We start from the raw sequence: 57,671 nt of genomic DNA, 5'->3' as shown, positions 1-57,671 counted from the left end.
CCTGCGCGTTTCGTGGTTCTTGCTCTGCCGTCGATCGGTACACCCGAGTAGGAGGGCGATGTCGAAGTTCACGCGTTCGGTCCTCGCGGCCCTGGCGGTCGCGATTCCCTTGTTCGGTCCGGCCCCGGCGCATGCCGACGAGCCGACGTTGATCATGCTCGGCAACCGCGACGAGCAGCACCCGCACGATCACCGCCGGGCCGGGTGATCTCGTGCGGGTGCTGCTCGTCGGCGGGCACGACGCGCAGGGGTCCTGGGTATGGGACACACCGGTTTCGGCGGATCCGGCGGTGTTGCGGCACAGCGGCGGGCGAGGGCCGCGGGCGGGCGCGGCGGAGTCGATCTTCACCGTGGTCGGGCCGGGGCGCGGCACGCTGGTCAGTGCCCGCACCTGTGCCCCGGATCCGGGGACGGACTGCCCGGATCCGGTGCCGTGGCAGGTCACCATCGTCGCGGAATGAGCGGCCGGAGTCCCGGCGTCACCCGCGCATGAGCGAAAGGCCCTGCACCCGAACGATTGTCGAGTGCAGGGCCCGGAGCGCCGATCAGACGGCGGCGGCGATCCGATCGCCGATCGCCACCGTGGAGGCGGCGCCGGAGCGCGTGGCCAGATCCTTCGCGACCGCGGATTCGATGCGGGCGGCCGCCTCGGTCGCGCCGAGATGGTTCAGCAGCAGCGAGACCGACAGGATCGCCGCGGTCGGGTCGGCCTTCGACCGACCCGCGATATCCGGCGCGCTGCCGTGCACCGGTTCGAACATGCTCGGGTTGACGCCCGAGGCGTCGATGTTGCCCGAGGCGGCCAGGCCGATCCCACCGGAGACGGCCGCGGCGAGGTCGGTGATGATGTCGCCGAACAGGTTGTCGGTGACGATCACGTCGAATCGGCCCGGATCGTTCACCATGTGGATGGTCGCGGCGTCGATGTGCTGATACGCGACCTGCACATCCGGATATTCGGTACCGACCTGTTCGACGGTCCGCAGCCACAGCGAGCCGGCGAAGGTGAGCACGTTGGTCTTGTGCACCAGGGTCAGATGCCGCCGCCGCGCCTGCGCCTTGTCGAACGCGTACCGCACGACCCGCTCGACACCGAAGCGCGTGTTGGTGCTGACCTCGGTGGCCACCTCGTGCGGGGTCTCCACGCGGATGGCGCCGCCGGTGCCCGTGTAGGGGCCCTCGGTGCCCTCACGCACGACGACGAAGTCGATGTCGGGGTCGCCGCGCAGCGGGCTGGTCACGCCGGGGTACAGCTTCGACGGCCGCAGGTTCACGTGATGGTCGAGCGCGAACCGGGTGCGCAGCAGCAGACCGCGCTCCAGCACGCCGCTGGGCACCGACGGATCGCCGATCGCGCCGAGCAGGATCGCGTCGTGCTGCCGCAGCTCCGGCAGCACCGAATCGGGCAGGATCTCGCCGGTCGCGTGGTACCGCTTGGCGCCGAGGTCGTACTCGGTCTTCGTCACACCGGGCACGACCACGTCGAGCACCTTGAGGGCCTCGCCGATGACCTCGGGACCGATACCGTCACCAGCGATGACAGCCAGCTTCATAGACCATTGCTCCATTCGTTCGTACGGCTCGGACCCACACCGCGTCATCCGCCGGAATCCGCCACCGGGCGGCCGCCGCGCACGCGGCCGGACCGCCGCCGTGCGGACTCGACCGGCTCACCGCCATCGCGGCGGTAGGTGCGCACCTGGGCCCGGTGCTTCTCAACGCACCCTATCCGGTCCGGCGCCGGGTGCCGCCACCAGGGCGAATCGCTCCCGCATACCGAGATGCCGTCGAATCCCGATGCGACTCGGCTGTTTCGGACGGCGACCCGACCCGAGTTCCGGCACCGGCGGCCGCACAGTCGGCAGGCGACAGGACCGATTGCGGCGCACGGCATCCGACCGTGCGTCACGTACGGCTCAGCATTCGAACCATGCCCCGTGGCACGGCACTCAGACCGCGTGCCGGATACGGCTCCGCATTCGGGCCATGCCCCGTGTGCGGCACGGCATCCGGGGCAGGCGCCGCGTGCGGCACGGCATCCGGGGCAGGCGCCGCGTGCGGCACGGCATCCGGGGCAGGCGCCGCGTGCGGCACGGCATCCGGGGCAGGCGCCGCGTGCGGCATGGCATCCGGGCCGGGCCCCGCGTGCGGCACGGCATCCGGGGCAGGCGCCGCGTGCGGCACGGCATCCGGGCCGGGCCCCGCGTGCGGCACGGCATCCGGGCCGGGCACCGTGTGCGGCACGGCATCCGGGCCGGGCCCCGTGTGCGGCACGGCATCCGGGCCGGGCCCCGCGTGCGGCACGGCATCCGGGCCGGGCCCCGCGTGCGGCACGGCATCCGGGCCGGGCCCCGCGTGCGGCACGGCATCCGGGCCGGGCCCCGCGTGCGGCACGGCATCCGGGCCGGGCACCGCGGACAGCTCAGCTCGGGTCGTACAGCTCAGCTCAGGTCGACCTGGGCGACCCGGGCGGCGCCGACGACCTCGGCGATCGCGGCCCGCACCTCGGCCGGGACCGGCTCGGCGACGCGGAGCACGACGGTGGCGCCCTCCTTGTCGACGTCCTGGGTCAGCTGCGCGGCCAGGATGTCGATGCCGGCCTCACCCAGCTTGGTGCCGATCTTGCCGAGCGCACCCGGGCGGTCGTCGTAGTTGAGGATGGCCAGATTCAGGCCCTCTGCCCGCAGATCGTAGTTGCGGCCGTTGATGTTCACGATCTTCTGCACCTGCTCGGGCTCGGTCAGCGCACCGGCCACGTTCAGGGTGCGGCCGTCGCCGAACACGGCGCGCAGATCGACCAGGCTGCGGTGGCTCGGGCTCTCCGACACCGAGGTGACGGTGGCCTCGATGCCGCGCTCCTTGGCCATCGCCGGCGCGTTGACGAAGGTGACCTGATCCTCGACCAACGCCGAGAAGATCCCACGCAGCGCCGAGAGTTCCAGCACCGCAACATCTTCCGAGGACAGCTCGCCGCGCACCTGAACCTCGACACTGACCGGCAGCTCCTCGGACAGCCCGCCCAGCAGCACGCCCTGCTTGCGCACGATCTCCAGCCACGGGGCGACCTCTTCGCCGACCGCGCCGCCGGTCACGTTCACCGCGCCCGGCACGAACTCGCCGGCCAGCGCCAGCAGCACCGACCGCGCGACATCGGTGCCCGCGCGGTCCTGCGCCTCGGAGGTCGACGCGCCCAGATGCGGGGTGACCACGACCTCCGGCAGCTCGAACAGCGGGCTGTCGGTGCACGGCTCGGTCTCGAACACGTCGATGCCGGCGGCCCGCACGTGACCGGACCGGATCGAATCGGCCAGGGCGGCCTCGTCGATCAGGCCACCGCGCGCGGCGTTGACGATGATCACACCCGGCTTGGTCAGCGCCAGCTTCTCCGCGGACAGCAGGCCCTTGGTCTCCGGGGTCTTCGGCAGGTGCACCGAGATGAGGTCGGCGCGCTGCAGCAACTCGTCCAGCGACAGCAGCTCGATGCCGAGCTGGGCCGCGCGGGCCGGCGACACGTACGGGTCGTACGCGACGATCTTGGTCTCGAACGCGGCCAGGCGGGCGGCGAACAGCTGGCCGATGCGGCCGAGGCCGATCACGCCGACGGTCTTGCCGAAGATCTCGACACCGTTGAACTTGCTGCGCTTCCAGGTGTGCTCGCGCAGGGTGGCGTCGGCCGCCGGGATCTGCCGCGCGGCGGCCAGCAGCAGCGAGACCGCGTGCTCCGCGGCGGTGTGGATGTTCGAGGTGGGGGCGTTGACGACCATGACGCCGCGCTCGGTGGCCGCGGGCACGTCGACGTTGTCGAGGCCGACTCCGGCGCGCGCGACGATCTTCAGCTTCCGGCCCGCCTCCAGCACCTCGGCATCGACCGTGGTCGCCGACCGCACCAGCAGCGCGTCGGCCTCCGGCACGGCGGCCAGCAGCTCGGGACGATTCGGGCCGTCGACCCAGCGAACCTCGACTCCGTCACCGAGCGCATCGACGGTCGACTGGGCGAGCTTGTCGGCGATCAGAACAACAGGACGGCCATTCTGGCTCACTGTGGGGCACTCCTGGGAAGAGGGGATCGGCAGTTACCGCCGCCCAGCTTAGTGGGCGAGCTCGAGCCGATCGGCTCCACCCGTCAGCCGCACCCCTTTCGCGAAGAATTCGCAGGCCGGAGCCCTCAATCAGATTCGGCATCGCACCCCTTGCCGACTTTCGCACCCCATGGACCCGGTTCGGCGCGCGCCCTCCAAGGCCGTGACATCGACCACCCGGGTCCCGCACCATCGTCCTCTGTACCCGCACGGCGGACACCGACATACCCGCACGGCGGACACCGGCCGGCGTAGTGGCACCGGCCGCCCGGACGTCGGTCACCCGGCCGGACGCCACCTATCGGCAGCCATGGCCCGACCGCACGGCCTGTGCGGCCTCGCGGCGGTGTCGGCGGCGCGATCGTTGCGTGGCTACCGCACGTGAAGCGAACCGCCCGCCTCCGACCGGCAAGCCGCCCGGGACAGCGAACGATCACGCGCCGCAGACGATTTCGTGCCGCGCGGGGAACATCGCGGTGAACGCGTGAACCCATGACGTCGGGCCCGTGCCGGTGGCGCGAAACCTTCGCGAACAGCGGCATTCTGCCTGGATACGGCCGGTTTCCGCGGGCATTTTCGAAGTATGCCCCTCGACCGGCGCACCTTCTCGGCACTGCTGGCCTCCGGACTCACGGCCGTCTTCGCCGACGCCGTACTGCCGAACGCGAGGGCGGTGACCGGCGATCCGGCGCCGGACGCCGCCCATCCCGAACCGATCCACAGGGATGCGATGAACAAGGTCGCGGTGATCGGCATCGACGGCTGCCTGTACACCGAACTGCTCGCCGCGGTCACCCCGAATCTGCGACGTCTCGCGGCCGAGGGCACGTTGAGCCGCTATTCGCTCGCCCCGCACACGACGATCTCGTGCCCGTCCTGGTCGGCGGCCCTGACCGGCTACTGGGACACCCGCACCGGCATCTGCGACAACGACGGTACCTGCCGCCCCGAGGTCTTCGCGACCTACCCGACCGTCTTCCACCGCGTCAAAACCGCTGCACCGCAACGTAAGACGGCGTCCATCGCGACGTGGGACACGATCAGCACGATCGCCCGCAGCGGCGAACCGCACGCCGATCTGATCGTCACCGCCGGCGCCAATCGGTACGGCACATACGGCTGCGAGGCCGACGTCGACACCGAGACCGCGGCGGCCACGGTGGCCGCGATCACCGCCGGCACCGACCTGGTGTTCACCCACTTCGATCAGGTCGACATCGCCGGTCACACCCTGCGCGCGGCCAACCCGCAGGCGTACCGGGACGCGATCAGCCGGGTCGACGTCCTGGTCGGCGGCATCGTCGACGCGGTCGACGCACGCGCCCGTGACCACGGCGAGCACTGGACGATCCTGGTCACCACCGATCACGGCCACAAACCGGAAGGCGGCCACGGCGGCCAGACCGCTTACGAGACAGCCAGTTTCGTGATCGCGCGCGGACCGGACTTCGCGGCGGGCCGCCGGTACAACGGCTACTCGCTGGTCGACCTGACCCCGACCGTACTGGACCTGTTCGGCCTGCCACCGGCCCCCGAACTGGACGGAAAGTCGTTGCGCGCCGGAGGTTCCGGCGATCCCTCCCAGCCGATCCCGAATACTCCGGTCATCGGCCGGGTCGCCGATCCGGCCCGTCTCGCAGCCCTGCCGGTCCCCGCCGACACCGGCTGCATCATCGGTACAGCGTGACCGCCGACCCGAAGGCCCGCGAGTTTCCCGATTCCCTTGCGGCCCATGACCGGTCGCTGCCGCTCGGCGGCGGTCATACCGTGACCGTTGTCGCGCACGATGATCTCGTACGGCGGTTCCTCGGCCACCCGGACAGTTTCCGGCGAGGGTCACACCCCACGGCAGGATCACCTCGACCACGGTCGGGTCGGCGTCGTAGGAGTTGGCGATGAGTTCCATGATTCGGATCTCCGCCCCGATCGGGCAGCCGCCGCTCAGCTACCGCTGAGCGCCATCCTCGTCCGTGGCGTTGACCAGGGCCTGAACAGTGGCCCACCAGCCCGTCACAACCCGGTCCCGGCGCCGGGCGTACATCTCGAATCGGTTACCGACCGGTCCGGACAACGCAGCGGGCCCCGCGCCGAATGGCGCGGGGCCCGCTGACAAAGTCGTGGGACCGCCTGTCAGGCGATCACGCGGACGCCCTGGGCCTGCGGGCCCTTCTGGCCCTGCCCGATCTCGAACTCCACACGCTGTCCCTCATCGAGGGAGCGGAAGCCCGAGCCCGCCACGGCCGAATAGTGCACGAACACATCCGGGCCGCCGTTTTCCTGAGCGATGAAGCCGAAGCCCTTCTCGCTGTTGAACCACTTCACTACGCCTTGCGCCATTTCATACCTTCTGTAGACGAGCTCGGCCGACCAACCTTCCGGGCGACCCAGTCTCGATGTACCCAGAATGCCACGGGAGAGACCACATCCGCCACAAGTCCCCTCCACAGTGGTGGTTGCCGCGGGGCTGCGGTGTACCCATTACCGCTTCCACCAGGCACTCGTTATCATATCGTGATTGCCATCACGCCGACCTGTGAGAATTCTCCGAGAAGGCTGTGCGCGGCACGCGGTAAAAGGTCCACCGGAGAAGCGACGGGCCCCGGACGGCATCCGCCCGGGGCCCGTGCACGGTCGCGTCAAGCGACCATCGTGCGAGCTCAGTGCCCGAAAGAGCCCGTCGAGAGGGTGTTGACCAGGCCACCGAAGGCCGCACCCAGGGTGTTGAACACTCCGTTCACGGCGGCGCTTCCGGTGTCGATGATAACGGGAATCATGAAATACCTTTCGATCGTGCTACCCAGTCGAACTGGCTGGCACCCGGTGTATCTCGGCGCGATAAATTCACGTTAACCAGAATTGCGGAGAAGTGACCCACGCGACAAAATTGCGCGGGTTGTGTGATGCGACACACTATAGACCGGGCATAACGAACACATCGACAGCCTCGGGGCCCGCCTTGGCCCGCCGGACCTCGAACCGCACCCGCTGCCCGGCCACCAGCGAACGGAACCCCTCCCCGACGACCGCGTTGTACTCGACGAAGACGTCCGGTCCGCCGTCGTCCGCGGCGATGAACCCGAAACCCTTCTTGCTGTCGAACCACTTGACCGTGCCGTGTGCCATTCGCCCTTGCCTTCGCCGTCAGCGATAACGCCGCTGTGCCCGTTTTCCGGCCTCGTAATCGTCCCGGCCGGAGAGATGTTCGGGCACGCCGACCTCCCACCAGGAGCCGGTGTCGGTCCAGGTCGCCGGTTGGGTGCGGACCACCACCACCGCGGGCCGGGATCCGGTGCGGGCGGCCACCCGTGCCTGCGCGTACGCCTCGTGGAATCCGACCAGCTCGTCGGCGGTGAATACGGCGCAACCGAGCGAATGCGCGTGCGCGGCGAAATCCACCCGCGGCGGCACGGGATGATTGGTACGGCAGTCGGCGTAGAAGTTGTTGAACGGCACGCCGCCCTGCCCCTCCTGCAACCGCGCGATCACCGCGTACCCGCCGTTGTCACAGACCACCGCGACCATCGGATGCCCGGCGAAGGCCGCGGAGAACAGTTCCGAGTTCGACATCAGATACGAGCCGTCGCCGAGCATCGTGGTGACCAGCCCCCGGCGATGCGCGATCGCCGCACCCCAGGCGCCGGCGATCTCGTATCCCATACACGAGAAACCGTATTCGACGTCCATGGTCGGCTCGCCCCCGGTGGCGCGCCAGCCGCCGACCACCTCGCCGGGCAGGCCGCCGGCCGCGGTGATCACGTAGTCACCGGAACCGCTGAGATCGTTGACGGCGCCGACGATCTGGGCGTAACTGGGCAGCCCCGCCGCCGGCGCCCGCAACTTGTCGACGTACCCGTCCCATTCCGCGCGCAGCTCGGCCGCGCGGTCGGTCCACTGCCGATCGGCCTCCCAGCCGTCGAGCAGTCCCGGCAGATCCTGCAGCGCCGCATCGGCATCCGCGACCACGGCCAGCGAACCGTGCTTCACCGCGTCGAATCCGGCCGCGTTGATACTGATCAACCGGGCCTCGGGCGCGAACACCGTCCACGACGCGGTCGTGAAGTCCTGCAACCGGGTTCCCACCGCGAGCACCAGATCCGCCTCGGCGGCAAGGGTGTTCGCCGACCTCGATCCGGTGATGCCCAGCGGCCCGGCGTACAGCGGATGATCGTGCGGCACCAGGGTGCGCCCGGCGGTGGTCTCGGTGATCGGAATGCCGTGCCACTGTGCGAATTCCAGCGCCCGCGGCCCGGCTCCGGAGTAGCGCACACCGCCGCCGAGCACCAGCAGCGGCCGATCGGACGCCCGCAGTGCGGCCGCCGCCATGGCGAGCCGGGTGCGATCGGGGCGCGGCCGCGCGACGGTGTGCACGACCGGCTCGAACAGCGATTCCGGGAAGTCGAAGACCTCCGCCTGCACATCCTGCGGCAGGGCCAGCGTCACCGGTCCGGCGTCGGCGGGATCGGTGAGCACCCGCGCCACCTGCGGTAGCGCCGCGAGCAGCTGCTCGGGCCGGGTGATCCGGTCGAAATAGCGGCTGACGGGACGGAACGCGTCGTTGACGGTGGCGGTGCCGTCACCGAAGTGCTCCACCTGTTGCAGCACCGGGTCCGGCGCCCGGCCGACGAACGTGTCGCCCGGAAGCAGCAGCAGCGGAAGCCGATTCGCGTGCGCCACCCCGGCGGCGGTGACCATGTTCAGCGCGCCGGGCCCGATCGAGGAGGTGGCCACCCCCACCTGCCGGCGATGCGCCGCCTTCGCCAGCCCGACCGCCGCCAGCGCCATGCCCTGCTCGGTGTGCCCGCGCCACACCGGGATCAGATCGCTGCGCTCCTGCAGCGCGGTACCCAGCCCCAGCACGTTGCCGTGCCCGAAGATCGCGAAAACCGCTGGGAACAGCGGGACCTCACGTCCGTCCAGGGTTTCGGAGTGCTGCGCGATCAGCCAGGCCACCAGCGCTTGCGCAGTTGTCAGTTCCATCTCGATCGCCCCTCGTGCTCCGTAACGGGTTCCGTGAAATCGACAGTGGGGTGGGTGTTCACCGCACCCGGCCGGCGTGACCGGTGACCGGACAACGCGGGTCGGCCGCGAGGCCGTCCCAGCTGCCTCGCACCCAGCCGTGGGCGGGATCGTCGCAGAAGGCCATCGAGCGCTGCGGCGCCGGACCGGCCAGCACGTTCAGGTAGTACATCGGATATCCGGGCGCCGCGACGCAGGGACCGTGGTAGCCGCGCGGGATCAGGAAGACGTCGCCGTCGCGGACCGCGACGTTCTCGTCCAGCGACCCGTCGGCGGTGTAGGTGCGGTGCAGGCCGAAACCCGTTGGCGAGGGCGTGATCCCGTCGGGCCCGGCGATCCGGAAGTAGTAGATCTCCTCGTTGACCACCTCGCACTCGGTCGCCCGATCGTGCTTGTGCGGTGGATACGACGACCAGTTGCCGTCCGGGGTGATCAGTTCGCAGGCGTTGAGTTTGTCGGCGTGCTCCCACACCCCGGGCACCCCGAAGTTGGTGACCTGCCGGGTGGCCCGGCCCGCACCGCGCACCTCCACCGGAACCTGTTCGGCGGGACCGTATCTCGGCTCGAGCCGGCGCGCACACCGCGCCATCGGTAGGGCGATCTCGGCATCGGCCGCGGTGGTGAGCGCCACCTCCGCGTCGCGCGGCACGTACGCGAAATCCGTCACGCGCGTGAACACCGAATCGCGCCCGGCCAATTCGAACACCTGCCCGTCCACCCGTACCGCGCAACCACCGGCCAGCGGCAGCACGAACGCCTCGTGCTCCCCAGTGTGCACGATACGTTGCTGCCCGGCTGCCAATCGCAGCACACGCAACCCGGTATAGGTCCATCCGGCCCGTTCCGGCGTCAACAGCACCGGATCGCCGCCGTCGGCCAGGGTTCCGGCCGGTCGATGCAACGAACTCATATCGGCCTCGCCTCCCTGCTGCGATCACGGTGGGCCCAAACCCGTTGCGGCCTGGACATTTCGGAACCCGCTCGCGGCGGTCCGGGCCGCCGCCACGGGGCCCGCCGCCACTGCGGATTCCGCCCGCGAGCGTACCCGGCGCACCGGTCCTCCGCCGCCGGGCGGGAACGGCAGCCCCGGCGTTGCCACGTCCCCGATCCGATCGCCACAATCCTCACGCCCCCAGCAGCCTCGCCGCCGCGGTGACGGCTCCCGCGACGTCGCCGTCCGGCGGATACAGCAGACTGCGGCCGACGACGAGTCCGCGCACCACATCGTGACCGAGCGCCCCGCCCCACGCGGCCAGATCGACCGCCGGATCACCGGAGGGCGCGCCACCGAGCAGCAGCACCGGCAGTGTGGTCGCGTCGAGAACCGAGATGTCCTCCGGCGCCGGTATTTTCAGCCAGGTGTGCGCGCTGGTGACCCCCAGCCCGGACGCGACGGTGACGGCGCGCTGCAAGGCGGCCGAATCCTTGTGCATCACCAGCGATCCCGCGTGGTCGCGACGGTACGGCAGCGGCTCCACCATCGCCATGAGCCCGTGCGCGGCCAGCTCCGACACCGCCCGGGCACAGGCGTGCAACGTCGGAATGGTCCGAGCGTCCGAATCCACCAGCCGCAGCAGCATTTTGCCGCCGTCGAGCCGGAATCGCACCAGCGATTCGGCGTCGTAGCCGGTGAACCGATCGTCGATCTCCCAGTCCGCACCCGCCAGCCCGCCACGGTTCATCGAGCCGATCACGATTCTGTCGTCCAGCGCCCCGAGCAACAACAGTTCCTCGACCACATCCGGCGAACCGAGCACCCCGTCCACCGCCGGATTGTCGAGCGCGATCAGCAAGCGCTCCAGCAATGTTCGCCGATCCGCCATCGCCGTGCGATCCGCGCCGACTCCCAGCGCACCGCGCGCGGGATGATCCGCGGCGAGCAGGAACAGGGTGCCCCGCCCGGACAACAGCCGCGAACGCCGCCGCCGATCCGTGTACGCCCGCCGCACCGCCTCCGGCTCCTCCACCCGCACCCGCAGCAACTCCCGCCACCGCTCGTCGGTCAGGTACACCACACCTCCTCGGCTCGACCGAATTGTTCTCCTGCACATCGACTCACACCGCATCCCGGTGCGGCCCGGGCCGCCCGTTCCGTACCGGCGTCCCGGGCATCTCCGGAGCGCCCGTTCCGTGCCGGCCGACCCGGGCGTCTCCGGACCGCCATTCCGTACCGGCCGACCCGAGCGTCTCCGAACCACCCGCTCCTTGCGGCCGACCCGAGCGTCTCCGAACCACCCGCTCCGTACCGGCCGACCCGAGCATCTCCGAACCACCCGTTCCTTGCTGGCCGACCCGAGCATCTCCGGACCACCCGCTCCGTACCGGCCGACCCGAGCATCTCCGAACCACCCGCTCCTTGCGGCCGACCCGGGCATCGTGTCGCTGCGCCACGCCGAATCCGGGCCGTCCAGGTATGCGCTGCTGCGGCATCGGCCGGCGCTGCTCAGCTGCCGGACCTTCGCCCAGCCCGGGTCGGCGCGATTTTCGCAACATACCGTCGTCACACCGGCAACGAGCAGTCGGCTGCCGTACCCGGCGACCGGCCGGGGCGGTCCCACCGGCGGCCCGATCACAGTCGGTCCACTCGTCGGCCGGAGTTGCCGATCTCGGCATCGCCATGGAGAGCGGCCCGGAAGACTCGACCGCCGATCGCACCCGCGGCCCGATCACAGCGAGGACAGCCCGCCCGCCCGACTGCTGCGTCGAGCCGCTCACTCGCACAGCAGGTTCTCGATCTCGGCGGTGGTGGGCATGGCGTCGGCGCAGGCCAGTCGCGAAGCGACCAGTGCCCCGGCCGCATTCGCGTAGATGGCGATGCGGTGCGGATCCCAGCCGGCGAGCAGCCCGTGGATCAGCGCACCACCGAAGCCGTCCCCGGCGCCGAGTCCGCACACCACCTCGACCCGGCACGGCGGCACCGTCCAGCGTTCCGATTCGGTGGCGACCAGGACGCCGTCCGCGCCGCGCTTCACCACCGCCAGTTGTATCCCGCGCGCGAGCAGCCGGTCGGCGGCGGCGTCCGGATCGGCGGTGCCGACGGCCACCTGCATCTCGGTCCGGTTGCCGACCACGACGGTCACATGGTCGATCATCGCCCCGATCTCCCGCCCGGCGGTCCCGACATCCGGCCAGAACATCGGCCGATAGTCGATATCGAGCACGGTGTGGGTGCGCCGCGCACGGCGACGCAACACCTCGTGCTGGGTGCCGCGCGCCGGTTCGGCGCTGACACCGGTGCCGGTGACCCACAGCAGCGGCACGTCGTCCACCACCTCCCACGGCACATCCGCCGGGGTGAGGGTGAGATCGGGGGCGATCGGCGCGCGATAGAACAACAGCGGCGGATCGGCCGGCGGATTCAGTTCGCAGAACACCACGGGGGTCTGCAGATTCGGCGCGGTCGCCACATGGTCGGGCGAAACCCCGAACTCCCGCAACGCGATTCGCACATAGTCGCCGAACCCGTCGGGCCCGACCTTCGTCAGCACCGCGGTCCGCCGCCCGAGCCGCGCGGCGGCGACGGCGACGTTGGTGGCGGTGCCGCCCAGCGATTTGGCGAAGGTCCGCACCTCCGCCAGCCGCACCCCGCTCTGCTCCGGGTACAGATCAACCCCGACCCGCCCGATGGTCAAAGCCTCCGGCAACCCACCGAATCCGCCGGGCGAAGTGCCGAATCCGCCGGGCGTCCCATCGGCGCCCGGAATCCCGCCAGGTCCGCTCACGGCCGCACCACCCGCTGCAATTCATGTTGCAGCGCTTCGAGTTCCGCTCCGCCGGCCATCTGCCGGGTCAGCTCGTTTACGTCGATCTCGGACTTCCGGTAGGACCCCGTCACCGTCCCGCGCTCGAGCAGCACGAACCGATCACCAACCGGATACGCGTGATGCGGGTTGTGCGTGATGAGTATGACCCCCAGCCCCCGGTCGCGCGCCTGCACAACGTAGCGCAACACCACCCCGGCCTGTTTCACCCCCAGCGCCGCGGTCGGTTCGTCCAGGATCAGCACCTTCGCCCCATAGTGGACCGCCCGGGCGACCGCCACGCACTGCCGCTGGCCCCCGGACAGCGTGCCCACCGGCTGTTCCAGATCGTCGAGCTCGATCCCCATGTCCGACAACGCGTTCCGTGTGGTGCGCAGCGCCCGCGCGCGGTCGAGCAGCCGGATCGGCCCGATCCCCCGGGTCGGCTCGGCGCCGAGCACGAAGTTGCGCCACACGCTCATCAGCGGTACCACCGCCAGATCTTGGTATACCGTGGCGATCCCGCGGTCCAGCGCCTCGCGCGGCGAGGCGAACCGCACCGCCTCGCCGCCGACCCGCAGTTCGCCGGTGTCGTGCCGGTGCACCCCCGCGAGGATCTTGATCAGCGTCGACTTCCCCGCGCCGTTGTCACCGAGCACGCAAGTGACCTCACCGGGTTCGACCACCATCGACACGTCCCGCAGCGCCACCACGCCGCCGTAACTCTTTCCGACACCGATCGTTTCGATCAGCGGGCTCATCGGCGCACCCTTTCGGCTCGCTTCGCGAAGGCGTTGTTCACCAGCACCGCCGCCAGCAGCAGCACGCCGAGGAACAGCATGAACCAGTCGTTGTTCCAGCGCGCGAACACGATTCCCTGCCGCGCCATCCCGAAGATCAGCGCGCCGAGCGACGCCCCGATCACCGAACCGAACCCGCCGGTGAGCAGACAGCCACCGACCACCGCCGCGATGATGTACTGGAACTCCAGTCCCACACCCTGATTCGCCTGGACACCGGCGAATCGCAGGACGTTCATCGACCCGACGATCCACGCCGCGCCCGCCGTGGTCATGAACAACAGGATCTTCGTCCACACCGCCGGCACGCCGACCGCCCGCGCGGACGGCAACGATCCGCCCACGGCGAAGGTCCAGTTGCCGAACCGGGTGCGCAGCAACACGACCGCCGCGATCGCGGTCAGCCCGAGCCACCACAGCACCGAGGACTGGTACCGGGTGCCGCCGATGTCCACGGTGGACGCGAATACCGAACCGGCCGAGGAATATCCGGCCGCGGACCGCATCCCGGAGACCTGCACGGTGCCGGTGATCTGCCGCGTCACCCCGAGATTGATCCCTTGCAGCGCAAGGAAGGTCCCGAGCGTGACGATGAAACTCGGCAGCCCCGTGCGCATCACGAGCCAGCCGTTGAGCGCGCCGACCGCCAGCGCGAACAGCAGCGACACCCCCAGCGCGGGCCACACGTTCCAGCCCCAGCGCGTCGCGAGCAGCGCGGTGACCAGCGCGGTGGACGCGGTCATCACGCCGGCCGACAGATCGAACTCGCCGCCGATCATCAGCAGTGCCACCGCGACCGCCATGATCCCCAGCGTGGACGCGTCGTCGAGCCAGGTGGCGACACCGAGCGCACTGAGGAATCTGCCGGTGGTCAGCGAGAAGAACGCGAAGACCAGCAGCGCCCCGAGCGCGGCGCCGATCTCCGGCCGCACCAGCAGCCGATACGGCAGGCCACGCGGCGGCGGTGTCGCTGTGCCGCCCGGCGGCGGTGTCGCTGTGCCGCCTCCCGGCGGTGTCTCGGCGTCGGCCATGGTCGCCGGCTTCCCGCGCCTCAGCGGGTGCCCTGGCCGATGAGTGTGGCGATGGCGTCGACGTTGCTCTTGTCCACGAACGCCGGCCCGGTCTGGATCGGGGTGCCGCCGCCGACGGTGTTGGCGTTCGACTTGTACAGCCGCAGCAGCACGATCGGCAGATACCCCTGCTCGTACTGCTGCTGATCGATCGCGAACAGCAGCGTGCCCGCCCGCAGCGCGTCGACCACGTCACTGTTGAGGTCGAAGGTGGCGACCGCGGCCTTGGAATGCGCCTCCCCGGCCCCCGCCACCGCCCGCGCGGCGATCTGCGAGTTCAGCGTGAGCACGGCGTCGATCGCCGGATCGGACTCGAGCGCGCCCTTGATCCGGGCCTGCGCGTCGGTCGGATTGTTGATGTCGACCTGAAGCGTGGTGGTGACGCCGAAGCCGGTGGTCGCCCCCGCGCAGCGCTGCGCGGCGCCGATGTTGCCCGCCTCGTGGATCACGCAGAGCAGCTTGGTCTTTCCGGCCGCCTTCAGCCGCTTGCCGGCCTGCTGCCCGGCCAGCTCCTCGCTCTGCCCGATATGCCCGATCGCACCGAGCGCGACGCTGGCCGATTCGCCGGAGTTGATGGTGACCACGGGGATTCCGGCGGTCACGGCGTTGCGCACCGACGTCTGCAATGCCTGCGGATTGGCCATCGACACCACCAGCCCGTCGACGTGCTGGGCCACCGCGTTGTCGATGAGCTTGGCCTGTTGGGCGGGATCGCCGGAAGCCTGATAGTCGACGTGCACGCCGAGATCCTTGCCCGCGGTCTCGGCGCCGTTCTTCACCACGTTCCAGAACGCGTCGCCGGCGCTGCCGTGGGTGACCACGGCGACATTGCGCAGCGCGCCCGCGGCCGTCGGCGCCGGGGACGGAGTCCCGGTCTGCGCCGTGGGAGTCTCGGAGGCGGGTCCGCTGCACGCCGCCAGCATCGCGGCGACGGCGATCCAGGGGACGAGGCGCCGCGCGGAGCGCAGTGGCGTGCGATGTCCCGCGCGACGCGGTGGCACGAGACGTCGCAGGCGGCGCGGTGTCGACTTCGTTGTCATGATTTTCCTGCTCTCCTAGCGATATTCCAGTGGCCGGAGGCCACGGTGCCGCCGATCCGGCGACAGATATCGCAGGCTGCGCTCGGCGTCACGACTCGGACCGGACGCGGTGTCGCCGGGCGACAGCGTCGTGTCCTGTTCGATCACGTACCAGCCGCGGTATCCGGCGGCCTCGGTGGCCGCCACGATGGCGGCGATGTCGACATCGCCCGCGCCCAGCGGGGGATACAGGCCGCGCCGCACTGCCCGGCTGTATTCGATTCGGCCGCAGCGGATCTCGTCGGCGAGGTCGCGCCGCACATCCTTGAGGTGCAGGTGTCCGATGCGATCGGCCCAGCGCCGGGCCAGCGCGACCGGATCGGCGCCGCCGACGAGCAGATGCCCGGTGTCGAGGCACAGATCGACATCGCTGCCGGCCAGGAAGCGCTCGACCTCGGCGGCGGTCTCCACGTGGGTGCCGACGTGCGGATGCAGGACCACGCGCAATCCGTGCACCCCGGCCAGATCGCGGACCGCCGCGGCGGCGTCGAGCAGGGACCGCCAGCCCGCGGCGTCGAGCGGGACGCGGGAGTCGTAACCGGGCGTACCGGTGGCGGCGGCCAGGACCAGCACCTCGGCGCCCGCGGCGGCGTACAGCGCGGCGGTGCGGCCCGCGATGTCCAGCACCCGGTCACGATCGTCGTGCAGCGGCAACGCCAGAAATCCGCCGACCGCGGTGAGGCCGTACCGGGCCAGCATGGCCCGCCGCGCGCCCGGATCCTCGGGCAGATATCCGGGCGGCCCGAACTCGGTGGCCGTGAAACCCAGCGCCGACATCTCGGCCAGCACGGTGTGCGCGTCGAGTACGTGGCCCCAGCCGGGGACCTCGCACACTCCCCAGGAGATCGGCGCGGCGGCGATGCGGAGCGGATGCGGCGGTTCGATCATCGGAATCTCCGGCCTGTCGATGCCAACTGACATATCCCCGTCGTTGGAGCGCTCCAACTATGTAACCTGGATCACGCCGGTGTCAAGGGTCGGCGCGGCCGCGACAATCCGGTTCTCACCTGCGAAAACAGCTTCCCACCTGGTGGAATTCGGAAAACCGATTTGCGCGCTTCGCCCGATTGGAGCGCTCTATTGAGCGGCTTGCCGACGGCCGGTAGCGTGACCGCCGACGGCACCGCAGCACAGGAGAGGTCATCCCGATGACGCGACCGACGATGGAGGACGTGGCCACTCGCGCCGGCGTCTCCCGCGCGCTGGTCTCGCTCGTCATGCGCGGATCGCCGAAGGTCAGCGACCATCGCCGCCGCGCGGTGCTGACCGCCGCCGCGGAACTCGGCTACCAGCCGCACGCCATGGCCCGCTCACTGGCCAGCCGGACCTCCAGCATCGTCGGCGTCCTGGTCTCCGACCTGCACAACACGTTCTTCGCCGACGTGGTCGAGGGCATGGACGCCGCCGCCGCGACGGCAGGACTGGAACTGATCCTCACCACCGGCCACCGCAATCCCGCCCGCGAACGCGACGCGCTGCACAGCCTGCTCGGCTTCCGGCCCGGCGGGACCATCCTGCTGTCGCCGGTCCTGCCCGCGGCGGCCATCCGGCAGGCCGCCGATCGCTGCCCGGTGGTGCTGGTGTCGCGCACGTCGAGCGCGCCGACCGTCGACACCGTCAACGACGACGGCGAATCCGGCGTCGCGCTGGCCGTGGAACACCTTGTCGCACTGGGACATCGGCGCATCGTGCACCTCGACGGCGGCGCCGCCCACACCGCGGCGCCGCGCCGCAAGGGCTATCTGGCGGCGATGCGCCGGCACGGCCTGGAGCCCATGGTGATCCCCAGCGAGCACACCGACGCGGCCGGCGGCGCCGCGGTGCGACGGCTGCTGAAGCTGTTCTCCCCCGGCGACTTTCCCACCGCGCTGGTGTGCGGCAACGACTTCAACGCGGTCGGGGCGATGTCGGCCCTGGAGGAGGCGGGACTGCTTGTCCCGCAGGATGTCTCGGTGGTCGGCTACGACAACTCGTCGCTGGCCGCGCTGCGGCACGTCGCGCTGACGACCGTCGACCAGCCGCGGCTGGAGATCGGCCGCCTCGCGGTCACCGCACTGGTCGAACGGCTGCGCGCCGAGCGCACCCGGCCGGTGCGGCACCGGGTGCCGCCCGCCCTGGTGGTCCGCGCCACCACGGCCGCACCGACCCGCTGAACCGTTGCACCGCAAGCCATTCGAGTCCGCCACGAACAGGAGCGCACATGACGATGAGGCTGGGTCTCGCCGGTACGGGCCGCATCGGCGCCGCGCACGCGCGGACGCTGCGGGATCTGCCGGGCGTCGGGGCGGTGGTGCTGACCGATGTCGACGGCGCGCGGGCCCGCGCCACCGCGGCCGAACTCGGCGTCGACGTCGCCCCCGATCTGGACGCCCTGCTCGCCGCCGGCATCGACGCCCTGGTGGTCACCAGCGCCACCGATTCGCATCCGGCCCTCATCGTCGCCGCGGTCGACCACGGTATCCCGGTGTTCTGCGAGAAACCGGTCGCCGCCGACATCGACGGGACGCTGGCGGTACTGCGGCACGTCGAGCGCGCACAGGTACCCGTGCAGGTCGGTTTCCAGCGTCGCTTCGACGCGGGCTATCGCGCGGCCCGCGCGGCGGTGCTCGCCGGGGAACTGGGCCGGGTGCATTCGCTGCGCGCCACCACGCTGGATCCCGCACCCCCGCCCGCAGACTATCTCCCCCGCTCCGGCGGCATCTTCCGGGACTGCGGCGTCCACGATTTCGACATCATCCGCTGGGTCACCGGCCGCGAGGTGACGGAGGTCTTCGCGACCGGCTCCGATCGCGGCGACCCGTCCTTCGCCGCCGCCGGGGACGTCGATACCGCCGCGGTCCTGCTGCGCCTCGACGACGACACGCTCGCGACGGTGTCCCTGGGCCGCTACAACGGTGGTGGTTACGACGTCCGCTTGGAGGTACTGGGTTCCCGCGCCAACGCGGTGGCCGGCCTCGACGACCGCACCCCGCTGCGCTCGGTGGAACCGGGTGGGGTGGCGCCGGACCGGCCCTGGCCCGGTTTCCTGGAGCGGTTCGCGGCCGCCTACACCACGGAGTTGCGCGCCTTCCTCGCCGTCGCGGCGGGCGAGCGCGCGAATCCGTGCGGGACCGCCGACGCGCTCGAGGCGTTCTACATCGCCGAGGCGTGCGAACGGTCCAGGCGCGAGCACCGCGTGGTATCGGTGGCCGAGGTGCGCCGCTGAACGGGCCGCTCCGGTGTCGAGGGCGGGCAGTCGGACCCGAGCGCCGGCGATCGACAGGTGGGCTCTAGGCCCCGGCGGCGGTCCGCAGAACCGGTTCCAGCACAGGCCGTTTCGCGACGGCGTCGTCGCCCGAGGAGATGCCGCGCACCCGGCGCACCAGCCACGGCCAGAGCACGGCCACGAACCAGGCGATTTCGCGATAGGTGGCCCGAATCCGGCTCATCCGCAACGGTTCCGGCAGCGGATCGGCCCAGCTGTGGTCGGCGCCGTCGAGCCCCAGCGCCTCGGCGGCGGCCAGTGCGAAGCGCTCGTGCCCGAGCGGCGTGCCGTGCACCCGATCGGTCGCCCACACCCGCGGGTCGAGCATCGAGCGGGCCGAGAACAGATCTACCAGTCGCAGGTCGTAGCGCTCGGCGCAGAGCCGGATCCGCTCGTTGACCCGATCCACCCGCTCGGCGATGAACCGTGCCGCCGGAATGATCCGCCGCACGTCCGGGAACGTCGTGGTGATCACCGTGATCCCCGCCTCGACCAGGCGGGCGTACATCTTCTCCATCTCGTCGAGCGCCTCGTCCATATCCGAGGTGAGCGCCATGACGTCGTTCATCCCGACGCAGATACCGACCAGATCCGGGTCCATCCCCAGCGCCGTGTCGAGTTGTTCGGCCCGGACCTCGGCGATCCGGCGCGCGCGTACGGCCAGATTCGCGTACAGCACCTCCGGATTGTCCTCGGCCAGTCGGTACGCGAGCCGATCGGCCCAGCCCACCAGCCCGCGCCGGTCGTCCCCGTCCCACAACCCCTCGGTCTGGCTGTCCCCCATCGCAACGAATCGACTGAAAAGCATCCCAGCATTGTGTGCCGATTGCTCATCCGGTGCACAACCACGATCCGAACCAGGGTTGTGCACCGGGAAACGTGCGGTTGAACACATCGCGTGCGGCCGGTGCCGGGCCGGACCCGCCCAGCGGGGCGCGCCTACCCGCCGGACCAGGGCTTTCCCGGTAGATTCGGACGCGATCGACCTGCCTTGCCCCGGTTGCGCACGCATCCGACCCCGCGACGGCGAGAGGAGATCCATGATCGGCACCGTCGGCCGGATCACATCGGCGGCACTGCTCGCGACGGCCCTGCCGGTGCTCGCGGTCACACCCGCACCGGCCGTGGCCGACGGTCCCGAGATCGTCGGCCTGCAGACCGGCGACGACGGCCGCACCATCATGGTGGCCCCCGGCGACGAGATCCACGTCCGGTTCTTCGCCCGCCACAACGAACACGAGACCTGGATCTGGGACGTCCCCACCACCGGCCGGCCGGACGTGCTGTACCAGACCCACAGCACCACCGAATCCAACGGTGACAGCTCCGCGACCTATCTGGTGGTCGGCCAGGGCCTCGGCGACCTGACCGCGCATCGCCGTTGCGGCGCCGAGGAGGGCCACCACTGCCCGCCGGTGACGCTGCCGTGGAAGGTCCTGGTCTTCGTGCGGTGACCGGCCGTCACAACCAGCCGTCGAGTCCGGCCAGAAATCCGTCGAAATCGTCGTTGTGGATGACGTGGCCGGTGTCGGCGACGGTACGGACTTCGAAACCGCGCGTTGCCAATTCGGCCGCCCGGTCCGGCGGGACGGTGAGGCTGGGATCGGCCAGCAACAGCAGCGCCGGGGTTCGCGGTGGCGCGGGGTCGTAGCCCGGGAAGCCGTCCACCACATCCAGAGTCGCGGTGTCCCAGTGCGACAGCGCGTCCAGTTTCAGCTGCCAGACCTCCGGCGCCCAGCGCGGATTCGCCGCCCGCACCTCGTCGAGAGTCCAGTCCTTTTGCGCACGAAAGGCTTTCACTATCGCCTGGTGGCCCGGGAGCCAGGCCGGATCCTCGTACACCACGCGCGCGGGCCGCACCCGGTCGACGATCGTGGCGAGGACGAGCCCGCCCAGCGAATGCCCCAGCGCCAGATCGGGTTCCGCCGGGATCGCCGCCGCCACCGCGTCGGCGACCGCGTCCAGCCGGTAGCCGGACGCCCGGGGGCTGGCGCCGTGACCGGGTAGATCCGGCGCGTAGACGTGGTAGCCGCGATCGGCCAGGGCGGGACCGGCCCGCCACCAGCTGGTCGATTCCGCGGTCAGCCCGTGGATCAGCACGGCGGTCCGGTCGCCGTCACCCCATTCGCGCATGTTCAGGTCCGACATCGGTTCTCCTGGTTCAGGTTCCGTGATCCGCCCATGCGGCGGCCAGCAGCGGCGCCAGCAGCCCCGGGAATCGGGCGTCGAGTTCGTTGCGGCGCAGCGTGATCCAGCGGTGCCGGCCGTCCTGCCGAGTCCTGGTGAGCCCGGCCACCCGCAGCACGCGGAAGTGGTGCGACATACTCGCCGCGGTGATGCCGAATTCGAACGAGACGCAGGGCCGCTCGTCCCCGTCGGCCAGCAGCGCCACGATCCCGAGCCGCACCGGATCGGCCAATGCGTCCAGCACCGTGACCAGGTCGATACCACCGATCGGTGGATGGTCCAGGCCGCGCACCAGGTCAGAATATTCGATTATTAGCCAATCATCTAATCGAGGCACTGAGTGTGCCCGCACCCAGGCGATCGGTCCGCGGACCTGCGCGGCGCGCAGTTGCCGGCGCGGTCTCGACGGCGCCCGGCCCGATCACGACGAGATCGCCCCGGCACTGAAGTAGCGGTAATCCCGTATCGGCTACTCATTGAGCGCCGAAACAGCGGTTAGTCTGTTTGCTGACTATTTGCCCTTCGGACAGGAGTCATCAATGCCGCCGCTCGCCGCCTCACCGGGACCTCGGGTACTGCTCGCGATCGTCGCCGCGGCAACGGCCGGCGCCTGCTCCTCCGGCGGCGGCGACGGCGGTGCCTCCACCACCTCGGCGATCGCCGGGACCGCCGGCGCCACGGACACGAAGACCGGCGCCGCGCCCTCCACCACCTTCAGCGGCGGCCGCCTGTTCGATCCATGCTCGGACCTCGGCGACAAGACGCTGCGCAAGGCCGGCCTGGATCCGAAGACCAAGGGCGTCGACGACACCCAGAGCGACGTCTGGCTGGTATGTCACTGGAAGCCGACGGATTCCGACAAGTACGTGGTGTCGGTGCTGTCCACCACCCGCACGCTCGCGCAGGGCCGCGAGAACGCCACCGTCACCGACTACAAGGACGTGAAGATCGGCCCCCGCTCCGGCTTCACCGCCGTCGCCATCGACCCTGATCACCTGCGCTGCTACGCCGCCATGCCGGCCGCCCAGGGCATGTTCGAGGTGCTGGTGGTGTGGCGGGCCGACGTCAAGGCCGGTGCCGGCGACCTGCCGCCCTGCAAGACCGCGGTCAAGTACGCCACCGCACTGGAGCCCGATCTGCCCAAGTGACAACGGATTCCGCCACACCCGGCCGACGACCTCCGCGGCCACCCGGATCGGCTCGGGTTCCGGCCGAGCCGACCGATGCGCGAATGCGGATGTGACCACAGCCCTTGCCATCCGGACCCGCCGCGGGCGACCATACCCCCATGAGTAAGGTAACCCTAACTACGATTCTCCCGCTGCCCGCCACCACCGCGTGCGCCCTCGCCCGCACCCCCGAACTGTTCGAATACGTGGTCCACCCGTTCCTCACGACGCCGAATCTCCGCTTCCCGCAACACCTCGAACCGGGCGCCGAGCACTCCGCGCGGCTGTGGTGGTTCGGCGCCGTCCCCTCGTGGCGGCACCATCTCCGGCTGATCGAGTTGTCCCCCACCGAGATTCGCACCGAGGAACGAGGTGGTCCGGTCCACACCTGGAACCATCGTCTGACCTTCGAACCCCTCACCGCCACCAGTTGCCGCTACACCGACGAGGTCGAGATCGACGACGGTGTCCGCGGTTTCGGCACCCGGGTGTTCGTGCACCTCATGTTCCGCTGGCGGCATCGCCGGTGGCAGGCGCTGGCCCGGGTCCTGGCCGGCGGGGCACTCGAAATCCGGCCGGTGGCCTGACCGGGATCAGCCCGCCCCGACCTCGCTGCGCACGAAACCGCCGATCGCCCGGACGCTGTCGAGGAACTGCGCGGGGAACACGATGGTGGAGTTGTGCTCGACCGAGATCTCCGACAGCACTTGCAGATTCCGCAGCTGCAACGCGATCGGATGCGCGGCGATCACATCCGCCGCCTCCGCGAGTTTCGCCACCGACAGGGCCTCCCCCTCGGCGGCGATGATCTTCGCCCGCTTCTCCCGCTCCGCCTCGGCCTCCCGGGCCATCGCCCGCTTCAGCGACTCCGGCAGCTCGATGTCCTTGAGCTCCACCATTTCCACGAGCACGCCCCACTTCTCGGTCGTGGCGTCGAGGATCTCCTTGATCCGCTCGTTGAGCTGCTCGGTCTCGGACAGCACATGATCGAGCGTCGTGCGGCCGATCACGTTCCGCACGGTGGTCTGCGCGATCTGATCGATGGCCTGCCGCACATCCTCGATCGCCACCAGCGACAGCGCGGCGTCGACACAACGGTAGTAGGCCACCGCGGCGAGCGCGATCGACACGTTGTCCCGGGTGATCACCTGCTGCGACGCGATCGGCATCGTCACCGTCCGCATGCTCACCTTCTGCATGCGATCGACGAGCGGGAACATGAACCGCAGCCCCGGCTCCCGCACCGATTGGACCTTCCCGAGCCGGAATACGACACCTTTCTCGTATTGCCGCACGATCGCGACGATGTCGTTCGTCATCTCTGGCCGCCCTCTTTCCGCATCCCGAAACGGCACTCGCGGCCCGGCCGGGCCGTGCCGCGGCACAGCGTAATCGGCGGTTTCACCAGCCGCGACCCGAATTCGTGCCGACCGCTCGGCAGCTACGGGGACGGGTCACTCCGGGGCGGAATCCGGCTCCGGCGCAGGTGCTTTCCCGGTGGCCTCGGCAGGCTTCGTGGACCCGGCCGAGCCGGGGGCCTTACCCGGCTCCGCGGACTCGGCGGACTGCGCAGGTGTGGCGGGCCCAGCGAACTTCGCGGTTTCAGCGGACGTCCTGGTTTCAGCGGACGTCGTGGGGTCGGTGGCCTTCGCCGCCTCAGCGGACTCGGCAGGCACGCCGGGGCCGGCAGACGCGACGGACTCTCCGGACGCAGCCAGCCGCCGCGACTGCGCAGCTTCACCGGGTTGGGTAGCTTCGCCGGGTTGGGTAGCTTTCGCCGCCTCACGAACGGAAGTTGTTCCGTCGGAAACCGATTCGGGAGCGTTCGCGCCGGCAGTACTCGGCGCGGCAACTGCCCGATCACCCTTCGCGCCACTTCGCCGCCGCAGCAGTCGCCGCACGCTCCAGACGATTGTGCCGAGTACCAGCAGGAAGACCACCCACGGCAACGCGTTCCCGGTCGCCTTCAATGCTGCCAGCAGCGAATGCCAGCCCGCGACCACGCGATCCCAGTAATTGTCCGGCTGCGACCACGGCGGCTCGTCGGTACTCAAGTCAATGGTCAAGGTGGACAACGATATCTGCTCGTCCAAATTTCGCTTACGCGCGGTGAGACTGTCCAGATCGCCCTGCCGCGAGGATAATGCGTTCTCGGCGGCAATGAGATCCGAGATGTTGGCCGCGCTCGTGACCAGCGCCCGCAACCGGTCCACCGACGCCTGCAACGCCTTGATCCGCGCGTCGAGATCCTGCCACTGCATGGTGACGTCCTCGCGGTTGGTGGTCACGCTCGTGACCCGCCCGTCCGCCTTCAGCCCCGCGAGGAACGAGTCCGTCTTGTCGGACGGTATCCGAACCGTCAGTTCCGCATGGGCTTTCGTCCCGCCGATCCCCGGTTGTTCGGCGCGGCTGTCGATCCGGCCGTCGGCAGCGCGCACCTGGTCCGCGACCTTCGCGGCCGCGCCGATCGGGTCCGCGGTGGTGATGGCGACATTGCCGGTCACGACCTCCTTGCGGTCGGTCACCTTCTCGGTGGCGCCGTCGCCCTGTGCGGGCGCCGGCGCCGCGGGCCCCTGCTCCCGCATCACCGGCGGCGCACCGGGTCCCGGCCCGACACTGTAGGAACGCGCGGAATCACCGGAGTGTGTGGATCCCCCACAACCCGCGAGCAGTCCCACCCCCAGCAAGCCTGCCAGCAGCACAGCGAGCATCCTCATGCACGCAGCGTACTGTGCGCGAGGAATGCGTAGAGGCCGTCTTCGCCACGCCGACCCGGTGGATGCGCCCTATGCCGGCCGATTGCCGGAACGCCCCGCCACGGAGACAGCCGAGGACCGGATGCGCGGCACGACTGCTCGAATCCTCGCGGCCGGAAGCGAATCCGTCCCCGCGGCCGAGATCCCGGAATCGGGCAGTCGCCTTCCGCGGAAAACCCTGCCGCCCAGCCGATCCGTGGCACCATCGAAGCGCCCGCCCGCAGAAAGGCAGTCGAAATTCGAGAGAAGCCCCGGCACAGCGTATCCCGATGCCGGACCCGATAGGCCGTTCGATCGCCCGCGCGATCGAGCACATCGCCGGCCGTCTGGCAGAGGACCTTTCGGCCGCCGGTGACAACCTGGCCACCGGTTACGACCGAGTCCAGCGCATCGTCGGCCGCATGGTCCGGGGTGCCCGCGACGCCGAACGGGACACCGCCGCAATCGAGAACGCGGCCGAGCGGTTGGCCACAGCCCGCTCCGCCCCGCTCACCGCGACCCCGAGACCGGATCCGGAAGCGCTCTACAACGGCGCCCGCCTCTGGCAGTGCGAGCAGATTTTCCCCCGCGCGTTTCGCTCGGACGTCCCCGCCGGCGAAGCCGGATACATCCGCACCGCGGCGCACAGCACCGCCGAAGGCGTGGTCTATCTGACCGACAGCACCGAGATCGCCGACGTCTACGGCACGATCACGAGCTGGACCGACGTCCGCGACGGCCTGCCGCGGTTCCATCCCGCCGGAATGGTGCTGGGCATCGACAAGAGCCGAGTCACCGCGGAATGGATGGCCGCAGAGGAACATTCGGCGAGAACCCTCGTCGAGGGCGTCAGCGACCGCGTGCTGACGACCACCGGCCGCATCGACACGTCCGCCGTGACCAGCGCGCGTTTCGTCCTCTACCGCGACATCGTCGACAACCCCCAATTGACCATGGTGGCCGACGGATTCCCCGGCTTCGAGGGCCTGACCCAAGCCCAGCTGCACGATCCCGCACTCATCGCCGAACGCCTCGAGGCGGTCGCCGATGCCGTGCGAAGGCAGTATCCGGACATCGACGTATCCGTCGGCACGAGCGGCCTCCCCCGCGACGAGGCGGTCAGATTGTTCGAGGCCACCTGACCGGTCAGCCGGTGGGCGTCTGCTCGGCGAGGATGGCCGTCGCCCGGTCGAGGAATTCGCAGAACCGCTCGTGCTCCTCCGGGGTGAATCGCTCGGTGAGAGCCCGTTCGAGCACGATGACCTCGCGATACGCCCGATCGAGCAGCTCGCGACCCGCCGGGGTGAGCGCGGTGATGAGGACCTTGGCGTGCACCGGCGAAGGCGTGCGGTCGACCAGTCCCTTGTTCTGCATCCCGGTCAGCACGGTCGCCATGCTCTGCTGGGTGACGCCGGTCGCGCGCGCCAGCTGAGCGCCGGACATGGCGTCCTCGCGGGAGAGCGTCAGCAGCACCGTGTATTGGGTCATGGTCAGCCCGTAACCGCGCAGGACCGCCTCGTGATGCCCCATCAGCGCCTGCTCGGCGCGGCGGATGCGGGTGCAGACGTATTCCTCGACAGGCACGTCGACCATGTAACAACTCCCTGAGTTGACTCAACCATCTGAGACTGGTTAGGTTCCTGATTATCAGGATACTGAGTCAACCCAGAAAGTTGTATGTGATGAAGGCTGCTGTGCTGGACACCGACGACACATTCCGGATCTCGGAGATCGCCGAGCCCGAACCCGGTCCCGGCGAGGTGGCGATCCGCGTCGCCTACGCCGGAGTGCAGTACGGCGACGTACTGGTACGCGCCGGCCACTTCCCGATCCCCCGCCCGTTCGTGCCCGGCTTCGAGGCCGCCGGCGAGATCGTCGCGGTGGGCGCGGACGTTGCCGGGAACCGGATCGGCGAACAGGTCGTCGCCCTGGTCGGCGGCGGCGCCTACGCGGAGATCGTGACCGCACCCGCCGCGCTGGCGATCCGCGCCGCCGGCGTGAACCCGCGCACCGCAGCGGGATTCGGCTGGGTGACACCGACCGCCTACGACCTGATCACGACGGTCACCGCCGTCCACCCCGGCGACCGCGTGCTCATCCACGCCGCCGCCGGCGGCGTCGGATCATCGGCCGGACAGTTCGCGGCCGCCGCGGGCGCGGCACGAATCGTCGGGATCGTCGGCAACAGCGGCCAACTCGACTACGCGCGCCGATTCGGGTACCACGAGGTGCTGACCCGGGAACAGTTCCCGGATGCGTTGCGCGCGGACACCTTCGACGTGATCCTCGACCCGATCGGCGGACCGACCCGCCTCGCGAACCTGGACCGCCTGGCTCCCCACGGCCGAATCGCGGTCTACGGCAACATTGCCACGTTCGACCCGGTGCAGGTGTCCGTCAACGATCTACTGGCACAGGGTAAATCACTGCTGACCTACAACAGCAACCTGGCCGCGCAGACCCACCCGCAGCGACTCGCGGAGAGCGCGGCGCGCGCCATGGCACTGGTCGCCGACGGATCGGTGCGCATCGACATCACCGCCGAATACACCCTCGCCGACGTGGAAACCGCGATCGCGAATCTGGCCGACGGTGTGACACAGGGTAAGAGCATCGTCCGCATCGGATGAGTCCCGCTCGGTGATCCGGGGGACCCGCACCGCGCGCACTTTGCTCGTCGACGTCGTCGATATCGTCATCGGAAATGTTCCAGATATCTGCATGCTCGGCGACGACCCGAAGCGTCGCCTTCGCCCGCCCACCGATGAGAATCGACGGATACGGCCGTTGCACGGGTTTCGGATTATCGAATGCCGGAAGTCCTTCCACGACTACACTCGCCTTACCGAAACGGACGAACAACCCATCCTGAACCAACGGGTCGCGACCGATTCCGACGATAACCGAGAGGTCGGTAGCATTCGACCCGCGATCTGCGAAAATAGCACCCGCACAGCGACTCCCGAGCGATACTGATATCGCTCGGGGAGTTCGCGATCACCTTCCGCGAACAGTTTCAAGGAGACCAGAGAGTCCGGACGGAGGGCCACCATGGCCACCTACATCATCTCTTCGCACGGCGAGGCGAATTTCGATCGCGAGACGATCGTGCCGGCCAATGTCAGCGTCAATTTCTACACGCCCTTCGGGAAATGCCTGTCGAACCAGGAAGGGTTCCTCCTGCAGAGCGCGATCGTCAACCCGAATCATCTGAACGCCAACGCGATCATCCAGAAATATCCCGCCAAGGCGCTCTGGAACGGACCGGTTCAGAAGGCACCCGAATTGTCGCTGACCGCCGACTGGAACGGCGACTTCAAGTCGGGAATCGTGCACGCCGAACAGAATCGGATCCTCGAGGTCATCGGAAGGAACAAGCTGCTCACGCTGACCGGAGCGCTGATCACCATCGCCAAGGACGCGGCGGCCCTCAATCAGCCGGCGGTGGTCCACTGCCTGTTCTGCCTGGCCTGACGGCAGATCGGCGCGGCGGGGCCGTACCCCGCCGCGCCGCATCGATGCGGTTCGATCGACCACCCTTCCGCCCGACACCCCACTGTCGAACCGAGGTGCCCACTCATCCCGATCACCGCGACCCATCATCGGCAGTCGCAAACGGTTTCGATTCGACACGCCGAAAGCACTGGTAGAGCGATCTTTTCGCTAGCGTGTCCGATTCGCGATCCCATAGAATTAGCTCATGTGTTCGAGCCTGGAAGCTGTCGCCGACCCCGCCGCGGAAGCCAACATCCGCGCCTTGGAGGACGCCGCCGCCCAGGTATCGACCCTCACGACCGGGCTGTGGTCAAACCGGGACCGCCTGACTCTGATCCGACGGGTGGAGGCAGTAGTACGGATGCTCCCCGCCGCCAGCCTGGAGTGGACCGCGCAGATGCGCGAGCAGTGGTCGAATGCGGAGTTCCCGGCCAACAACCTGGTGGACACCCTCGCCGACACACTGCGTATCACCCCCGCCGAAGCCCGAGCCCGCTGGCGAGCCGCCGAAGATCTGGCGCCCCGCATCGGAATGACCGGCGAGAGCCTTCAGCCGCTGCTGCCGGAGACCGCCACCGCCTACCGCGAAGGTGCACTGGCCCCAGCGCACGTCACCATCATCCGGGATGCGATGCGCCGATTACCGGCGGTGGTCGATGCCACGGAACGCGCAGAAGCCGAAGCCATGCTGGCGGGCCTCGCTCGAGAGATGCGGCCCGACTATCTGCGCAAGGTCACCGATCAGCTCGATACGATAGTGAACCCGGACGGCACGTTCACGGATTCGGATCGAGCGCGCCGACGAACCTTCACAATGGGCCGCCAGGGCCCGGACCTGATGACCAAGTGCACGATGGTCGTCGACCCGGAAACCCGCGCCCTGCTCGAGGCGATCTTCGCCAAGTGGGCCAAGCCCGGCGTCCTGAACCCCGACGACGCGACCCCGGTCGCCAACGATGAACCGGATGAGGCTGCGGTACAACGAGATTCGCGTAGCGCCGGGCAGCGTCAGCACGACGCGGTCAAAGCAGCCTTGCGAAACTGCGTCGCCTCCGGCGAGCTCGGTCAGCATCGCGGTTTACCGACAACGGTGATCGTGTCGATGAGCCTGCAAGAGCTGGAGGACGCCGTCGCCCAGGTCGCGCCCGGAGCCCGGATCGACACCGGTCGCGGAACAGGCACAGTCTCCGGTCCGCCGGTAATCACCGGCGGCGGCGCGCTGATCTCCATCGGCGACGCCTTACGCCTGGCATCACACGCGCACCACTACCTCGCCCTGTTCGACCACCACGACGGCCGCCCCCTCTACCTCGGCCGTAGCAAGCGCATCGCCACCGCCGACCAGCGAATAGTGTTGCACGCCCGCGACATCGGCTGCACCTTCCCCGGCTGCACCAAACCCGGGTTCCTCTGCCAGGTACACCATCGGACCGAGTGGGCGGCTGGTGGCACGACCGATGCCGACCAGTTGACCTTCGTGTGCGAACCCCACCACCAACAGGCGGGCACCGACTCAACCACATGGCAAGCCGACCCCGTCGCGCCCGGGCAACCGAATGCCGGTCGCACACAATGGATCCCGCCGGTCCACATCGATCCGGCCCGGCGTCCGCGGGTCAATAGGTACCACCACCCTGGTGAATACTTTGCGCCTACCAGCGAACCGGCCTCCCGAAAACACGTCTGAACGGCCTCGCTCACCGCCCCGTCCCCGACGGGCCGGGCAGTGGGGCGTGCCCACAATTTGTGTGCTATCACTCGACCTGAAATCGAGCACTCATACTATTTTGCATCGATTGCCAGAGCAGCAGCGACGAGGTTTTCGAAAGCGTCGGCCAGTTTCCCCATCTCCACATTGAGATTATCAGCACCCAGATCGATCCGGTAATCGGCCACCAGAATCTCGCCGACAGTTCCGAGTAAGTACAATCCGGCGTGGTCGATATGTGATGCAGGCCTGATTGTCATAGCGACTGGGCTGACATATTTTGTGGCGTATACAATGACTTGCTCCAAATCGGACCGCGAGATATATTCGGTTACTGGCTTATATTTCATGTCAGCAACTATGGGTTTCCATCCATCCGGCAGTCCGACGACGATATCCGGTGTCGTTTTAGGCTTTTTCTCAGTCGTAGTAACCATTCGATACGGCTTCTCCAGCACATCCATCCAGTTTGCACTATCGGAATAAAGTGACATGCTTACACTACGAGAATTCCCGTCCAGGATCGAGATTCGATTGCGAGCTGGTGTAGGGCCTTCGCGAATCCGGCTGGCGAATATCGTGGCCAGACTTACTCGAACGAACTGCTCGAACAGTTTCTCCATCTCTATGACGATCGACGGGATTCTGAGATTTTCCCGGTCCGGCAGATCTGCCAGATCGAACCCTAGCTCGTCCAGTACTGCGACAGATAGATCAAGAGCTTCTCGATAATAGGTTCGAGATTCGGGAATGCGGATATGGGCAGTTCTGGCGAGTTCCCTAAATTGGACTGTACTACGTTTCGGAATCGTTACACCCTGGAAGAGATGTATCGCATTCGTAAGCCGCGCCGACCTTCTGCGCTCGTCCGGAGTGCGGCCCGCGCCCTGTTTCTTTTTTGTTGCAATCGAGCCGGACTGAAACTTACCGAGTTGAACAAGCGCGCTCTTGATGACTTTGTTTGGGAGATTATCGATCGACCGTTCATACCAACTAAATTGCGCTACATGACCAGAACCTCGAGCGACGTGCCGAGAGAGTGTCGCGCCGATATCGATTCGCCCGTGCGGAAAAGACGACTCGGCATCCTTTCTTTCGTATGCACGAATTAGCCCCTTTTGTCGGATAGGATCAATTGCAGCCAGAAGTGCGTCGATCATCACCTCACGCATCCATACTTCACTTTTGTCCGACGCCGGATATTCACGCAAAATATCTAAAGCGATCTTCGACCCTCCGGTGACCGTTACCATATGAGTAAGATTGGCTATAGGAAATCTGGGCTCCACCTTCAGGTAACGATCATGTGTTACAGGGTAGATACCCACGAAAGCTTGTGGCTGCAAGCGTAGAGTGTTGTCTTTAAAATCTACCTTGACATATCTCTTTGCTGCCTCCGGTAGAAGTTGCAAATTACCAATGGGGTCTATAAAGTCTTCCACTGCCACTTCTGGATATCCATACTCAACAGCGGGTATTAGATTTTTCGAAGGTACCGCCCGACCGCCCACGTAGGTCATGGCCGTCAGCTTCCGGATTCTTCTGAACCAGACGACCTAAAAATTCGACGCCATCGACTCTCAGCTTCTTCTCGATGTTCCGGATCGAATTTAAATACGCGCCTGATGTGATGTTCGAGTTGGTAGTCCCAAAGTTCTTGCAAAGATTCCAGATCCTCGACATGAAAGAAGAATCCATGCCCGATTTCTGCCTCGGGTACGTCTCTCGCCATTTCATTGACTCTGGAGACCCATCGGACCACATCGCGTACGACCGAATCAGCAAGAATTCCGGAGGACAGTTTCCTTTCGAGCGCTTCGCGATCATATCCGATCTTCATCTGGGCAAAACGACGATCGAATGCAATATCGAGCATCTCGGCGCCCAGATCGACCGGATTCATCGTGGCGATCAGCAACATATTCGAGGGTACAGAAAACTCGTCACCAGACGGAAGCAGGAAGGTGAGACCGCGTTTTGCGCGGTCGATATATGTGAAGGCCTCTCCAAAAACCCTGGCAGTATCTGCTCGGTTGATCTCGTCGATAACCATCACATACGCTTGGGACGGATACTTCCGCGCTTCTGTAGCGATCTGCTTGAACAACCCCGGCCGGTATCCGAATCCACCCTTTTCGAGCGACGGGCGATAGCCTTCCATAAAGTCTTCGAACTGATAGGAAGGATGAAACTGAACATAGGCTTGACGCGATCGATCGTTGTCTGTCAGAAAATCGGCGGCCTGAGACGCGAACCATGACTTTCCAGAGCCTGTCGGCCCCGTAAGAATCAGGCCGCCGTAGCGCCGAAGCAGCGAAACAATCGTCACGAGCCGCGAGTCTTCGGCTTTGTCCAGATCGATCGATTCATGCCATTGCATCGCAGATCCCCACTTGTCCCTGCTTTTGGACGCTATTTCCTCGGACGCAATTTCGGAGTTCTCGACCCATTTACGCCAGGCCGCCGGGCAACCGTCCGACAGTGTCGATTTGCCGGCGATCAAAGCATCGATCCATTGCCTAGATACGTGCGGTGTGTCCAAAATCGTGAATCTCGCTCGATAATTTCGTACGATCCCCCTTTTCCCCTCGATCACAATCTCAACGAGATCCCCTAGCTCGGGTCCATTGGGTGCCCCGGGCACAGCGAGGCCCCTGAATCTCACAATCGGCCCTTTGTCGCTGACTCGTTCGAAATAAAAGAACGGGGGAACTCCAGCACGGTCCGAAACATTACCGGCAGCTGCTGCGAAGGAATTTTTGAAAATAAGATTCCCGTAGAGATTGGTATCCAGCAGATCACGCGCAGGATCACGATTATCGCCGAAATATGTCAGAGTTCCGGTCCGCTCATCCAAAAAATCCGGCCAGTCGGGTTCATTGCGTGTGGAGTACAACGCAACCAACCTGGCGATACCTCTCGAAAGTTGTCCTCGTCCTCGGATCCCTCCTTGAACACCGACGCGCAGCATCCGACTCAGAGGGTCGACACTACGACCTGGAGTAATACTGCCGTACAGCTGCCCCACATGTAGGTCGGTTGTCGCAAGATCCTCAACGGGTACAGCGTCCTTGTCCTCTGGCATTCGAGAATCCTATACGGCATCCAGCAGATTCGAATATTCATTTTTCGGAATCTCGGATGGTCTTCCCATCCTCGAGGCGGACCAGGCTGGTCGACTGAGAGCGACGCATGTAGATCGGCAAAATAAAAGACTCGCCGAGGCTCGTAGCCTCAGCGAGTCTTTTGTTGCACGTCGGTCCGGGTTCGATGCCGGAACGACGAAACCCCTACACGGTCTCGGTGATCGGCCGGTCCACCCAGCTCATCAGCCCCCGCAGCTTGGCGCCGGTGACCTCGATCGGGTGCTCCGCGTTCTTCTTCCGCAACCCCTCCAGCTCCTTGTTGCCGCCCTCGACGTTGGCGACCAGGTGCTTGACGAAGGTGCCGTCCTGGATGTCGCGGAGGATATCCTTCATGCGCTCCTTGGTGCCGGCGTCGATGACGCGCGGGCCCGACAGGTAGCCGCCGAATTCGGCGGTGTCGGAGACCGAGTAGTTCATGCGGGCGATGCCACCCTCGTACATGAGGTCGACGATCAGCTTCAGTTCGTGCAGGACCTCGAAGTAGGCCATCTCGGGGGCGTAGCCGGCCTCGACCATGACCTCGAAACCGGTCTTCACCAGTTCCTCGGTGCCGCCGCACAATACGGCCTGCTCGCCGAACAGGTCGGTCTCGGTCTCTTCCTTGAAGGTGGTCTTGATGACGCCGGCGCGGGTGCCGCCGATACCCTTCGCGTAGGACAGGGCCAGGGCCTGGCCCTCGCCCTTCGGGTCCTGGTCGACGGCGATCAGGGCGGGGACGCCCTTGCCGTCGACGAACTGGCGGCGGACCAGGTGGCCCGGGCCCTTCGGGGCGACCATGGCGACCGTGACGTTGGCCGGCGCCTTGATCAGGCCGAAGTGGATGTTCAGGCCGTGGCCGAAGAACAGGGCGTCGCCGTCCTTCAGGTTGGGCTCGACATCGTTGCGGAAGATCTCGGCCTGCGCGGTGTCGGGGGCCAGCAGCATGATGACGTCGGCCCATTCGGCGACGGCCGCGGGGGTGTCGACGGTGAGGCCGGCTTCCTCGGCCTTCGGGCGGGACTTCGAGCCTTCCTTGAGGCCGATGCGGACCTCGACACCCGAGTCGCGCAGGCTCAGCGAGTGCGCGTGACCCTGGGAGCCGTAGCCGATGACGGCAACCTTGCGGCCCTGGATGATCGACAGGTCGGCATCGTCGTCGTAGAACATCTCGACTGCCACTTTGTGTACGTCCTCTCTAGACAAGTTTCACTTTTGTTCGGATCGAACCCCACGCCGCGGGCGGGTGCCGCCGTCGATCCGGGTAACTCTAACGGGTTGCGGTGATGGACTTGGGGCCGCGTCCCACGGCCACCACGCCGGACTGCACGATCTCGCGGATGCCGTACGGTTCCAGCATGCGCAGCAGCGCGTCGAGTTTGGACCGGGTTCCGGTCGCCTCGACGGTGAGGGCGTCCGGCGACACGTCGATCACCTTCGCCCGGAACAGGCCGACCGCCTCGATGACCTGGGTCCGGACGCTGGCGTCGGCGCGGACCTTCACCAGGATCAGTTCGCGGGCCACCGAGTTGTCGGCGTCCTGTTCCACGATCTTGATCACGTTGACCAGCTTGTTGAGCTGTTTGGTGACCTGTTCCAGCGGCAGGTCCTCGACCGTCACGACGATCGTCATGCGGGAGATCTCGGGGACCTCGGTGGCGCCGACCGCGAGCGACTCGATGTTGAAGCCGCGGCGGGAGAACAGGCTCGCGACACGCGCGAGCACACCGGGCTTGTCCTCCACGAGCACGCTCAGGGTGTGGGTGGTGCTCATTCGTTCTCGCCCTTCTGCGAAGCGCGTTCGTGCGCGGCCAGGGTGGCCTTCTCGTGGGACATCGCCTCGTGGATCACGGCCGGCTCCGACGCCTGCTCGTCGTCGTCGAACAGCGGGCGGATGCCGCGGGCAGCCATGATCTCGTCGTTCGAGGTGCCGGCGGCGACCATCGGCCACACCTGGGCGTCCTTGCCGACGATGAAGTCGATCACGACGGGACGGTCGTTGATGGACTGCGCCTCGCGGATCGCGGCCTCGACGTCCTCCTCCTTCTCGACTCGGATGCCGTGGCAGCCGAGGGCTTCCGCGAGCTTCACGAAGTCGGGGATGCGGAGGGTGTGGGTGCCGAGATCGGTGTTGGAGTACCGCTGCTCGTAGAACAGGGTCTGCCATTGCCGGACCATGCCGAGGTTGCCGTTGTTGATCAGGGCGACCTTGATCGGGACGCCCTCGACGGCGCAGGTGGCCAGTTCCTGGTTGGTCATCTGGAAGCAGCCGTCGCCGTCGATGGCCCACACCTCGCGGTCGGGGGCGCCCATCTTCGCGCCCATCGCGGCGGGCACGGCGTAGCCCATGGTGCCGAGACCACCGGAATTCAGCCAGGTGCGGGGCTTCTCGTACTTGACGAACTGGGCGGCCCACATCTGATGCTGGCCGACGCCGGCGCAGTAGATCGCGTCCGGTCCGGCCATTTCGCCGAGCTTCTCGATGACGTATTCCGGGGACAGCGAGCCGTCGCTGGGGGCGGTCCAGCCCAGCGGGTAGCGGTCGCGCACGCCGCCGAGGTAGGACCACCATTCGGTCAGGTCCAGCAGGGCGGGAGCGGAGCCTGCGGAGCGACCCGAAGACACAGCGCCGGCGGCGGCCGGATCGGACTTCAGGGTTTCGATCAGTTCGCTGATCACCTCGCGGCAGTCGCCCACGATCGGGACGTCGGCGTGGCGGTTCTTGCCGATCTCGGCGGGGTCGATGTCGGCGTGGATCACCTTGGCGTTCGGGGCGAACGAATCCAGCTGGCCCGTCACGCGGTCGTCGAAACGGGCGCCGAGGGTGATCAGCAGGTCCGACTTCTGAAGGGCCGCAACGGCTCCCACGGTCCCGTGCATTCCGGGCATACCCATGTTGAGGGTATGGCTGTCGGGGAAGGCGCCGCGGGCCATCAGGGTGGTGACGACCGGGATGCCGGTCAGTTCGGCCAGCTCCAGCAACTCGGGGGCGGCCTCGGCCTTGATGACGCCACCGCCGACGTACAGGACCGGCGATTTCGCGTCGAGGATCAACCGGGCGGCCTCGCGCACCTGCTTGCCGTGCGGCTTGGTCACCGGACGGTAGCCGGGCAGTCGCAGTTCCGGCGGCCAGGTGAAGGTGGTCTGGGCCTGCAGGACGTCCTTGGGGATGTCGACCAGGACCGCGCCCGGGCGGCCGGTGGCGGCCAGATAGAAGGCCTCGGCGATCATCCGCGGGATGTCGAGCGGGTCCTTGACCAGGAAGTTGTGCTTGGTCACCGGCATGGTGATGCCGGAGATGTCGGCCTCCTGGAAGGCATCGGTGCCGATCAGGCTGCGGCCGACCTGGCCGGTGATGGCGACCAGCGGCACCGAATCCATCTGAGCGTCGGCGATCGGGGTGACCAGATTGGTCGCGCCGGGACCGGATGTGGCCATACACACACCGACGCGGCCGGTTGCCTGCGCGTAGCCGGTGGCGGCGTGGCCGGCGCCCTGCTCGTGCCGGACCAGCACGTGGCGGACCCGGGTGGAATCGAAGAGCGGGTCGTAGACGGGGAGAATCGCACCACCAGGAATGCCGAAGACCGTGTCGACGCCGAGCTCCTCGAGGGATCGGACTACCGACTGCGCGCCGGAGACCCGCTCCGGCGGGACCTGTCGGCGATTTCCGGATGCGGCGGCAGCCGCGGGGGTCGGCTGGGCCGAGGGCGCGGGCCTGCGGGCCGCGGGCCCGGGCCGGGCGGTAGGTGCGCTCACCGTTGTGGTTCCTTACCTGCTTGTTGATCTCGAGTCCACGGAAATGTCCTGAACACAAAAAAGCCCCCGTCAGCCAAGGCTGATCGAGGGTGGCGCGTCGCAGTTACGAGCTGGATGGAATCTAGCTCAGCGCTGGACGCGCCGGCCGATTACGAGGAGCTCGTTTCGATTCACGCGCACGACGGTATGTGTGGGTGAGCCGAAGAGTCAAATTACTTGACACGCGTGTCCCATTATGTGAGACGGGGCGGTTGCCTTGGTCTGTTCTCCGTGATGCGAGGATGGGGGTGTGTCCTCGTCGCATCGGTCCGTGCCACCTGCTCGATCGTCCCACACGTCCGCCGCCGGGCCGGATACGGGTCGGGTGATCCGCATGCCCAGGCTCGGTCATCTCGGGGTGTTCGTGCTGCTGTTCTGCGTCGCCTTCGCGTTCTTCGGATGGCCGCGGGTGCTGTGGATCCTGTTCGTGATCCCGATCGGGGTCTCGCTGTGGATCGAGCGCAGCCGGACCACGGTGTCGGCCTCCGGGCTGGATCTGCGCACCCTGTTCGGGTCGCGGCACGTGGAGTGGGAGCGGATCCGCGGGCTGCGCATTCCGACACGGGGGTGGGTGCGCGCGCATCTCGACGACGATTCCGAGGTTGGGCTGCCCGCCGTCGACTACGGCCGGTTGCGGGATCTGGTCGAGGCGTCCGGGGGGCGGATTCCGGATCCGTTCGCGCAGCCGGACGAGCCGGACGACCACGGCGACGGGATATCCGGCTCTGCCGCGGGCGACAGCGCGGCGGCCGGCACCGCTACCGGCGCGCGGAGCGAAGTCCCCGCCGACGACAGCGAACGGGCTGGTGAATACGCCGACGACAGCGAACGGGCTGATGTCCCGGCCGACGACAGCGAACGGGCTGATGAACCCGCCGACGACAGCGAACGGCCTGGCACCGCCGGGGGAACCGACAGCCACTGATCCCGGAGCGCCGCCGCACAGTGAGTTCGCACACCCGAGACGGGTGCGGAACCGGACAAGCGGTGCGATGACGGCGATACCGTGAGAAATCCGCGGCGGGAGCGGGAACAAAATGGCATCCTCGAAGGGCTGACAAGCGATATCCGTACGATTGCCGCCCAGGTGCCCATCCGGCACGACGGGCGGCACGGCGACCGATCGCGAATCCGAACCCGGCCGCCACCGGCGCATCCGCCTGATCTCCGCGGGAGTACCGTGGAGACGCCGCCGAGACACTCGGCTCAGTCGCCGGCAGCCTCCAGCGACCGGTCCCGGATCGCACCGGGACGAGGACATCCGACCGAGGACCCATACTCATGCCACCGCTTCGTTCACGCACCACCACCGCCGGACGCAACGCCGCGGGCGCTCGCGCGCTCTGGCGGGCCACCGGCCTCACCGACTCCGACTTCGGGAAGCCGATCGTCGCCATCGCGAACTCGTACACCCAGTTCGTCCCCGGCCACGTGCATCTGAAGGACGTCGGCGAGATCGTGGCGGGCGCCGTACGGGCGGCCGGCGGCGTCCCGCGCGAATTCCACACCATCGCCGTCGACGACGGCATCGCGATGGGCCACGGCGGCATGCTCTACTCGCTGCCCAGCCGTGAGATCATCGCCGATTCCGTCGAATACATGGCCAACGCGCACACCGCCGACGCGCTGGTGTGTATCTCCAACTGCGACAAGATCACTCCCGGCATGCTGAACGCCGCCATGCGGCTCAACATCCCGGTCGTTTTCGTCTCCGGCGGGCCGATGGAGGCCGGTAAGGCGGTCGTGGTCGGCGGTGTCGCGCAGGCGCCCACCGATCTGATCACCGCGATCTCGGCCAGCGCTTCCGGCAATGTCACCGACGAGGGCCTGGACGAGGTCGAGCGCAGCGCCTGCCCGACCTGTGGGTCCTGTTCCGGCATGTTCACCGCCAACTCGATGAACTGCCTCACCGAGGCGCTGGGTCTGGCGTTGCCGGGCAACGGGTCCACGCTCGCCACCCATGCCGCGCGGCGGGCGCTGTTCGAGCGGGCCGGTACCACCATCGTCGAGCTTGCCAACCGCTGGTACCGCGACGAGGACGCGTCGGCGCTGCCGCGGAACATCGCCAATGCCAAGGCCTTCCGCAACGCGATGGCACTGGATGTCGCGATGGGCGGCTCCACCAACACGGTGCTGCACACCCTGGCCGCGGCCCAGGAGGGTGAGATCGACTTCGATCTCGGAACCATCGACGAGATCTCGCGCCGGGTGCCGTGCCTGTCGAAGGTCTCCCCCAACTCCGATTACCACATGGAGGACGTGCACCGGGCCGGCGGCATCCCGGCCATCCTCGGTGAGTTGCGCCGCGGCGGGCTGCTGGAGACCGACGTCACCACCGTGCACACCCGCACCCTCGAGGACTGGCTGGACGCCTGGGACATCCGCTCCGGCAAGGCCTCCGACGAGGCGCTGGAGCTGTTCCACGCGGCGCCGGGCGGGGTGCGCACGGTGGTGCCGTTCTCCACGGAGAACCGCTGGTCGTCGCTGGACACCGACGCCGCGAAGGGGTGCATCCGCGATATCGCGCACGCCTACACGGTCGAGGGCGGATTGTGTGTGCTGCGCGGCAATATCGCGGTGGACGGCGCGATCCTCAAGACCGCGGGTATCGACGAGGACCTGTTCACCTTCGAGGGGCCGGCCGTGGTGCTGGAATCCCAGGAGGCGGCGGTGTCGGCGATCCTGGGCAAGAAGATCCAGCCCGGCGACGTGATCGTCATCCGCTACGAAGGACCCTCGGGCGGTCCCGGGATGCAGGAGATGTTGCATCCCACCGCATTCCTGAAGGGTGCGGGCCTCGGTAAGGTGTGCGCGTTGATCACCGACGGGCGTTTCTCCGGTGGAACTTCCGGTCTGTCGATCGGGCACATCTCACCCGAGGCGGCCAGCGGTGGGACCATCGGGCTCATCGAAGACGGCGACCGGGTTCGCATCGATGTGCACACGCGGGCCCTCGAATTGCTCGTTTCCGACGCGGTTCTCGCCGAGCGGCGCGCGAAGATGGATGCGTCCGAACGGCCGTGGCAGCCGGCGCATCGTGATCGGCCGATCACGATGGCGCTGCGGGCCTATGCCGCGCTGGCGACCTCCGCGGACAAGGGCGCCGTGCGGCGGGTGCCGTAGCTTTTCGAGCGGCGAAAGCCCGGGGCCCGCAACGGGTTCCGGGCTTTTCCGGTCAGCGGTCCGGTTGCGGGCGGACGGTGAGGATCTGCTCGGCGTGGCCGACCGGGCCGTGTATGTCGTGCAGGACGGTGCTGGTCAGGCCCTGTCCGGTGGCGCCGAACGTGACGCTGGTGTCGAGCCCGGTCCACGGGCCTTCCGGCTGGCGGTAGAGATGGACGGTCAGGTCCAGGTTGGGGAACATCCACTTCGTCGGTTCCTGCCGGACCGCGATGCCGTTGGCGGTGTCGACCAGGGCGATATACGCGGCCAGCGGGCTCACCGGCTCACCGGCGAGCAGGTGCACGGGGGTGGACACCCAGGCGGTGGTGCGGCCGGGCTGGGGTGGGCCGACCGGGCGGGTGTCCAGGGAGGCGATGTAGCCACCGGGCCAGACCGAGGTCAGCGGCCACGGCGTCAGGGTCTCCGGATCCGGCAGGCGGGGCGGCTCGCCACCCGCGACGCTGCCGGTGTCCTCGGCGGTCATCAACCAGGCACGGGCCGTGACGGTGGCGCGACCGCCGATCGTCGCGGTGGCCTGCACCAGTTCGATGGTGCGGCCGGGACGCACGATGTCGACCCGAATGTCGAACTCCGCGAACGCGATCGCGCCGAGGATGTCGAAGGTGAGACGGCCGATCAGTAGTTCCGGCCGGTGTTCACGGGCCCTGATGCGCTCGATCTCGTGCACGATCAGCCCGCCGAGCGGGCTGAAATGCTGCTCATCGGTGGACCAGGCCCCGCCGACGTGCCGGGTGGGCGCGAACCGGTCGTCGCCCACCCGCTCGAAGTAGCTCGACTCGGGTCCTGTGATGGTCACCGGAAACGCCCTTTCTCTCGTCCGGGCGGAAACCGGTCTCAGTGGAACGGATTACCGCCGTGCAGGTAGAACCAGGATCCCAGAGCGGCCGCGACGCCCAGCACCAGGCAGGCGAACGAGCCCCAGGACGGGCGGGTGGCCCAGCCGCGACCGCGGTCGAAGGACCAGCGGCCGGGGCCGGTGAGGATCAGCACCGCCGCGGCGGCGGCCAGCAGCGATTCCACCTCGACCTGCTTGTACTCGATGCCGTGGGCCATGCTCTGCTTCCACAGCCAGGCGTCGGTGATGGTGGCGACCACCGCACCCGCGGCCAGTGGCGTCGCCAGGCCCAGCACGATCAGCGCGCCGCCGCCGACCTCGGCGCCGCTGAGCAGCGACGAGGCGACGTCGACATGCTTCCAGCCGCCGTGTTCCATCGCACGGCGGATCCCGTCCATGCCGGGGCCGTCGAACCATCCGGTCAGCTTCTGCAGGCCGTGGTAGAGGAAGCTCAGGCCGACCAGCAGACGCAGCGCGAACAGACCGAAATCTGTCGTGCCGCGGCTGTATTCGGGAAGATTGGCACGGCGCAACCGGACGGTCTCGGCCGACGGGGTGGGCGCGGGCGGAATGCTGGCGTACGAGTAGGAGGGGGTAGCCATTTCGGGGGATCCGATCTCACCGACGGTGGGGACCTCGGGGTCGAGGCCCAACTCGTCCTCGGTGCGGGCCAGGGGCGTACCGAACACCGGTAACTTTCCCGTGGGCGCATCGAAGGGACTGCGTGCCGTCTGGCCGATCGCTGTGGTTGCTCCCGGGTGTCCGGGGGCGTTGTTCGGCGCGGTGGCGTTCGACTTGTCGGTCACTCCAGTCAGGGTATGTCGGCCCGCGGAACTCCGCTGCCCCCAGTGGCGGCGTGTCCGCGCCACACGCGGGGCCGACCGACCCCTGCGAGCGCTCGTGGACAACCTTCCGTAACGTCTGAACCATGAGTTTGGTTGTCGCCGGCCGCATCGTTTCGATCCTGGCCGTCACCGCCGGTCTGGTGGTCGGCTGTGCCCGGTTCGACGAATCCGCCTCCAAACCGTTCACCCCCGCGCCGACCATCGAGCCCGAGGGAATGGGGCCGACCTCGCCGCAGGCGCCGACCACCACCAAACGTCCGCCCGGACCGTGCGAGGATCCGGATCCGGCGGTCATCGCCAGCTGTGTGAACGATCCGACCGGGCTGATCCCGCTGCCCGACGGGCTCAGCGGGCTGGTCGCCGAGCGGTCCACCGGGAAGATCTTCCTGATCGATACCCAGGATCCGGGGCCGTGGCCCAACTATCTGAAGCAGATCGGCCAGGTGGATGTGGACGCGTCCGGCGACGGCGGGCTCAACGACATCGCGCTCTCGCCCAGTTACAACGAGGACCATCTGCTCTACGCGTACATCACCACGCCCAGCGACAACCGGGTGGTGCGGATCGGCGCCGACGGGGTGCCGAAGCCGATCCTGACCGGAATTCCCAAGGGCGGCAGCGGGAATCACGGGTCCATTCTGTTCACGGATCCGGACAAGCTGATGGTGCTCACCGGTGATGCGGGCAATCCCGCGGGCGCGAACGATCAGGGTTCGCTGGGGGGCAAGTTGCTGCGGATCGACTCACCGCGGACCGGATCGACGGCGGCGCCGCAGGTGCTGGTGTCGGGGATCGGGACCGCGGGGGCGGTGTGCCAGGGTGATCAGGGGAATCTGTGGTTCACCGACCGGACCGCGGTGGAGGACCGGTTGCAGCGGCTCGCCCCGACCGGCACCGTGACCAGCGCGTGGACCTGGCCGGATCATCCCGGCGTGGCCGGGTGTGCGGCCGGATCCGATTTCGTCGCGGTCGCGATGACGAACGCGCGCGGGGTGTCGTTCGCGAAGACCGAGAAGGACACGTACGCGATCACGTCCGCGCCCTCGCTGCTGTACCAGGACAAGTGGGGGCGGATCAACGGCGCCGCACCCGGGCCGAACGGGACCATCTGGGTGGATACGGTCAACAAGGTGGGTGGTCAGCCGACGCCGACCGACGACCGGGTGGTGGTCATCGCGCCTTCGGGCGGGAACGGCGGACGGGAGTAGGGCCGGGCGCTGCCGGGATTCGAGTCCTCGGTGATCGCGGACCGGGTCGTAGACGTACGACCGGTCGCTCTTGCTGCTCACCCATGTTCCTGCTGAGGGGGGTCGCCATGGCCCGGGTCGTCGAACGGACGGCCGGACACCTCAGCGGAGGCCGTGGACACCACCCAGCCGAAACGGGTAGGCGGTGGCCCCGGATTCGGAGGTCGGTGCGCGTGTTCGACGGGTAGCGGTGCGCGCCCCGGCTCGGGCGAACTCGTGGGGCAGACCGCCCGCCCGGCGGATGAATCGCACCGCCGGAGTCGTCGTGTTGCGGGTTTTGTCGATTGTGGTGGCCCGCACCCGGTTTCGGTGAACCGGGTGCGGGCCGGGCTCAGGCGACTCCGCAGGCGGCGAGGACCAGTTCGCGGACGCGGGCCGCGTCGGCCTGGCCACGGGTGGCCTTCATGACGTCGCCGACGATCTTGCCCGCGGCCTGCACCTTGCCGGAGCGGATCTTGTCGGCGATGTCCGGGTTGGCGGTCAGGGCCTTGTCGACCTCGGACTGCAGGGCGGAATCGTCGGAGACCATGCCGAGGCCCTTGGCCTCGACGATCTCGGCCGGGCTGCCCTCACCGGCGAGCACGAAATCGACGACCTGCTTGGCGACCTTGTTGTTGATGGTCTTCGCCTCCACCAGGGCGGCGACCTCGGCGACCTGCTTCGGGGTGATCGGCAGCTCGTCGAGGGCGACCTCGCGTTCCTTCGCCTTCTCGGTGAGGTAGGCGACCCACCAGGAGCGGGCGGCGTCGACCGAGGCGCCGGCGTCGACGGTGGCGATGATCAGGTCGAGGGCGCCCGCGTTGATCAGGTCGCGGAACACCTCGCCGGAGAGGTTCCAGTCGGCCTGGATGCGGGCGCGGCGCAGCCACGGGTATTCGGGGATGGTGGCGCGCAACTCCTCGACCCAGGCGGGGTCGGGCGCGATCGGCTCCAGATCGGGCTCCGGGAAGTAGCGGTAGTCCTCGGCGGTCTCCTTGCGGCGGCCCGGTGAGGTGGAGCTGTCGGCCTCGTGGAAGTGCCTGGTCTCCTGCACGATCGTGCCGCCGCCGGCGAGTACCGCGGCCTGGCGGCGCATTTCGAAGCGCACCGCGACCTCGACGCTCTTCAGCGAGTTGACGTTCTTCGTCTCGGTGCGGGTGCCGAATACGCTCGCGCCCTTGGGCATCAGCGAGACGTTGGCGTCGCAGCGCAGCGAGCCCTGTTCCATCTTGACGTCGGAGACGTCGAGCGACTTCAGCAGATCGCGCAGGGCGGTGACGTACGCGCGGGCGACCTCGGGGGCGCGCTCGCCGGCGCCGGTGATCGGCTTGGTGACGATCTCGATGAGCGGGACGCCGGCCCGGTTGTAGTCGAGCAGGGAGTGGCTGGCGCCGTGGATGCGGCCGGTGGCGCCGCCCACGTGCACCGACTTGCCGGTGTCCTCCTCCATGTGGGCGCGCTCAATCTCGACGCGGAAGGTGCTGCCGTCGTCGAGGACGACCTCCAGGTAGCCGTTCTGCGCGATCGGCTCGTCGTACTGGCTGATCTGGTAGTTCTTCGGCTGGTCCGGGTAGAAGTAGTTCTTCCGGGCGAACCGGCCCCACGGGGTGATCGAGCAGTTGAGGGCGAGGCCGATGCGGATCGCCGATTCGACGGCCTTCTGGTTCACGACCGGCAGCGAACCCGGCAGGCCCAGGCACACCGGGCACACCTGGGTGTTCGGCTCGGCGCCGAAGGCGGTGGGGCAGCCGCAGAACATCTTGGTCGCGGTGCCCAGCTCGACGTGGACCTCCATGCCCAGCACCGGCTCGTACCGGTCGATGACGTCGGCATAGTCCATCAAGTCCACCGTGGGTGCAGTCATGCCGACAAGTTTAGGGAAAACCTCCGACAGTCGAATTTCCGGAGGGTTACTCCCCGCGCACGTAGCGCAGGGACGCGGCCACCGCCTCCATGTCGACCCGCAGGCTGGGGTCGAGATCGGCGGGCTGCTGGTCGCGGATCTCCTGGAATTCCACGATGCCGTCGAGGTAGGAGTGCCTGCGGCCGGAGCGGATCAGCTCGTGCCGCAGGTAGTCCGGGAGCGAGAGACCGGCGGCGCGGGCGCGCTTGCCCATTTTCACCACGACGTCGTCGGGCAGATCGGTGATCTCGAAATCGGCCATGCCCCACGATAACCGGGGGCGGGTGCGTGCGCATCGGGTTCCGGTGCGGCGCCGACGGATCCCCCTCCCCCGCGACCCCGCAGCATGTGTGCACACGCAGTCGCGAGGACGGCCCTCACCCGGCGGGCCGGGTGAGGGCTCCCCTCCTGGCCCGCGGTCAGTCGGCGGCGATCGCCTCCACGATGGGGAGGCGGGCGGCGCGGACCGCGGGCGGGATCGAGCCGAGCAGTGCCAGGATCAGCGCGGCGGTGGCGTAGATCAGGAGCATCGGGCCCGGGTGGTAGGTGACGTCGATGGTCATGGCGTGCCCGAGGGCCAGGGTCGCGAGGTAGTGCACGGCGGCGCCGACCGCCGCACCCAGTGCGGCGCCGGTACATCCGATGCCGACGGCCTCGGTGAGTACGGTCCGCAACAGGAAGCGACGGCTGATTCCCATCGCGCGCAGCACGCCGAGTTCGCGGCGGCGTTCCAGCACCGAGAGCATCAGCGTGTTCAGCAGGGCGACGGTCGAGACCAGCACCACGATCCACAGGATGGACCCGGACAGGGCCGTGCCCTGGCGGACGCCCTCGGAGACGGCGGCCACCGCGTCGCGGCCGCCGGCGAGGAAGGCGCCTGGCGGCAGTACGGCGCGAATCGCGGCGAAGGTCGTGGCCGGGTCGGCGCCGGGGGCGAAATTGATGCCGAGGATGGTCTCGCCGGGGCGGGCATACCACTGCCGCAGGACGTCCAGATCCAGCACCACGGTGCCGGTGATCGCCGAGAAGTACGGGATCACCTGCAGTACCCGCACGGTGTGGACGCCGGTCGGGGTGGGCAGGTCGAGAGGCGAACCCTCCCGGACGTGCAGATCGCGCGCGACGTCGCGAGAGACGACCACCCCCGAGCCGGACGACATCGCTTCCACCACACCGGGTTTCAGGCCGTCGATGAGCGAGGATGGTGAGCCGTGCTCGTAGGCCTGCAGCATGACCCGGCCCCGGCCGAGGGTCGCGAAGGCCATCTGCGCCGAACCGACGTCGGTGACGCCCGGGACCGCCGCGATGCGCGCCTTCAGGTCGGCCGGGAGGACCGGGCCGGTGGGATACGAGGCCATGGGCGTGGGACTGACGAAGGCGTCGCGGCGGGCCAGATCGGCGTAACCCGCGGTCGCCGCGTCGACCAGGTTGCCGGAAGCGCCGCCCATCGCCACCGTCGCGCTGACGCCGATCATCACCGTCATCGCGGTGGCCCACACCCGGCGTGGGGCCCGTTCGATCGTGGTGGCGCCGAGCGCGCCGGGAGCGCCGAAGATTCGCGCCACCGCGGCGGCGAGCGCGACGATCGGCCCGGTCGCGGCGAAGCAGAGCACCAGCGCCGCGGCGATCGACAACGAGATCGCGGCCAGCGAGTAGCGGCCCAGATCGGCGCGGGCGATGCCGATCGCCGCGGTGACCATGAGCAGGCCGAGAACGACTGCCGCCCAGCGCAACAACGGGTTCACCGCGTCCGCCTTGGAGACGCCGACGGGAGCCAGGGCCTCGATGGGCTGCACCTTGTAGATCTGCCGGGCGGCGATCGCCGACGCCGTCACGCTGGCCGCCACACAGGCCGCGATCGCCGCCGGTACGGCGTAGCCGGGCACCAGGTAGTCGATGTGGGTCTGCACCGAGGCGATCATCGCGGCCGGGATCCGGGCGATCGTCAACCGGCCGGTGAGTATTCCCGCCACGGCGCCGAGCGCGCCGCCGACCAGGCCGAGCAGGGCCGCCTCGGCGATCAGGTCGCGGACCATCGGGCTCCGGCGGCCGCCCATCGCGCGCAGCAGCGACAACGTCGGACGGCGTTGTGCCACAGCCATACTCATCGCGTTGTAGATGAGGAATCCGGAGACGATCAGCGCCGCCGCGGAGGCCATCGTGGTGGAGTACCGGACCAACTGGATGGCTCCGCCGGCCTGCGCGGTCCTCAGACCCGGCTCGGCCACGACCGCGCGGCCGTTCACCAGGGTGGTCAGCGCGGTGCGCAACCGGGCCACATCGGTGCCGGCGACGGGCACGATCTCGATCGAGTCCAATGTTCCGGCGCGGCCCGCGATCTGTTGTGCGACCGGCAGGGTGGCGACGATGATGTGGCCGCCGTCGAGCCGCCGGGAGGTGGCGTCGTCGAGGACGCCCGCGACGGTCACCGCGGTGGTACCGAGATGGAAGCGGTCGCCCACGGCATATCCGAGGGCCGACCCGGTCAGTACGCCGTTCGGGGTGCTCAGCAGGCGCACCGCCTGGGCCCGGAGCGGTGCGTCGAGAGAACTGCCCAGCGCGGCGACGCTTGCGTCGGCGCCGACGAGCAGGGTGGGCTCGTCGCCGGAGGCGAGTTGCGCCCGGAGCATCGGCACTGCTGCCTCGATGCCCGGCACGGCGCGTACCTGTGCCAGCATGCGCTGGTCGAATCCGTCGTCGGTGATCCCGGAGATCTCCAGTTCGGCTCTGCCGCCGAGACTCTTGGTGAGCATGTCCACCGAACCGGTCACCGAACCCGCGATGCTGAATACGGAGACCAGCAGTCCGGCGGACACGGCCATCACCACGAGGGCGATGACCGTGCGGCCGCGATGGACCACGAGTTCACCGAGGTTGAACAGCCGCAGCCGATCCCATGCCGCGCGCATCACGAGGTCCGGGCATGCTCGTCGTGCGCGAGCGCGGTGCTCGGGGCGGGCTCGTCGTGCGCGAGCTCGGCGCTCTCGGCAGGCTCGTCGCGCGCAAGATCAGCGCCCTGGGCAGGCTCGTCGCGCGCAAGATCGACGCTTCGGGCGTGCTCGTGGTGCACGAGCCCCATGCTTCGGGCAGGCTTCACACCTCGGGCAGGCTGGTCGTGCGCGAGCCCCACACTCCCTGCGGGCTCGTCGTTCCCGATCGAAACTGGTTCGGGCACAAGGCTTTCTGGTTCGGAGGCGAGGTCTTCCGGTTCGGAGGCGAGGTCTTCCGGTTCGGGCGCAGGGCGTTCCGTCAAGAGTGACAGGGCGGGCGGCGCGTCGGCCTTGCGGGCTCGTGGCCCGGCGGCACGCTCCCGGCCTGTCCGCTCCTGCGCGCCGATGCGGCCGTCGCGGAGGGTGATCACGCGGTCGCAGTATTCGACCGCGCTCATGTCGTGCGTGACCATGACGACCGAATTGCCCTGTGCGGCGATGTCGCCCAGCAATTCGAGGATCGCGGCGCCGGTGGCCGAGTCCAGGTTGCCTGTCGGCTCATCGGCGAGGATGAGCGGCGGGTCCATGATCAGTGCGCGAGCCACGGCGACCCGCTGCATCTGGCCGCCGGACAGCTCGGAGGGGCGATGGTGCGCACGGTCGGCGAGGCCGACCAGATCGAGCAACTCGAGGGCGCGCGGCTTCGCCCGGCGAAGCCCGGTGCCGTCCAGCAGTTTCGGGACGGCGACGTTCTCCCAGGCCGAGAGCGTGGGTAGCAGATTGAAGAACTGGAATACGAAACCCACCCGATGCCGGCGGAATTCGGACTGGCGGTCGTCGTCGAGATCGGCGATCTCCTCGCCGCGGAACCGGATGGAACCGGAATCCGGGCAGTCGAGCGCGCCGAGCAGATGGAGCAAGGTGCTCTTACCGGACCCGGACGGGCCCACGATCGCGGTGAATTCGCCCGATTCGATGCGCAGGCCGACCCGGTCGAGCGCGCGAACGACCTGTCCGCCCACCCGATATTCCTTGACGACGTCGATCAGTTCCAACATGGTTGTGCCCCCGGCCCTCTCACCGCACCAGTACGCGGTCCGGCCGCCGCACGCGCTCGTGGTGTGCGTCGAGTATCGCGCGTAGTACCGGTTGCTCGGCGGCCAACTGCACATAGCTCTCCGCAGACGACCGTCCCTCGATCAGCGCCAGATCGGACTTGGCGCGCAGGTGGTTGTCCCACCGGTACTGCAACGCGGCCATGATCCCGGCCGGGCCGCCGAACAGTCGATCCGTGTCCGGAAGGCCGTGCAGCAGCTTCGGATCGGCCGGGTCGACCGCACCGCGCGCGAGCACCGTACCGATGATCGCGGTGCGTGCGTGCAGATCTGCCCAGGTCATCACTTCACCCCTCTCCCTGTGTATTCGGTTTCGCCCCATTCGCCCGGCGCGCCGGGCGCCGACTGCTCGGCAATCACGCTACGGATCCGCCGGCCCCGAAACCTCGTGCCGTGGACGAGACTTTGTCTCCTACCGGAGTAGGAGGTGCGCCCCGATCCGGGAACGATGAACCCGGCGGATCCGATCGCTAGCCTGGAGACATGGAGGTGCTCCGCGTCATCATGTTCGCCGCGTCGGCGGCGCTGTCGGCTCGTGCAGCCTGGCAGATCGTAGTCGGGTGGCAGCACGGCAAGCAGCGCCTCCTCGATTTCATGCGAGATCCCAGCGGGGCGTTCCACCGGCATGTGGAGGAGATGCCGCTGGACTACCCGCCGTCGGTGATCCTGGTAGCGGATCTGACGCTGGCGATCGCCTCGATCGCGGCGGTCGCGCAACGGCACTCATACTTCCCGAGTCTCGTGCCGCTCCTGGCGATCCTGCTGGTGATCTTCACCTATCCGATACTCACCGTGTTCGGGGTGCAGCCGCGGCCGATTCCGCTGTCGCTCATCGGCCTGGTCTCCGAGGGGTTGTTCCTGCTGCAGCCGGTGCCGCTGGACGCCTCGCCGTTCGTGCTGGTGGTGATCGCCGGCGAGGTCGCGGCCATCGGGCCGAAGCACATCAGCCTGCCGTTCACGGCCGCGGCGCTGGCCGAACTCGTGGTGTTCCACATGGTCGGTCCCGGGATCGACGCACTGGCCAGCTATCTGATCGCCGTCGTGCTCGGCGCCATGGTCGGCATCATGATGCAGTACCAGCGCCTGTATCTGTACCAGGAGCGGGAGAACCAGACCATCCGGACCGCGCAGGCCGCCGACGAGGAGCGGCATCGCATCGCCCGTGAGGTTCACGACGTCATCGCCCATTCGCTGAGCATCACGCTGCTGCATCTCACCGCCGCGCGGCATTCCCTGCAAACCGATCGCGACGTCGACGAGGCCGTCGACGCCCTGGTCGACGCCGAACGGCTGGGGCGGCAGGCGATGGCCGACATCCGCCGCACGGTGGGACTGCTCGGCGAGCGGCCGTCGCCGGTCACACCGGAACCCTCCCTGGACGATGTCACCGATCTGGTCGACGATTTCGTGCGCGCCGGGCTGGAGGTCGACTTCCAGCTCACCGGGGACAGCCGGATCGTCCCGGCGACAACGGGTCTCGCGCTGTATCGGATCACCCAGGAATCCTTGGCCAACGTCGCCAAACACGCCCGCGGCGCCGCGGTGACCTTGCGCATCACCGTGTCGGCGGCGGAGGCGACCGTCACCATCGACAACACGGTGCCCGGCTGGCAGGTGATACGGCGCGGCGGCGGAATGGGCATCGCGGGCATGCGGCAGCGGGCCAATCTGCTCGGCGGCACGCTGTCGGCCGGACCGGCGAGCGGCAGCTGGCACGTGGCCGCCCGTATTCCGCTCGGCAAGCCGGGCCTGTCCTGCGCACCCACCGGTCAGGACGACCCGCTGCGGCTGGTGCGGGACGCGTTCAGCTCCGTGACGCGCAAATTCCAGGAGAGCGTGTGATCGGCGATGGTGCGGGAGAGACCGACACGATCGCCGTCCTAGTCGTCGACGATCAGGAACTGGTCCGCGGCGGATTGCGGCGCATCCTGCGGCGCCGGGACGGCTTCGTCGTCACCGAATGCTCCGACGGCGACGAGGTGCCCGCAGCGGTGGCCGCGCAACGCCCGGATGTCGTTCTGATGGATCTGCGCATGAAACGGGTCGGCGGTATCGACGCGACCGAGCGGCTGCGGGCCGGTGAGCAGGCTCCCCCGGTGCTCGTGCTCACCACCTTCGACGACGACCATCTACTGTCGGGCGCGTTGCGGGCCGGGGCGGCCGGTTTCATCCTCAAGGACTCCCCCGCCGAGGACCTCATCCGGGCCGTTCGCACGGTCGCCGGCGGCGATTCCTGGCTGGACCCGTCGGTCACGGGCAGAGTGCTGTCCACCTACCGCTCCGCGCGCCCCGCGGCGACCCGGCGTGACGACCATCTCAACGAGCTGACGGCCCGTGAGCTGGACGTTCTCACGCTGATCGGCCGCGGACGTGTCAATACAGAAATCGCTGCCGAACTGGGTATCTCCGAAGTGACCGTAAAGAGCCACGTGGGACACATCTTCGGGAAGCTGGGGTTACGAGATCGATCCGCCGCAATCGTGTTCGCATTTGACCACGGTGTCGTCGCACCGGGAGAATCTGCAGATTGAGGGGCAGGCACCCCGGTGGGCCACCGGGCAAGGGTGACGCACCCTGCCCACGACGATGGAGGTTTCACCGGTGAACGCACCGCGATCACGGGCCGGCACGCAGTTCGGTCCGTATGAGCTGCGCTCACTGCTCGGCAGGGGCACAGTGGGCGAGGTCTACGAGGCCTACGACACCGAGCAGGACCGTGTCGTAGCCCTGAAATTGCTGTCCGCGGAACTCACCCATGACCTGGCCTATCGGCAGCGATTCCTGCAGGAATCCCGAAAAGCCGCGCAATTGGGACATCCGCATATCGTGCCGATCAACGGGGTCGGCGAAATGAACCACGTTCTGTACGTGGACATGCTGCTGGTTCGCCCGGGTAGCTTGCGTGCGCTGCTCCAGCGGGAAGCGCCGCTGGATCCGGTGCGGGCGGTGAACATCGTCTATCAGGTGGCGACGGCCCTGGACACCGCGCATGCCGCCGGGCTCGTGCACCGGGACGTGAAGCCGAGCAACATTCTGGTCACCGCGACCGACGACGTCTACCTCACCGACTTCGGTGTCGCCGGTACGGACGGCGAGACCGGCAACGCGCGTGGGGCCACGGCCCTGAACTCCTACCTGTACATGGCGCCGGAGGGGTTCGACGCCGGACCGGTGAGCGGGCACGCCGACACCTATGCCCTCGCGGGAATTCTGCACGAATGCCTCACCGGCACAACGCCGTTCCCGGCGCGCAGTCGCAGCGAGCTGATCCGCGCGCATCTCTCGGAGCCACCGCCGCGAGCGAGCTTGCAGCGCAGGGAGATTCCCGCCGCGGTGGACGCGGTGATCGCGCACGCCATGGAGAAGAAGCCGACCGATCGCTACGGCAGCACCGGCGAGTTCGCGGGCGCCGCCCGGGCTGCCGTGGGTCTACCCGGTCAGCCGCTGGATGTGGACGACGACGTTGTGTCACAGCAACTTTCGGAGTCCGCGGCACCGGAGGCGAATCAGCCGGCCACGTCGGAACAGTCCTCGTTGCCGGCACCGCCGCGACTCGCTCCGCTACCTGGCGCGGATTCGCCTCCCGGCGAGATCATTCCGCCACAGAAGCTGTTCAATCCGTCGACGACCTATCTGCCCTCCAGTTGGGGGCGGGCCGCGGTCGAGCAGACCTCCTTCCAGCCGTTCGGGCCGACCGGGCCGACGATTCCGGCACAATTCCGCGCGCGCGGTCAGAAGGGCAAGCGCACCGGTCAATCCGAGTCGGGACCGGGGACCGGGCGCTACCCCAGCATCGGGACGGGGCAGCCCGTCGGGCCCGGGACCGGGCAATATCCGGCCACGGGTACCGGGCCGGGCACTGCGCAGCACCCGGCCGGGACTGTCGCGGGGCAGACGTCCGCCGGGCCCGGATCGGCGGGCGGGCCGGGGACCGGGAGCTTCGCCGGCGGTGCCGCGGGCGGGTCGGACACTTCGGGGCGAAACCCCGGTACACCGGGGACGCGGAACGGGGTCGGCGGGTCGGCGGCCGCGGATCCCGGTCGGTCCCCGGACGCTGGGAACGGCGCATTTACGACGGGATCCCAGGTGGGCAGGTCCGGCACGGGGCAGTATCCGGTGACCTCCGGCGGTGAGCAGCCCGATGCGGGACGTACACCCGGCGGGTTCCCGCCGGGCACCGGTCGGCATCCCACCGCCACGGGGACCGGGCAGTTTCCCATGCCCGGCACGCCAGGGGCGGGACCGTTTCCTGCCACGCCCGGCGCGATGGGGACCGGGCGATTCCCCACGGCAGGCACGCCGGGGGCCGGACAATCTCCCGGCACGCCGGGGCAAGCGGGCAGGCCGAACACCGGACAATTTCCCGCTGCACCCGGACAGGCCGGTGGGGCGCACAGTGGACCGTCCCCCACCACACCCGGGCAGGCCGGTCGGCCGCACACTGGGCAGTTTCCGGCGGCAGCGGGGCAACCGGGTGGGCCGAACGCCGGGCAGTCCCCCACGACAGCGGGGCAACCGGGTCGGCCGAACGCCGGGCAGTCCCCCACGACAGCGGGGCAACCGGGTCGGCCGAACGCCGGGCAGTCCCCCACGACATCTGGACAGCCGGGTCGGCCGAACGCCGGGCAGTCCCCCACGACATCCAAACAATCCGGTCGGCCGAACGCCGGGCAGCCTCCCTCCACAGCCGGACAACCGGGTCGGCCGAGTACCGGGCAGTTTCCCCTCGTGCCCGGGGCAGGACAGCCGACTGGGGCCGGGCCGAAGAGCGGGCAGTTCCCGATCATCGGGCAGGGTGGTGCCGGGGGCCGGACGCCGGGTGGCCCGCGCGCGGGACAGGATCCGAAAAGGCCGGAAGAATCGCAGGATTCGGCGGCTGCCGCGAATCCCGCTGCGGGTCAACCGGACTCGCGGCCGGTCAGTGATCCGCAGTCGCGGAGTTACACCACTACCGGCACGCTGCGCATCATCCCGCCGTCCGATCCGGACGCCGAGACGAACACCGGTAATGATCTGCCGGTGATCCGGCCCACCGATCCGACCTCGGTGCGGCCCGGCGAATCGCAGTTCACTCCGCTTCCGCCGCTGCCGCAGCGCAAGGGGGGTGCGGACCCATCGGCACAGTCTCCGGGCGCCGCCAGCACCGGTGGTTTCGGCCGGGCTGCCGGTGATCAGCCGGTGAGCGATGTGCCCCGGTATGGTTCAGCCGCCGAAAGTGGTTCTAATGCAGCGGGAGTGGGTGGATCCGGATTCACCGCGCCGGGGGCGGAACCGATCGATCGCGGCGGGTATCAGCCGACCGCGGGGAACAGCGCCGCCGATCGGCCGTTCGATCTCGGGGTCGCGGCGGGCGGCGGTTACGCGGCGGGGGACGAACCGTCCGGTGCGGCCGGGTGGAGGTCTGCCGACGAATCCGCTGGTCCGTATTCGCGTGGCACGGGCGGTGATACAGGTGATCGGGGCTCGGCGCCCGGGTACGGGACCGGCGCAAGCTCGCCGCAGTATCCAGGGGAAGGCTCGAGTGGGATTCCCGGTGATCGGGGCTCGGCGCCTGCATACCGGACCGGCGCAAGCTCGCCGCAGTACCCCGGAGGAGGCTCGGGCGGTATTCCAGGTGACCGAGTTGTGGCGCCCGGATACCGCACCGGCGCGGACTCGCCGCAATTTCCCGGAGAAGGCGCGGGCGATTACCCCGGCCGCGACGCGGGCGCCTACCCCCGCAGCGGTGTCGGCGACCACTCCGGCGGTGGGACAGGCGATTACCCGGGCCGCGAGGCTGGCAGCTACCCCAGTAGGACTGGCGATCACCCCGACGACTACTCCGGCAGTAGGGCAGGTGATTACCCCGACAGCTACTCCGGCAGTAGGGCAGGCGATCACCCCGACGACTACCCCAGCAGTAGGACAGGCGGTTACTCGGGCAGCGACGCTGGCGACTACCTGAGCGGGACAGGCGATTACCCGGGCCGCGGCGCCGGCGACTATTCCGGCAGCGGCGCGGGCGATTACCCCGGCAGCGGTGATCACCCCGTGCGAGGCGCGGGTGGATATGCGCGCGGGGACGCGTATCCGGGTGCGGGCGGGGAACGTCCCGGGTATCCGCCGGCGCGGCGGCCTGGCGAGGATGATGGCGGCTACGATCCCGCGACCGCCTATGCGCCGCAGGCGAATCGGCCCGAGAATGAGCAGCCGGCGCCGGATCATTCGGCCACGGAATACATTCCGCACCCGGGGCTCGATCGTTATTCGCTCGAGGCGGACGACGGCGAGCCGCACGGGTATGGGCTGTTGTCGGGGTATGACCACGATCTCGGTTATCCCGCAGCGGATTCCGGTTACGATCCGGCCACCGAGTATGTGCCACAGTCGGGTGAATATGGTTCGTATCAGGAGGAATACGACGATTACTACGGCTACGGTGACGAGTACGGCGATTACGAGCAGCCGCGCAAGAAGCGATCGGCGGTGACGGCCGTGGTGCTGTTCGCCCTCGGGCTCGCGCTGGCGGCGGTGGTGGGTGTGGTCGCCTGGCATCTGCTGGACGTGTCGGGTTCGTCCCGGACGCCGGCCGCGGACACCGCCGCGCCGACCAGTGCCGTCGACCCCGGCACCGGCGGCCCGTCCACCTCCGGCGGTACCTCCGCCAAATCGACCACGTCGGCCTCCGGCGCGCCGGCGTCGCTGCCGTCGACCGCCACGGTCTGCTCGAACTCGTCCGGTTCGGGAGCGCAGGGCAAGTTCACGAAGGCGGCGACCGGATCCACGGCGACCACCTGTGCCTTCGCGGAGGCCGTGCGCAAGGCCTACGCGCAGGCGGCGGCCGGATCGAGTTCGCCCGCCACCATCTCCGCGACCAGTCCGGTCACCGGCCGGTCGTACACCATGAACTGCACCGCCAAGGGGGAGCTCGTCACCTGTACCGGCGGTGAGAACGCGGTGGTCTATGTCTACTGACTCGAACCCTCTCCGGCGCACCGGGTTCCGGGTGGTCCTGTTGTTCGTCGCCACGCTGGCCGCCCTGGTGTCGTGCACCGCGCAGGCGGGTGTGCCGATGCCCGCGGATCTGGGACCGACCGCGTCGCCGCAGCCCACCGGCGCGCCGCAGGCCGACACCGTCACACGGACGCTCGCCGCCGATTTCGCCGCGATGCAGGGCGACCTGCACGGATCGGTGGGGATCGCGTTGCTGCCGGTGGGTGGCCGCCAGATGACCACGCTCGGCAACTGGACCACGGGCGTGGCCTGGTCCACGATCAAGGTGCCGCTGGCGCTCGCGGCGCTGCGGCTGGATGCCACCGGTCTCGCCGACAGCGCGGCCGCGGCGATCACCGCCTCCGACAACGACGCCGCACAGGCGCTGTGGGACGCGCTCGGCGGCGGGGAGCAGGCGGCCGACGCGGTGGAGGCCGTGCTGCGGGAGACCGGGGACGGCACCACCGATATCGCCGATCGGCACAACCCGACCGCGCGCGAGTCGGTGGACGACCAGATGTCGTTCGGTGCGACGGTCTGGTCGCTGGTCGATCAGGCGCGTTTCGCCAGCAAACTGCCGTGCCTGGATCACGCCGCGCCGGTGATGACTCTGATGGGCGAGATCACCGCCAGCCAGAGCTACGGGCTGGGCGGATTTCCCGGCGCCGAGTTCAAGGGCGGCTGGGGACCCGACGACGACACCGGCAACTATCTCGTGCGGCAGTTCGGGCTGTTGCCCACTCGCGCCGGACAGGTCGCGGTATCGATTGCGGCACAGCCGGATTCGGGTAGTTTCGACGACGCGACCGCGATGCTCGACCAGGTGTCGGCGCTGCTGGCCCGCCATCAGCGGGAACTCGGCGGTGGCCGGTGCCCGGGGTGAGCCGGTCGGCCGACCAGCCGGTCCCCATTTGACCCGGGCCCGCAGACAGCACAGAATGCCTCGACTACAGGTGGAAGCGGCTTACCACCTCGAGATGTTGGAGGTGAACCGGTGCATGCACCACGCGCGCGACTGGTCGAGGCCCACCCGGTATCGCCCGGTGCGATGACGACGGACCGCGGGTCCGGCCGGTATCGCGCCGCGCGCCTGCTGGGCGCCGCCGCCTGCATTGCGCTGGCCGCGGCGTGCTCCGGCAACTCCGTGGCACCCATGGTGAGCCCGTCGTCGGAGGCGGCCGCCAAACCGGTGACCACCGGCTCGGTGGTGGCGGCGCTGCCCGGCACGCTGGCCGCCGACTTCATGAGCTTGCAGGCGAACCTGAACGGCCACGCGGGGCTGGCGATCATGCCGGTCGGCGGGGATCAGATGGTCACCCTGGGCGACTGGACCACCGGACCGGCCTGGGCGACGATGAAGGTTCCACTGGCGCTCGCGGTGCAGGCCGCCAACAGCGGCACCATCACACCCTCGATGACG

At 68.6% G+C, this 57,671-nt stretch carries 49 protein-coding genes and 1 pseudogene (1 of these 50 cut by a window edge); 20 read left to right on the top strand and 30 right to left on the bottom strand.

Annotated features, from left to right (window positions below):
• The first annotated feature begins 58 nt into the window (after positions 1–58).
• Together NRB56_RS26180 and NRB56_RS26175 are read left to right on the top strand one after the other, a co-directional pair.
• Positions 59–208, top strand: coding sequence for a hypothetical protein (locus tag NRB56_RS26180; protein ID WP_153346626.1), 150 nt, complete (start codon positions 59–61; stop codon positions 206–208).
• Positions 209–212: 4 nt separating this feature from the next.
• On the top strand, positions 213–461 hold the full coding sequence (locus tag NRB56_RS26175) for a hypothetical protein (protein WP_153346624.1): 249 nt from the start codon (positions 213–215) through the stop codon (positions 459–461).
• 84 nt (positions 462–545) lie between these two features.
• On the opposite strand, the gene NRB56_RS26170 is transcribed toward NRB56_RS26175, so the two are convergent.
• Positions 546–1,553, bottom strand: a complete 1,008-nt coding sequence (locus tag NRB56_RS26170) for a 3-isopropylmalate dehydrogenase (RefSeq protein WP_153346622.1) — start codon at positions 1,551–1,553, stop codon at positions 546–548.
• A gap of 888 nt (positions 1,554–2,441) precedes the next feature.
• A complete protein-coding gene (gene serA / locus NRB56_RS26165; protein WP_319943540.1) occupies positions 2,442–4,040 on the bottom strand; it encodes a phosphoglycerate dehydrogenase in 1,599 nt (532 codons plus the stop codon).
• A 622-nt stretch (positions 4,041–4,662) separates the two neighbouring features.
• Between serA and NRB56_RS26160 the strand changes: the two genes are divergently transcribed.
• A complete protein-coding gene (locus tag NRB56_RS26160) occupies positions 4,663–5,766 on the top strand; it encodes an alkaline phosphatase family protein (protein ID WP_153346618.1) in 1,104 nt (367 codons plus the stop codon).
• Between the two features lie 443 nt (positions 5,767–6,209).
• On the opposite strand, the gene NRB56_RS26155 is transcribed toward NRB56_RS26160, so the two are convergent.
• From NRB56_RS26155 to NRB56_RS26110, 10 genes are all read right to left on the bottom strand, one after another.
• Complete coding sequence (locus NRB56_RS26155) at positions 6,210–6,416, bottom strand: cold-shock protein (protein ID WP_019930076.1); 207 nt, start codon at positions 6,414–6,416, stop codon at positions 6,210–6,212.
• Positions 6,417–6,989: 573 nt separating this feature from the next.
• A complete protein-coding gene (locus NRB56_RS26150; protein WP_153346616.1) occupies positions 6,990–7,202 on the bottom strand; it encodes a cold-shock protein in 213 nt (70 codons plus the stop codon).
• A gap of 18 nt (positions 7,203–7,220) precedes the next feature.
• On the bottom strand, positions 7,221–9,056 hold the full coding sequence (iolD, locus tag NRB56_RS26145) for a 3D-(3,5/4)-trihydroxycyclohexane-1,2-dione acylhydrolase (decyclizing) (protein ID WP_153346614.1): 1,836 nt from the start codon (positions 9,054–9,056) through the stop codon (positions 7,221–7,223).
• A gap of 58 nt (positions 9,057–9,114) precedes the next feature.
• A complete protein-coding gene (iolB, locus tag NRB56_RS26140) occupies positions 9,115–10,005 on the bottom strand; it encodes a 5-deoxy-glucuronate isomerase (RefSeq protein ID WP_153346612.1) in 891 nt (296 codons plus the stop codon).
• A 214-nt stretch (positions 10,006–10,219) separates the two neighbouring features.
• Positions 10,220–11,110 (bottom strand): Cgl0159 family (beta/alpha)8-fold protein, encoded by an 891-nt coding sequence (locus NRB56_RS26135; protein ID WP_319943539.1) that lies wholly within the window; start codon positions 11,108–11,110, stop codon positions 10,220–10,222.
• Positions 11,111–11,806: 696 nt separating this feature from the next.
• Positions 11,807–12,739, bottom strand: coding sequence for a 5-dehydro-2-deoxygluconokinase (iolC, locus tag NRB56_RS26130; RefSeq protein ID WP_153346811.1), 933 nt, complete (start codon positions 12,737–12,739; stop codon positions 11,807–11,809).
• A gap of 74 nt (positions 12,740–12,813) precedes the next feature.
• Positions 12,814–13,596, bottom strand: coding sequence for an ATP-binding cassette domain-containing protein (locus tag NRB56_RS26125; protein ID WP_153346608.1), 783 nt, complete (start codon positions 13,594–13,596; stop codon positions 12,814–12,816).
• Positions 13,593–14,666: an ABC transporter permease gene (locus NRB56_RS26120; RefSeq protein WP_227838342.1), complete on the bottom strand. Its 1,074-nt coding sequence runs from the start codon at positions 14,664–14,666 to the stop codon at positions 13,593–13,595. Before NRB56_RS26120 ends, NRB56_RS26125 begins: the two co-directional genes overlap by 4 nt.
• A gap of 20 nt (positions 14,667–14,686) precedes the next feature.
• On the bottom strand, positions 14,687–15,745 hold the full coding sequence (locus NRB56_RS26115; RefSeq protein WP_227838341.1) for a sugar ABC transporter substrate-binding protein: 1,059 nt from the start codon (positions 15,743–15,745) through the stop codon (positions 14,687–14,689).
• A gap of 15 nt (positions 15,746–15,760) precedes the next feature.
• Complete coding sequence (locus NRB56_RS26110; protein ID WP_153346606.1) at positions 15,761–16,672, bottom strand: sugar phosphate isomerase/epimerase family protein; 912 nt, start codon at positions 16,670–16,672, stop codon at positions 15,761–15,763.
• Between the two features lie 260 nt (positions 16,673–16,932).
• On the opposite strand from NRB56_RS26110, the gene NRB56_RS26105 reads away from it, so the two are divergent.
• Both NRB56_RS26105 and NRB56_RS26100 read left to right on the top strand, forming a co-directional pair.
• Entirely contained in the window at positions 16,933–17,937 is a 1,005-nt protein-coding gene (locus NRB56_RS26105) for a LacI family DNA-binding transcriptional regulator (RefSeq protein ID WP_153346604.1), read from the top strand.
• Positions 17,938–17,984: 47 nt separating this feature from the next.
• Positions 17,985–18,989: a Gfo/Idh/MocA family protein gene (locus NRB56_RS26100; RefSeq protein WP_227838340.1), complete on the top strand. Its 1,005-nt coding sequence runs from the start codon at positions 17,985–17,987 to the stop codon at positions 18,987–18,989.
• 64 nt (positions 18,990–19,053) lie between these two features.
• Here NRB56_RS26100 and NRB56_RS26095 read toward each other — a convergent pair whose 3' ends face one another.
• Positions 19,054–19,836, bottom strand: a complete 783-nt coding sequence (locus NRB56_RS26095) for an SGNH/GDSL hydrolase family protein (RefSeq protein ID WP_227838339.1) — start codon at positions 19,834–19,836, stop codon at positions 19,054–19,056.
• Positions 19,837–20,068: 232 nt separating this feature from the next.
• Between NRB56_RS26095 and NRB56_RS26090 the strand changes: the two genes are divergently transcribed.
• Positions 20,069–20,482 carry a hypothetical protein gene (locus tag NRB56_RS26090; RefSeq protein ID WP_153346603.1) on the top strand — a complete coding sequence of 138 codons (414 nt, stop codon included), beginning with the start codon at positions 20,069–20,071 and terminating at the stop codon, positions 20,480–20,482.
• Between the two features lie 7 nt (positions 20,483–20,489).
• Here the strand turns inward: NRB56_RS26090 and NRB56_RS26085 are convergent, their stop codons facing one another.
• Positions 20,490–21,176, bottom strand: a complete 687-nt coding sequence (locus NRB56_RS26085) for an alpha/beta fold hydrolase (protein ID WP_153346601.1) — start codon at positions 21,174–21,176, stop codon at positions 20,490–20,492.
• Between the two features lie 13 nt (positions 21,177–21,189).
• Positions 21,190–21,507: an ArsR/SmtB family transcription factor gene (locus tag NRB56_RS26080; protein ID WP_319943538.1), complete on the bottom strand. Its 318-nt coding sequence runs from the start codon at positions 21,505–21,507 to the stop codon at positions 21,190–21,192.
• A 247-nt stretch (positions 21,508–21,754) separates the two neighbouring features.
• Between NRB56_RS26080 and NRB56_RS26075 the strand changes: the two genes are divergently transcribed.
• Positions 21,755–22,363, top strand: a complete 609-nt coding sequence (locus NRB56_RS26075) for a DUF3558 domain-containing protein (protein ID WP_153346599.1) — start codon at positions 21,755–21,757, stop codon at positions 22,361–22,363.
• Between the two features lie 140 nt (positions 22,364–22,503).
• Entirely contained in the window at positions 22,504–22,971 is a 468-nt protein-coding gene (locus tag NRB56_RS26070; RefSeq protein WP_153346597.1) for a hypothetical protein, read from the top strand.
• Between the two features lie 6 nt (positions 22,972–22,977).
• Here the strand turns inward: NRB56_RS26070 and NRB56_RS26065 are convergent, their stop codons facing one another.
• Both NRB56_RS26065 and NRB56_RS26060 read right to left on the bottom strand, forming a co-directional pair.
• A complete protein-coding gene (locus tag NRB56_RS26065; RefSeq protein ID WP_153346595.1) occupies positions 22,978–23,703 on the bottom strand; it encodes a slipin family protein in 726 nt (241 codons plus the stop codon).
• Between the two features lie 135 nt (positions 23,704–23,838).
• Positions 23,839–25,101: a DUF4349 domain-containing protein gene (locus NRB56_RS26060; RefSeq protein WP_153346593.1), complete on the bottom strand. Its 1,263-nt coding sequence runs from the start codon at positions 25,099–25,101 to the stop codon at positions 23,839–23,841.
• Positions 25,102–25,409: 308 nt separating this feature from the next.
• Here NRB56_RS26060 and NRB56_RS26055 point away from each other — a divergent pair, with 308 nt between their 5' ends.
• Positions 25,410–26,261 carry a hypothetical protein gene (locus NRB56_RS26055; protein WP_153346591.1) on the top strand — a complete coding sequence of 284 codons (852 nt, stop codon included), beginning with the start codon at positions 25,410–25,412 and terminating at the stop codon, positions 26,259–26,261.
• 4 nt (positions 26,262–26,265) lie between these two features.
• Here the strand turns inward: NRB56_RS26055 and NRB56_RS26050 are convergent, their stop codons facing one another.
• Positions 26,266–26,712, bottom strand: coding sequence for a MarR family winged helix-turn-helix transcriptional regulator (locus NRB56_RS26050; RefSeq protein ID WP_153346589.1), 447 nt, complete (start codon positions 26,710–26,712; stop codon positions 26,266–26,268).
• An 89-nt stretch (positions 26,713–26,801) separates the two neighbouring features.
• Between NRB56_RS26050 and NRB56_RS26045 the strand changes: the two genes are divergently transcribed.
• From NRB56_RS26045 to NRB56_RS26030, 3 genes are all read left to right on the top strand, one after another.
• Entirely contained in the window at positions 26,802–27,749 is a 948-nt protein-coding gene (locus NRB56_RS26045) for a quinone oxidoreductase family protein (protein WP_153346587.1), read from the top strand.
• 421 nt (positions 27,750–28,170) lie between these two features.
• A complete protein-coding gene (locus NRB56_RS26035) occupies positions 28,171–28,593 on the top strand; it encodes a putative adhesin (RefSeq protein ID WP_153346585.1) in 423 nt (140 codons plus the stop codon).
• Positions 28,594–28,819: 226 nt separating this feature from the next.
• Positions 28,820–30,301 carry an HNH endonuclease signature motif containing protein gene (locus NRB56_RS26030; RefSeq protein ID WP_153346583.1) on the top strand — a complete coding sequence of 494 codons (1,482 nt, stop codon included), beginning with the start codon at positions 28,820–28,822 and terminating at the stop codon, positions 30,299–30,301.
• Between the two features lie 95 nt (positions 30,302–30,396).
• On the opposite strand, the gene NRB56_RS26025 is transcribed toward NRB56_RS26030, so the two are convergent.
• The 5 genes from NRB56_RS26025 to NRB56_RS26005 all read right to left on the bottom strand — a co-directional run bounded on the left by NRB56_RS26025 (position 30,397) and on the right by NRB56_RS26005 (position 37,203).
• A complete protein-coding gene (locus NRB56_RS26025) occupies positions 30,397–31,842 on the bottom strand; it encodes a 5-methylcytosine restriction system specificity protein McrC (RefSeq protein ID WP_153346581.1) in 1,446 nt (481 codons plus the stop codon).
• Between the two features lie 5 nt (positions 31,843–31,847).
• Complete coding sequence (locus NRB56_RS26020) at positions 31,848–33,407, bottom strand: McrB family protein (protein ID WP_153346579.1); 1,560 nt, start codon at positions 33,405–33,407, stop codon at positions 31,848–31,850.
• A gap of 205 nt (positions 33,408–33,612) precedes the next feature.
• A complete protein-coding gene (gene ilvC / locus NRB56_RS26015) occupies positions 33,613–34,614 on the bottom strand; it encodes a ketol-acid reductoisomerase (RefSeq protein ID WP_153346801.1) in 1,002 nt (333 codons plus the stop codon).
• A 100-nt stretch (positions 34,615–34,714) separates the two neighbouring features.
• The gene (gene ilvN / locus NRB56_RS26010) at positions 34,715–35,218 is read right to left on the bottom strand and encodes an acetolactate synthase small subunit (RefSeq protein ID WP_153346578.1); all 504 of its coding nucleotides are present in this window, start codon (positions 35,216–35,218) and stop codon (positions 34,715–34,717) included.
• The gene (locus tag NRB56_RS26005) at positions 35,215–37,203 is read right to left on the bottom strand and encodes an acetolactate synthase large subunit (protein ID WP_319943537.1); all 1,989 of its coding nucleotides are present in this window, start codon (positions 37,201–37,203) and stop codon (positions 35,215–35,217) included. Before NRB56_RS26005 ends, ilvN begins: the two co-directional genes overlap by 4 nt.
• A 373-nt stretch (positions 37,204–37,576) precedes the next feature.
• Here NRB56_RS26005 and NRB56_RS39295 point away from each other — a divergent pair, with 373 nt between their 5' ends.
• Together NRB56_RS39295 and ilvD are read left to right on the top strand one after the other, a co-directional pair.
• Complete coding sequence (locus NRB56_RS39295; RefSeq protein ID WP_227838337.1) at positions 37,577–38,167, top strand: PH domain-containing protein; 591 nt, start codon at positions 37,577–37,579, stop codon at positions 38,165–38,167.
• Positions 38,168–38,523: 356 nt separating this feature from the next.
• Positions 38,524–40,365, top strand: coding sequence for a dihydroxy-acid dehydratase (gene ilvD, locus NRB56_RS25995; protein ID WP_153346576.1), 1,842 nt, complete (start codon positions 38,524–38,526; stop codon positions 40,363–40,365).
• 52 nt (positions 40,366–40,417) lie between these two features.
• On the opposite strand, the gene NRB56_RS25990 is transcribed toward ilvD, so the two are convergent.
• Positions 40,418–41,221 (bottom strand): thioesterase family protein, encoded by an 804-nt coding sequence (locus tag NRB56_RS25990; RefSeq protein WP_319943536.1) that lies wholly within the window; start codon positions 41,219–41,221, stop codon positions 40,418–40,420.
• Between the two features lie 38 nt (positions 41,222–41,259).
• On the bottom strand, positions 41,260–42,066 hold the full coding sequence (locus NRB56_RS25985) for a DoxX family protein (protein ID WP_319943535.1): 807 nt from the start codon (positions 42,064–42,066) through the stop codon (positions 41,260–41,262).
• 122 nt (positions 42,067–42,188) lie between these two features.
• Between NRB56_RS25985 and NRB56_RS25980 the strand changes: the two genes are divergently transcribed.
• Positions 42,189–43,313 carry a PQQ-dependent sugar dehydrogenase gene (locus NRB56_RS25980; protein WP_153346572.1) on the top strand — a complete coding sequence of 375 codons (1,125 nt, stop codon included), beginning with the start codon at positions 42,189–42,191 and terminating at the stop codon, positions 43,311–43,313.
• 370 nt (positions 43,314–43,683) lie between these two features.
• Here NRB56_RS25980 and gatB read toward each other — a convergent pair whose 3' ends face one another.
• From gatB to NRB56_RS25955, 5 genes and pseudogenes are all read right to left on the bottom strand, one after another.
• Positions 43,684–45,195 (bottom strand): Asp-tRNA(Asn)/Glu-tRNA(Gln) amidotransferase subunit GatB, encoded by a 1,512-nt coding sequence (gene gatB / locus NRB56_RS25975; protein WP_153346570.1) that lies wholly within the window; start codon positions 45,193–45,195, stop codon positions 43,684–43,686.
• A gap of 46 nt (positions 45,196–45,241) precedes the next feature.
• Positions 45,242–45,496 carry a hypothetical protein gene (locus NRB56_RS25970; protein ID WP_153346568.1) on the bottom strand — a complete coding sequence of 85 codons (255 nt, stop codon included), beginning with the start codon at positions 45,494–45,496 and terminating at the stop codon, positions 45,242–45,244.
• Positions 45,497–45,653: 157 nt separating this feature from the next.
• Positions 45,654–48,146 carry an ABC transporter permease gene (locus NRB56_RS25965; RefSeq protein ID WP_319943534.1) on the bottom strand — a complete coding sequence of 831 codons (2,493 nt, stop codon included), beginning with the start codon at positions 48,144–48,146 and terminating at the stop codon, positions 45,654–45,656.
• Between the two features lie 398 nt (positions 48,147–48,544).
• Positions 48,545–49,222: pseudogene (locus NRB56_RS25960) on the bottom strand (ABC transporter ATP-binding protein); the annotation flags it as partial.
• A gap of 19 nt (positions 49,223–49,241) precedes the next feature.
• Positions 49,242–49,562, bottom strand: a complete 321-nt coding sequence (locus tag NRB56_RS25955; protein WP_153346564.1) for a hypothetical protein — start codon at positions 49,560–49,562, stop codon at positions 49,242–49,244.
• A 200-nt stretch (positions 49,563–49,762) separates the two neighbouring features.
• Between NRB56_RS25955 and NRB56_RS25950 the strand changes: the two genes are divergently transcribed.
• From NRB56_RS25950 to NRB56_RS25930, 5 genes are all read left to right on the top strand, one after another.
• Positions 49,763–51,121, top strand: coding sequence for a sensor histidine kinase (locus tag NRB56_RS25950; RefSeq protein WP_153346562.1), 1,359 nt, complete (start codon positions 49,763–49,765; stop codon positions 51,119–51,121).
• Complete coding sequence (locus NRB56_RS25945) at positions 51,118–51,810, top strand: response regulator (RefSeq protein ID WP_406603531.1); 693 nt, start codon at positions 51,118–51,120, stop codon at positions 51,808–51,810. The genes NRB56_RS25950 and NRB56_RS25945 overlap by 4 nt, the downstream gene beginning before the upstream one ends.
• Before the next feature lie 70 nt (positions 51,811–51,880).
• Positions 51,881–56,233, top strand: coding sequence for a protein kinase domain-containing protein (locus NRB56_RS25940; protein ID WP_194290991.1), 4,353 nt, complete (start codon positions 51,881–51,883; stop codon positions 56,231–56,233).
• Positions 56,223–57,134 (top strand): hypothetical protein, encoded by a 912-nt coding sequence (locus tag NRB56_RS25935; RefSeq protein ID WP_153346558.1) that lies wholly within the window; start codon positions 56,223–56,225, stop codon positions 57,132–57,134. Before NRB56_RS25940 ends, NRB56_RS25935 begins: the two co-directional genes overlap by 11 nt.
• 111 nt (positions 57,135–57,245) lie before the next feature.
• Positions 57,246–57,671 carry the 5' portion of a serine hydrolase gene (locus NRB56_RS25930; RefSeq protein ID WP_153346556.1) on the top strand. The gene runs 522 nt beyond the window's last position, so only the first 426 of its 948 coding nucleotides appear in the window; its start codon is at positions 57,246–57,248; its stop codon lies beyond the right edge, outside the window.

Origin of the sequence: Nocardia aurantia (assembly GCF_009604425.1) — a bacterium.
In the GTDB taxonomy this organism is placed as follows: Bacteria; Actinomycetota; Actinomycetes; order Mycobacteriales; family Mycobacteriaceae; genus Nocardia; species Nocardia aurantia.
The sequence above is the reverse complement of the archived record's forward strand: the minus strand, read 5'-3'. Positions and strand labels throughout refer to the sequence as shown.

What these genes read in the sequence shown, in the direction of transcription:
- NRB56_RS26125 (WP_153346608.1), bottom strand. Translation starts at nt 13,596, where the DNA reads ATGAGCCCGCTGATCGAAACGATCGGTGTCGGAAAGAGTTACGGCGGC.
- NRB56_RS26160 (WP_153346618.1), top strand. Translation starts at nt 4,663, where the DNA reads ATGCCCCTCGACCGGCGCACCTTCTCGGCACTGCTGGCCTCCGGACTC.
- NRB56_RS26075 (WP_153346599.1), top strand. Translation starts at nt 21,755, where the DNA reads ATGCCGCCGCTCGCCGCCTCACCGGGACCTCGGGTACTGCTCGCGATC.
- NRB56_RS26065 (WP_153346595.1), bottom strand. Translation starts at nt 23,703, where the DNA reads ATGACGAACGACATCGTCGCGATCGTGCGGCAATACGAGAAAGGTGTC.
- NRB56_RS26115 (WP_227838341.1), bottom strand. Translation starts at nt 15,745, where the DNA reads ATGACAACGAAGTCGACACCGCGCCGCCTGCGACGTCTCGTGCCACCG.
- NRB56_RS26110 (WP_153346606.1), bottom strand. Translation starts at nt 16,672, where the DNA reads ATGATCGAACCGCCGCATCCGCTCCGCATCGCCGCCGCGCCGATCTCC.
- NRB56_RS26120 (WP_227838342.1), bottom strand. Translation starts at nt 14,666, where the DNA reads ATGGCCGACGCCGAGACACCGCCGGGAGGCGGCACAGCGACACCGCCG.
- NRB56_RS39295 (WP_227838337.1), top strand. Translation starts at nt 37,577, where the DNA reads ATGCCCAGGCTCGGTCATCTCGGGGTGTTCGTGCTGCTGTTCTGCGTC.
- NRB56_RS26150 (WP_153346616.1), bottom strand. Translation starts at nt 7,202, where the DNA reads ATGGCACACGGCACGGTCAAGTGGTTCGACAGCAAGAAGGGTTTCGGG.
- NRB56_RS26025 (WP_153346581.1), bottom strand. Translation starts at nt 31,842, where the DNA reads ATGACCTACGTGGGCGGTCGGGCGGTACCTTCGAAAAATCTAATACCC.
- NRB56_RS26060 (WP_153346593.1), bottom strand. Translation starts at nt 25,101, where the DNA reads ATGAGGATGCTCGCTGTGCTGCTGGCAGGCTTGCTGGGGGTGGGACTG.
- NRB56_RS26105 (WP_153346604.1), top strand. Translation starts at nt 16,933, where the DNA reads ATGACGCGACCGACGATGGAGGACGTGGCCACTCGCGCCGGCGTCTCC.
- NRB56_RS26085 (WP_153346601.1), bottom strand. Translation starts at nt 21,176, where the DNA reads ATGTCGGACCTGAACATGCGCGAATGGGGTGACGGCGACCGGACCGCC.
- NRB56_RS25955 (WP_153346564.1), bottom strand. Translation starts at nt 49,562, where the DNA reads ATGACCTGGGCAGATCTGCACGCACGCACCGCGATCATCGGTACGGTG.
- ilvN (WP_153346578.1), bottom strand. Translation starts at nt 35,218, where the DNA reads ATGAGCACCACCCACACCCTGAGCGTGCTCGTGGAGGACAAGCCCGGT.
- NRB56_RS26095 (WP_227838339.1), bottom strand. Translation starts at nt 19,836, where the DNA reads ATGCTTTTCAGTCGATTCGTTGCGATGGGGGACAGCCAGACCGAGGGG.
- ilvD (WP_153346576.1), top strand. Translation starts at nt 38,524, where the DNA reads ATGCCACCGCTTCGTTCACGCACCACCACCGCCGGACGCAACGCCGCG.
- NRB56_RS26020 (WP_153346579.1), bottom strand. Translation starts at nt 33,407, where the DNA reads ATGCCAGAGGACAAGGACGCTGTACCCGTTGAGGATCTTGCGACAACC.
- NRB56_RS26155 (WP_019930076.1), bottom strand. Translation starts at nt 6,416, where the DNA reads ATGGCGCAAGGCGTAGTGAAGTGGTTCAACAGCGAGAAGGGCTTCGGC.
- NRB56_RS26180 (WP_153346626.1), top strand. Translation starts at nt 59, where the DNA reads ATGTCGAAGTTCACGCGTTCGGTCCTCGCGGCCCTGGCGGTCGCGATT.
- NRB56_RS26045 (WP_153346587.1), top strand. Translation starts at nt 26,802, where the DNA reads ATGAAGGCTGCTGTGCTGGACACCGACGACACATTCCGGATCTCGGAG.
- NRB56_RS25950 (WP_153346562.1), top strand. Translation starts at nt 49,763, where the DNA reads ATGGAGGTGCTCCGCGTCATCATGTTCGCCGCGTCGGCGGCGCTGTCG.
- NRB56_RS26100 (WP_227838340.1), top strand. Translation starts at nt 17,985, where the DNA reads ATGACGATGAGGCTGGGTCTCGCCGGTACGGGCCGCATCGGCGCCGCG.
- NRB56_RS26090 (WP_153346603.1), top strand. Translation starts at nt 20,069, where the DNA reads ATGATCGGCACCGTCGGCCGGATCACATCGGCGGCACTGCTCGCGACG.
- NRB56_RS25935 (WP_153346558.1), top strand. Translation starts at nt 56,223, where the DNA reads ATGTCTACTGACTCGAACCCTCTCCGGCGCACCGGGTTCCGGGTGGTC.
- NRB56_RS26030 (WP_153346583.1), top strand. Translation starts at nt 28,820, where the DNA reads ATGTGTTCGAGCCTGGAAGCTGTCGCCGACCCCGCCGCGGAAGCCAAC.
- NRB56_RS25980 (WP_153346572.1), top strand. Translation starts at nt 42,189, where the DNA reads ATGAGTTTGGTTGTCGCCGGCCGCATCGTTTCGATCCTGGCCGTCACC.
- NRB56_RS26050 (WP_153346589.1), bottom strand. Translation starts at nt 26,712, where the DNA reads ATGGTCGACGTGCCTGTCGAGGAATACGTCTGCACCCGCATCCGCCGC.
- gatB (WP_153346570.1), bottom strand. Translation starts at nt 45,195, where the DNA reads ATGACTGCACCCACGGTGGACTTGATGGACTATGCCGACGTCATCGAC.
- NRB56_RS25970 (WP_153346568.1), bottom strand. Translation starts at nt 45,496, where the DNA reads ATGGCCGATTTCGAGATCACCGATCTGCCCGACGACGTCGTGGTGAAA.
- iolD (WP_153346614.1), bottom strand. Translation starts at nt 9,056, where the DNA reads ATGGAACTGACAACTGCGCAAGCGCTGGTGGCCTGGCTGATCGCGCAG.
- NRB56_RS26070 (WP_153346597.1), top strand. Translation starts at nt 22,504, where the DNA reads ATGAGTAAGGTAACCCTAACTACGATTCTCCCGCTGCCCGCCACCACC.
- NRB56_RS26055 (WP_153346591.1), top strand. Translation starts at nt 25,410, where the DNA reads ATGCCGGACCCGATAGGCCGTTCGATCGCCCGCGCGATCGAGCACATC.
- NRB56_RS26170 (WP_153346622.1), bottom strand. Translation starts at nt 1,553, where the DNA reads ATGAAGCTGGCTGTCATCGCTGGTGACGGTATCGGTCCCGAGGTCATC.
- ilvC (WP_153346801.1), bottom strand. Translation starts at nt 34,614, where the DNA reads ATGTTCTACGACGACGATGCCGACCTGTCGATCATCCAGGGCCGCAAG.
- NRB56_RS26035 (WP_153346585.1), top strand. Translation starts at nt 28,171, where the DNA reads ATGGCCACCTACATCATCTCTTCGCACGGCGAGGCGAATTTCGATCGC.
- iolB (WP_153346612.1), bottom strand. Translation starts at nt 10,005, where the DNA reads ATGAGTTCGTTGCATCGACCGGCCGGAACCCTGGCCGACGGCGGCGAT.